Here is a 57671-nt window from a genome sequence, read left to right as displayed (position 1 = left end):
TTATGATGGTGTAAATGCCCTGGGAGCCTTAGCGGTTTCGGAGGACTTAATTAATTTTAAAAAACAAGGAATTATAGTTCCTCAAATTGAATATGAAGAATTTGATGCCTTAGCAGATACCAATAATGAATTGGACGAAAAATATTATCGTTACAACCAGCACAATAATATTATCGAAAAAGAGGGGATAAAAATAATGCTATGGGATAAGGATATTATATTTTTTCCAAGAAAAATAAATGGAAAGTTTTGTTTTCTGCATCGCATCAAGCCCGAAATACAATTAGTATCTGGTGTTGAATCTCTGGAGGAGCTCACTGAAGAATTCTGGAATAATTATTTAAGCAATTTCAAGGACAATATATTATTTACACCACACTATGATCATGAAATAAGCTATGTGGGAGGCGGCTGCCCGCCAATAGAAACTGAACTAGGCTGGCTTATCCTATATCATGGAGTACAAGTTTCTATAAATGGCTATGTCTATTCAGCTTGTGTAGCTTTGTTTGATATTGAAAATCCGATGAAAGAAATTGCCCGGCTGCCATACCCGTTATTTAAGCCCGAGGAAAGCTGGGAATTGAAAGGCGACGTAAACAATGTATGCTTCCCGACTGGCGCCGTAGTTTTTGATGACATTTTATATGTCTACTATGGTGCTGCAGATGAGAGAATTGGCTGCGCATCAATGAACTTGCCTCTATTACTGCAGGAAATACTATTATATAAAAATAATTGAACACTTATACACCAATAGAAAACTTATACACCAATGAAAAACATTCACCTATACACCACGACAAAAAAAGATCTCATTCTGGGCTCAAACAATTTAGCAGATTTTCAAAAAAAAGAAAGCCATTTGCCCGAAATCTTATTTATTACCACTTTTCCACCGAGAGAATGTGGTATTGCAACTTATTCTCAAGATTTGATTATGGCATTGAACAAGCAATTTAAAAAATCTTTTGATATAAAAATTGCCGCTTTGGAACTGCAAAATGAAAAGCACACGTATGCAGAAGACCTATATGCCATTTTAGAAACCGACAATCAAAATTCATACGCCGATCTGGCCAAAAAAATCAACAGGGACAAAACCATCGAAATCGTTCTGATTCAGCATGAATTTGGTTTATTTAGAGGAAATGAAGAAGATTTTATTTCTTTTTTAAAAGCTGTCAGCAAACCCATAATTCTGGTTTGCCACACTGTACTGCCACGTCCAGACGAAAAATTAAGACAGCATGTTCTTGACATTGATCCCTTAGTGGATGCCTTCATTGTGATGACTAATAATTCTGCCCGATTACTGGAAAGTGACTATAACGTTGCTCAGGAAAAAATTACAGTTATCCCTCATGGAACGCACTTAGTAGAGCATGCGGACAAAGAAGAACTTAAAGAAAAGTATAATATTCCAGGCCGAAAAATTATTTCAACTTTTGGACTTTTAGGTCCTGGAAAATGCATAGAAACCTCATTGGACGCTTTGCAAAGCATTGTAAAAGAGGAGCCAGATGTATTATTTTTAATTATCGGAAAAACACATCCAAGTATTGTAAAACATGAAGGCGAAAAATATAGAGATTTCCTGAAAGAAAAAATCAGCCAGCTGCAATTACAAAATAACGTGCAGTTTGTAGATAAATATCTTCCATTAAATGCTCTGCTGGAATATCTGCAGCTGACCGATATTTATCTTTTTACATCCAAAGACAGAAATCAGGCTGTAAGCGGGACTTTCTCCTATGCGATAAGCTGTGGCTGTCCTATTATTTCGACTCCAATTCCGCATGCGATGGAGGTCTTGAAAAACGGTACAGGAATTATTGTAGATTTTGAAAACCCTGAGCAATTAGCCGAAAATGTAATTAATTTATTGGGAGATGAACAATTACGAAAAAATATAGCTTCCAAAGGTATTCATAAACTGGCTCCAACGGTTTGGGAGAATGCCGCTCTTGCCCATGCTATGCTTTTCAAAAAAACAGCTGCAAAAAAAATGCATCTGCATTATAGAATTCCAAAAATCAATCTTAATCATTTCAAAAAAATGACGACTTCATTTGGGATGATCCAGTTTTCAAAAATCAATCAGCCAGATATAGACTCGGGCTACACTTTGGATGATAATGCCCGTGCCCTGGTGGCTATGTGCCAGCATTTTGAATTGACAAATGACACTGCCGATTTAGAATACATTCACAAATATTTCAATTTTATACGATTCTGCTTTCAGTCAGACGGCTATTTCCTAAATTATGTAGATGATGATATCAATTTCACAAAACAGAACAGCGAAAATCTTGCCGATGCCAATGGAAGAGCTATCTGGGCTTTGGGATATCTTATTTCTATCGGAGACCTTCTGCCCTCAGATTTATATGAAAAAGCGGTATTGACAATGCAGACAGCATTGATAAATATGAATAGAATACACTCTACCCGAGCCATGGCTTTTATTATAAAAGGAATCTATTACAGTAATCTGAAAAATAATACGGCTCAAAACAGCAGCATGATAAAGCACTTTGCCGACAAGCTGGCACAGATGTACAAACATGAATCCAAAGAAAACTGGCTATGGTTTGAAAGCTATCTTACATATGCCAACAGCATTCTGCCCGAAGCCATGCTATGTGCTTATCTAGCCACAGGAGATGAAAGCTATAAAACGATTGCAAAAAAATCATTTGACTTTTTATTATCTAAAATTTATAAAAACAACCATACCATAAAAGTCATTTCCAATAAAGGATGGCTCATCAATGGACAGGAACCCGATCAAGAGCCTATAGGAGGCGAACAGCCTATTGATGTAGCTTATACCATACTGGCACTTAGTAAATTTTATACGGTTTTCGGGGAAAAAGATTATCTGCATAAAATGGAGATTGGCTTCAGCTGGTTTTTAGGAAATAATCATCTGAACCAGATAATATACAATCCGTGTACCGGAGGCTGCTATGATGGCCTAGAGGAAGATTATATCAATTTAAATCAAGGAGCAGAATCTACTGTGAGCTATCTGATGGCAAGGCTTACCGTCGAAAAATATCTTATCCGTAAAATACAGAAAAATAAAGAGATTGCTATTATGCCTAAAGCAAGCAAAATGAAGCCAGGATTCAAAATCCATAACAGCATTTCTTACATAAGAGCATAATAACTAGAAATTATATAACTTATTCTGAAAATTATATAAGCAATTAACAATCTGTTTTATAGAAATTTACTTTATAGAAATTAATAAGAATAATGGGGGTTATTGACATTTAATTTCAAAAAATAATCAATGTTGTTTAGTCAAGAGAAGAAGCAACTCACCTGAAAATATTTTTTTGGTCCTAACAAATAGCATTGATATTTTTTTTTAAACTATTGCAAAAACAAAGTATGATACCAAAAATTGGAATTACCGAAGATAATTTAAAAAAAGCAAACAGCCTGCTTTCAGTTGTATTATCCGATGAAATGACATTGTACGTAAAAACCAGAAAATTTCACTGGAACGTTTCAGGGGAAAGTTTCATGGAACTGCATAAATTATTTGAAGAGCAATACACTGAACTGGAAGAAATCATTGATTTAGTTGCCGAACGGATCGGCAAATTGGGTGGCAAAACAATCGGCACTATGGATGAGTTTACAAAACTGTCCAGAGTTAAGGAGAACCCAAATAAATATCCTGATCAAAAAACCATGCTTTCGGAATTGCTGGCGGATCACGAAACGGTCATCAGCGAATTGCGAAAAGACATCGATTTGTCTGCCGATGAAAATCACGATGCCGGCACAGCCGATTTATTGACAGGAATACTGCAGCAGCACGAAACAATTGCCTGGGTAATCAGGAGATATTTAGCATAGTTTTTTAGTAAAAAGTGGTTAGTTTTTGGTCTGAAAATGGCTGTCTTAGCGGACAGCCATTTTTTATTATGATGATTTATGAAGCCTTGAAAATTAAGGTGTGAATAATGAAAATTATAATAAAAGTTATATAAAGCATCTGATTTTCAATACATTTAAATTTACAATTGATTTAAAACGTAAGTAATTAAAGTAACAATTTTAATCTATTTGAAATATAAAACTCTACTATTTTGACTACCTGCCTAAAAAATATTTTTGAGGAAACAGGCACTATTTCGCTGTTTATCTTCAGGTTCTTTAAAGAACTTTTCAAACCCGTTTTCCAGTTCAGGGAATTTGCCCGGCAGTGCTATGCTGTGGGGTATAAAACACTGCCATTAATCACCATCACTGGATTTATAATGGGTTTGGTGCTTACCATACAGTCGAGGCCCACATTGCAGAGTTTTGGCGCCGAATCCTGGCTGCCCAGCATGGTCTCTTTATCGTTAATCCGAGAGATTGCTCCCGTAATTACGGCTTTGATCTGTGCTGGAAAAATAGCTTCAGGGATTGGAGCCGAGCTGGGTTCCATGAAAGTGACCGAGCAGATAGATGCCATGGAAGTTTCGGCTATCAACCCTTATAAATATTTAGTGGTCACTAGAATTCTGGCAACAACATGCATGATTCCAATTTTAGTATTTTATGCAGATTTTATTGGGATACTGGGAGGTTATATCGGGTATAATATTCACGGCAACATCAGCCTCTACCTTTACTTTTCCGAAATGGTCGAAAGTGTAGAATATCTCGACATTTTTCCTGCCACTGTCAAAACATTTTTCTTCGGATTTTTTATAGGAGCAATAGGATGCTATAAAGGCTTTAACGCTTCCAACGGTACGGCCAGTGTGGGCGTAGCCGCTAATGAAGCAGTTGTACTGGCCTCTCTTTCTATATTTATTATTGATATGCTGGCTGTTCAAATAACTGATTTATTTTTCTGAAACTATGGAAGCAAAACCCATTATAGCCATCAAGGATTTACACAAATCATTTGGAGAAAACACTATTTTAAAGGGGATTAACCTCAACTTAAATAAAGGCGAAGATCTAGTGATTCTTGGCCGGTCCGGTTCGGGAAAATCAGTAACTATCAAATGTATCGTTGGTCTGGTCAAAGCAGATAAAGGGAGCATACAAATTGCCGGCAAGGAAATCACCCAATTAGAATATGACGAGCTTAATGACCTCAGAGTAAAAATTGGTTTTATGTTTCAAAATGGTGCGCTGTATGATTCTATGTCGGTTAGGCAGAATTTAAAATTTACTCTGAAGCATCATACCCGAAATTTATCTGAAGAAGCCATCGAAAAAGAAATTATGGAAGCACTGGAAAGCGTTGGACTCAAGGAGTCTATAGATAAAATGCCAGCCGAATTATCCGGTGGCATGCAAAAAAGGATAGCATTGGCCAGAGCCCTGATTATCAAGCCTGAAATTATTTTGTATGATGAACCCACATCGGGCTTAGACACAATAACGTCAAGAGAAATCAGCGAATTAATACTTGATGTACAAAAAAAATACAAAACAAGCTCTATTATCATTACACATGATATGGCTTGTGCAAGAATTACCGGAAATAGAATTTTAATTCTGAAAGAAGGAGAAATTATAGCCGAAGGAACCTATGAAGAACTGGAAAAAAGCGAAGACGAATGGGTGCGTTCCTTTTTTATTTAACAATAAAAACTTGAGTCATGAATAAAGATGCCGAATCAAATTGGAAATTAGGAATGTTTGTAATGGGAGGATTATTACTTTTTATCCTGATCATTTATTTTGTTGGAAAACAGCAAAACCTCTTTGGCTCTAATTTTGAGCTGAAATCAAAATTCAAAACAGTAAGCGGTTTAAAAATCGGGAACAATGTCCGGTTCTCGGGTATAAATGTTGGTACGGTCAGCGAAATTGTATTGGAAAATGACACTACAGTGGTAGTAGTATTGACTATAGAAGAAGAAGTCCAGAAATATATAAAGGCAGATGCCCGTGCCAGCATCGGTTCTGATGGATTAGTGGGCGACAAAGTGCTGACCATTTCCCCCGGAACTTCTTCACATGAAATCATTAAGAACAATGCCTATATCAAATCTACAAATCCAATAGAAATGGATCAACTGATGAAAAGCGTCAAAGCCAGCGTGGATTATGCCGAGATTATTACAGGCCAGCTGGCTCAGTTTACCTACAAAATGAATAATGGAAAAGGCACACTGTCTAAACTGATGAATGATAAGGAATTTGCCAAAAAACTGGATGCCACTATGACCAATCTTCAATCAGGCACAAAAGGATTAAGTGAAAACATGGAGGCTGCAAAACATAACTTTTTATTAAAAGGGTATTTCAACAAAAAAGAAAAGGAAGAGAAAAAAAAGAAAGAGGAACTTCAAAAGAAAGAAGAAAAAAAAGAAGAGGAATTGAAGAAAAAGGAAGATTCCATCAAGAAAAAATAACGCAGCTGACTCTCCTGCAATAACATATATGGAAATCATATAATTTATGCAAAAAATCATGTAAGACTTTTTTTCTAAAAGGAATACATCTTTGTAATGCATTACAACTATAAACACTTAAAAAATAATTTTATGGCAAATCTGATACTTACAGCAAAACGAAATGAAACTATCATGAAAAAACACGACCAGAACACTGTTTTAAATAGTGCTGTTAAGTATCGTGAAAACACATTAGATTACAATAAAATAAGAAATCAAGTGGAACAGAATTATTATCATAAATCGCACGGCTGTTCTGTAAAAACACAAGAATAGTTTAGCTGCATATTACCAACTAAAACTTATCGAAAATGAAAAAAACAAACCTTATCCTCGCAACGGCAATGTTTAGTGCATGTACCCTATTTATAAATTGCAGGCCTTCGACCAAAGAAGAAACTGCAGCTCAGGAAAACGTTCAAGAAGCTGAAGAAGATGTCCAGGAAGCTAAAGAAGAATTATCAGAAGCTAAACATCAGGCAAATGCAGAAGAATGGCAAAACTTCAAAGATGACATGAATGCGGCCATTGAACAAAATGACGCCAGAATTGCTGCATTAAAGCAAAAGATAAAAAATTCTGGAAAAGCTGCCGATGCTGCATATGATAAAAAAATAGATGAATTGAAAGAGAAAAACGAGCAGCTCAAAATTAAAATAGATTCATACAAAAATGATGCAGACTCCGACTGGCAATCCTTTAAGCGCGAATTTAACCATGATATGGACGAACTGGGGAATGCTTTAAAAGACATAACCGTAAACAATAAAAATTAATCTAAAAAATAGAAATCATGAGCAATTTACTTTATACCATAGCAGTTATTTTAGTTATTTTCTGGGCAATTGGCTTTTTTGCCTACAGTGCTGGATCTATTATTCACATACTTCTTGTTATAGCAGTTGTCGCTGTTTTATTGAGACTTATTCAAGGAAGAAACGTTTAATCTTAAAAAACAGAACAAATTATGAGTACAGGTAAATTTGCATTAGGAATCCTGGGCGGTATTGCCGCAGGAGCATTACTTGGTGTTTTATTTGCTCCTGAAGAAGGCAAAAAAACAAGAAAAAAAATAGCCGAAAAAGGAAATGATCTGGCAGGCGAAATAAAAGCAAAGTTTGATAATCTGTATAAAAACATAACCAATCATCAAGATGAGCTTTTACAAGATGCCAAAAATTTATCGGCCAAAAGAAAGTAAGGAAATATTTTATAATAAAACAAACAACGGATAAGACAGGATTTTTTTAAAATTTCCTGTCTTTTTTTATGCAGATTACAGTTTAATTTAACATGAAAATTATATAAGCAGTATTTGGAATGGTGTAACCCATTAGTCTGATAATTTTAAAATATTTGCAGTAGGAATAATTAAAATAATTTAACAAAAAACAATATGAAAAAAATACATTTTTATTTAATGATGATGGTATTGTCGTTAAGTATTTTGCCCGCTACAGCTGCTGCCTCCGAAAACAGCTCTATTGAAGTTACACCTGCAGCCAAGGAAATGCCAATAGAGGTAAAAAATATGCTCAATCGTCTTGAGGAAATTAAAAAAATGGACAAATCCAAAATGAGCCGTGCCGAAAAGAAAGAACTCCGTAAAGAAGTTAAAGAAATCAAAGCAAATTTAAAAGCCTCAAATCAGGGAATCTATCTATCAATAGGAGCCATCATCATTATAATATTGCTGCTGATCCTGCTTTTATAGAAAAACACCAGGCATATAAAAAAGTAAAAAAGCTTCAGAGAAAAAATCTGAAGCTTTTTTATGCCGTATAAACGCTTTTAAACAATATACCTTCGAAAAAAAATTATGCCATAAACAACGCAAATTTATTATAGTTGTATAAAACCAGATCATAAGGAACTAATTTTGGCGCTACCTTCTCTGATGAAGCATCAAAAATAATATTGTTGTGCTTTCTAAACAGATAAACCTCTTTGAGGCAATTAGACAGGCTTTGATGAATCATGCTTGTAAAAATTGGCAATGGCTTATCTCCAGCCAATAAATCAATCTGGTAATTGGAACTGCTTTTAGATAAATTGTTTCCAATGATTCTTATAGTAAATGTTGTTGGAATGCCGTTCTGCTCTCCTTGATACTGTACTAACATAACTTTATAATATTAAATGTTTTAAACGAAATTTTATTCTATCAACATCTATATCTGTTGAATTCTTACTAAAATTATAAAAAAAAAAGAAACTGATATAATAATAGGCCATAAATTATCATATTTATAACATTGTACATTATATAAGTTTACAAAATTTTAACCACTGACATTTTTTACTTAAAACGAAAAACCCTGTAAGTATGAATTTACAGGGATTTCTAACTAATGTAATAAAACAAACAACTTTTTTGTGCTTTGCCGTTACTGGCTACCCCTTAATTACTGGCAAAGAGACTACATTTCCTGCTTCATTGCGCATAGTCATATTCAGTTTATCCAGCAGTGATAATTTATTGGACACTAAGCCTGAAAATAAATTATAGGAAATATTCATTTTTTTAAGATGGGTCAATTTTTCCAATTCTAATGGCACTGACCCTTTAAAATCATTATCAAAAAGATTTAAGTTTTCCAACGACACCAGATTCCCAACAGCTGGACTTAATTTTCCAGTAAATCTATTGCTGTATAAAGAAAGTGATTTTAAGGATTTTAACTCATATATAGACACTGGCAATGCCCCCTGAAAAGAGTTTTCATACAATGATAAAATTTCTAAAGCGGCCAGTTTGCCAATGTGCTGAGGCAATTCGCCAGATAGAATATTTCTATCAAGCACCAAGACCTGCAGATTGGAAAGTGCACAGATCGAAACAGGAATATAGCCTGTTAATTTATTGAATGAAAGATCTAATACCTCCAAAGCTTTAAGGTTGCCAATGTTCAGTGGAATTTCGCCATTCAATAAGTTAGTGCTCAAATTTAATTCCTGCAAATTGAGTAAAGTCGTGATTTCGACAGGAATGCGCCCAGTTAAATTATTATTTTTCAGATTTATTGAAACCACTTTATCATCAACCACTTTTACTCCATACCATTTTTCCATTGGCAAGGTAAGATCCCATTTATTAGTCCATCTGGCTCCATTGGTAGCCTGGTTTAATTTTATCAAGACTTCCTTTTCAGCCTTAGAAATAGCCGCAAAAGCAGAAAACGAAAAAAATACAGTAAAAATTAGTAGCGTAATTCTATTATTCATTTACAATGTTTGAGATTTGACTGCTTCAAAAATAATTAAAAACTTCGCTAACAAACAAAAAAAACCGATAAATTAACACAATAAAAATATTTCCATCAATATATCTTACAAAAAAAAGTGCAACTCTTCAAAATGAAGTGCTGCACTTACAAAAAAAAAATCAAGTAAAATAAACTAACCAGGTTTAAACTTTGAGCATGAAGTTTCCGCTTCCTAACAATAGATAATTCTAATATAAAAACATTGTAACCTTCGCTATTTTCTATATTGGGTTTGTTTTTTTTACATATACCCTTCGAAATCTCTTTTCTGTTCAACTTCAATATCCTTTTTCAACCATACAATTTTTTGTTCCAAATACTTTATATGATTTGCGTAGTTAAGAATATTAGGTAAAGCTTTTACCATTAAAGAAATCTCACCGCAAAAATCAATTTCTTTCTGAATATACGGTACCCGACTACCAGTTGTGACTCCTGTTGTTTCTAACCATATATACTTGAAAATTTCTAAATCTTTATTTAAAAGCAAAAAATGTTTCAAATAACTGATAAATCTGTGGTGAAATCTATATAATGCAATGCTCATAATCATCATGATTCTTTGTCGATCTTTAAAGTAAACATCAATGAAACCAGTAATATAGGAATGAGCTTTTTCTAGGATCTCATCATTATTTTTATCAAACTTAAATAGAATTGCTGACGGATGTTCAAAACTAGAAAAAGGAGGTGCTTTTGCTATGATAATATCTAAAGCTTTATCAATTATTTCTTTATAGTCTGGTAAATACCAAATGCACTCAAGTTTAAAATGTTCAAATCGAAATGATAAATAATCCATATCAACAACTTTCTGTTCCAAATATTCAATAAAAAAATTACTATCTAAATTTAAAACTGCTTCAAATTCTTTTCCATCATAATCAAAATGTGGATCAATCTTTTTTAAGCTTATAAAAGCTTGTTTAAGTAAATAAATGTGGTTAAAAAAATAAACAGCACAATCTCTGCAGAAATGATGTCCCAAACTGTATCGGTGTGTTATTGGTTTATTCAATATAATTTCAGTTAAGTAAGAAATTATATTGTGTTTTTTGATACCACTTTCGGTACTAGATATTTTATAACTATTGAATTCAGACTCAAACTTTAAATAATCAGTTAATTTATGAATGTATATCTGATTATTGCTTTTAAAAGTTTCAATTAAAAGTTTCAAAAACTTAGTACTTACCTGATTATCTGGAAGGCATTCTAACAATGTAATAATGCATGACGATTTGTCTCTAAAATTTGTTTTAATAATTAATTGCAATAATTCTTCACCACTTAAGATATTATTATTTATTATAAAGTATATAATCCGTGGTTGAAATTGGAAGGAAAACTCATTGTTAAAAGTAAGTATTAGTGCTTTAATTATTTCGTTTTTTCCTTTATTAGCGATTCCAATAAAGATTTCTGAAATTCCTCCTTCAATTTCCCAAAGATCTCTTCCTTGTTGTTGAAGAAATAATGAATTTATAAAATAAAGCAAGGACTTGATTTCATTCGATGTTTTAGATTTAATATAATCCTGTATTTTTTGACGCTTTTCTTGTTCTCTTTCTTGCCAAGATTTTCCATTTCTATCTTCAAGAAAATCTGTTTTTAAAAGTTTTGAGAGATTAATAATATCCGAATTAATGAATTGATTCCAATTATCTGGAATTGGATTTCCTAATGAAGAAATTTTCTTTGCTAATCGACTTACAAATTTGCAATGTGAATATTGGTCAGAAGAGAGTTTTTGTGAAATGATTTTTTCATAAATTGACAATTCATCAATATATATTTGTTCATCAATTTTCCCACCAGGATAAACAATTTTATTTAATATTTTTTCCGACTGCTCTTTATCTTGTTCAAATAGATTATATTGACCATCAAATATTTTTGCTCTCAATTCCAGTAATTGTGGAGAATGGTATAAATCAAAATTTAAAATACTAATCGAAATACCTTTTGATCCAAATTCTGTAAAATGCCAACCTAACAGAGTTTCTCCAATGTTTAAAAATGTTCCATTTGCAATTTCTTTATGTAAGGGAGAACGATTTTCAGTTGACATTATTTCTAATAGAATGTTCTGTCTTTGGTAGCCATTATGTAAGTCTTCAACTTTATAACTGAAATGATCATGAATAAATTTAAGGAATTCAGGTAGTCTCTTCGGTTGTTTTGCTACCAATTCGATAGATAACTCAATTGCTGGTTTCAAAAGTTCATTTGGATGATTCCAAAAGTTAATCAACAAATCAAAATATTTGGAAGCTTTTGTATGATCATTGTGTTCATATGAAAATTTAAGTTCATCAGATACGTTTTCTACTGGTAATTCGTCAATCCACTTTTTTAAGTAAATTAAAGTATCGTAACCTTTATAAAACCAAAACAATGTATAAAAAGAATATAGTTTTTCGTTAGTTTCTTCAGTTGAAATAATATTTTCCAAATGTGGTATTACAAGATTTTTAATATCATTATAGCCAAAAGTATTATTCACATCTACCAAAGTGCTTTTAATTTTTGACGGATATTTTTCAATAAAAGCAGATATCCAATCTGAATATATTATACTTGCGGTATCATTGTCAATAAAGCATTTGTAAAAAGCATATGTAGCAAGCACCTGATCCGAAACTTTTACAATCTCATCAGAATACACGTCTAAAATTTCATGTCGATGTAATTCAAGAATAGTAACCCATAATTCATCCCAATCAATATTGAAATTACTTTTTAGTATTGTTTTTAGTTCTTCATTATTTCTGTCTAATGCTCCAAAAAAGGAAACGATTGCAAGTGTTTTAAATATAATTGGTCTTGTAAATGCTTCAATTTCATCTGCTACTTTTTCAAAATACTTTTCATAAAGCAATACCGGACTATCCAAATAATTAGTTTCAGAATCCGGAGTAACTGAATATGTCGCCATTAATGCTACTCTTGCATTACCTTTCGACAATTCAACTATTTTTTTTCTAATGTCATAATGATGATGAAGATTAGGCAAAACTTTGAGAATAATTTTTTCAATATCTTCATCTTTTAATTTTTCGATTACAACTTCTTTATATTTGAAATTTTTTAATTCTTGATAAACTTGATGTTTCACATAATCTCTTACGGTAATTACTACTTTGATTTTGTTTGTTTTAGGTTTCTGAATGAAATCTAATAAATAAAGTAGGTTTTGTATTGATTTATTAGCATCATCAAAAAGAATAATATAATCCTTTCCGTTTTGAAACAAATGAACAAAGTCGTTCCAAAGTGGTACTGCAGAACTTTGAATTACTATTGGAATATAATCTTCTCTCGAATCTTCTAATATTTTTACAGCCAATTTTGATTTCCCAACTCCCGCAGAACCTGATAGAAGTAAAATATCGATATTTTTAAGATGATCTAAAGATTGTTTAAGTTCATCTTCTCGTGCAATAAAATCGTTGATCAACGAAGGCTGTAATCCTTTAGTTGTTTTAGTTAAAAAGTCTGGAAGATTATATATCTCACCTTTGATAATTTCAACACCCAAATATTGCTCAGATAAACCTGGGAAATCATAAATATGTAATGGTAGATTTTGAATATCAAAAACTTCTAATTCTGTATCTGGATTATGGCTTTTAACTCTCTTTTTTAATTCACTAAATTCATCAGTATCAATCTTGCTGGTAAATGCTAATATTACCTTTTCAACATCCTCTTTTTTTATACTAGTTTTATCTTTATCAAAACAATGATCAATATCTTTTTTTAATTTATCTATGAATGTTTTTGAACCATCAAGTTTATCTTTTGTTGTGCATTCAACAAAAACATATTTACTACCTTTTACAAAGAAAGAATCCGGCGCTCCCTTACTTGTTTTTTCTTTTGCAACTACAGATCCAGGTGCTCCAATAAATGTATTGCCTTGTATATGCAGTAGATGATTTATTAGGTCTTGAAATCTTGCGTCATTTATAGCTGATAATGCTACTTCAATTTGTTTAATGAAATTCATAAATGTTTTCAATTTTATCTATCCAAAGGTAATTATAATAAATTCTCTAACATTCTTACAGCCTTCAAAGGCTAAAAAAATCGTTAAAACATAATGGAAAACAAAAAAGGGCAAGACCGCCAGCCTTTTCTCTAAATCGTTCACTTTTATTTACCAAATAATAAAAAAGCAATCAGGAGCGTGATTATAATATTGAACAGCTGGGCTGTCAAAAAAGCGTACAAAGGTTTTTTGCTGCTGTTGCTGAACAAATCTTTGAAGTTAGTTTCCAATCCAATACTGGTGAAAGCCAGCGCAAACCAAAGTCCCTGAAGATTCTTCAGACTGTCTTTTACCGTATCTCTGGTTTCGGGTGAAATTAGAAAAGAAAAAACCAGAGAAGCTGCAATAAAACCTAACACAAACTTTGGAAAACGTTCCCAGATAATCCCTAAAGTCGGTTTTGCCACAACAGCATCCAATGATTTGTTCTGCGTATACGTCCAATACACAGATATTGCAAAAGCGGCTAATCCCAGTAATACATTCTGCGAAAATTTAACAATTGTGCTAATCTTCAAAGCGGTTTCTCCAACCAATGTCCCCGAAGCCACAACAGCTCCCGAAGTATCGATACTGCCGCCGAGCCAGGCTCCGGTAACTTCTTCTGCAAAATTGAAGTGCTTGGCAATAATCGGCATAAAAATCATCATTGGAATGGCTGTTACCAATACCATCGAAATGACATATGACAGTTTCTTCGAATCTCCTTTTATTGCTCCAGATGTTGCAATCGCTGCCGAAACACCGCAGATAGAAACGGCACTGGAAATCATTAATGCTAATTCTTCATCTACCTTTAACTTTTTACATACCCAAAAAGCAAAATACCAAACGGATAAAACAACAACTAAAGCCTGAATGAGTCCTAAAGAACCTGCCTTCAATATATCTGAAAATATGACGCTGGTTCCTAATAATACCAAGCCGATTTTTACAAAAATTTCGGTTGAAAGTGCTGTACGGAACCACTCTGGAAGCTTGAAAAAATTACCTATTGACAGCCCGATAATCAGACTAAAAATAACTGCTTCTAAATTGAGCCCCTTGATTACAGAATTCCCCGCTATAATCAAGGCGGCTACTGTCAGCACAAACACTATCGGAAAACCCAGTAAAAATTTCCTAACCGATTTTCCAACCAAAAAGATTCCTGTTACACCTATCCCTAAAAGGTAAACAAACTCTAAAAAAAGTTCTTTTATATTCGTACCGCTAAATACATCATTCTGCAGATCAGCTCCGTTTGACCATTTGAATACAGGAACCGAAGGCAGGTAAATAAAAAGCGAGATTCCGATTATCAAGAAGCCTAAGACTACTGCTGCCCAATCTTCATGAATAGTAAATTGTTTTGTTTTTAATGCCATATCAAATTATTGTTTTCCGCATTCGTTTTAATTATTTATCCTTCACACAGCGAAATCCTAAGTGATTACAGGCGCTTGTCGTTTCTCCTTTTCCGCGGCTTCCCGCCACATATCGGATACAGTATTGATCGCTGCATAAATAAGAACCGCCTCTTTGAACATGTTTTTCTACACCCGGCTCTTCGGGATCATGACTGGTCAAAGGTCCGGTTGGGTTATTATTTCCACTGCTTTTATAATAATCATCACGGTATAAATCACTGCACCATTCCCATACATTCCCTTCCAGATCATAAATCCCATATGGATTTTTCGGGAACGATTTTACTGGTGCTGCCCCTGCAAAACCATCTTCAACTGTATTATTATTCGGAAAAGATCCCTGAAAAATATTCGCAGCCCATTTTCCATTCGGTTTAAGCTCCGTTCCCCAATAATATTTTGCAGAAGGTCTTCCAGCTCTTGCGGCAAACTCCCATTCGGCTTCGGTTGGAAGTCTTTTCCCAGCCCATTCGGCATAAGCCTTAGCATCAAGATAACTGATTTGAACAACTGGATTATTTTCAAGCCCAACGATACTGCTCTCCGGTCCTGAAGGATGCTGCCAGCTGGCTCCCGGCACATACTGCCACCATTGCTGTATATTATCCAAAGCCACCTTTCCCGTTGGAGGCACAAATACTGCCGAACCCGGCACTAAATTTTCAAGCGGAACACCTGGGTAATCCTTTGGATCTAATGGTCTTTCTGCAATTGTTACATAGTTAGTTGCCTTAACAAAAGCTGCAAACTGTGCATTTGTCACTTCATGCTCATCAATCCAATATCCTTTTACACTTACTTTATGAACAGGTTTTGCATCTGGATAATCATTGGTTCCCATGCTGAATTCGCCACCTTCGACCCAGACCATTCCTCCGGCCGAAGCTGTATTCTCTTGTGAAGTTTTATTAATGGATTGCAGCAGCAATGCTTTTTTGGAAGTATTTGCCTTGCACATAGCCTGACAGTCAGTTGCTGAAACAACGGCTAACGATTTATTTACTTGTCCATAAGCTGAAAAACCTGCAAAACTAATTACTGCAATTACACTATATATTTTTTTATACATGATAAGAAAAATCAAAAATCTGGAATGTATTCTATTAAAATTCAATGAATCAACAACAAAACAATACATAAGGCAAGGAATACCAAATGCCAACAAACCTTGCCTTTCTCCTGAGAGATGTATTGAACTGCCATTTTTTTTTGGAATCAGCATAATTTAAATTCTACTTATTCCATAGAACAAAGATATATTAAAAACATGAACTTCCAAATTTTAAATTATTTTTTATGACGATCCTTACTTAATATCAAACAGAATCAAATTAGCCACAGATCAAAAAGATTTCTACAGATTTTAAAAAAAACAGTAAGAAAATCTGTGAGAATCAATATAATCAGTGACAAAAGAACATAGTAATATTTGCGGATAGTCATATTTATTTTTGCACAAAAATTAAAATAAATTTATAAACAACTAAATATCAGATATTTAAATAAAAAATAACTAAATAGCAATTCTTAAATATTCTGAATGCCATACTAAGCTTTTTTAATGAGCCAAAGCGGCATCAACATCTTTTTTCAAATCACCTAAGCCATCTTTCTTGAAAATTATTTTGCTGTTTTGGTATAAAATCAATGTTGGAAAAACCTTTACCGTTTTTAAATCGGCTATAATCTGAGGGTTATCTTCCAGATCAATTTCTACAATCTTCAAATTAGTCCCATTTTCAGCCCTTATGGATTCTAAAACTGGTTTTACTTTTTTGCAGGCACCACAATATCTAGAACCAATATCTACTAAAACAGCATTGTTTTCTGCAATAATTTTTTTGTACTCTGCCAATGTCAATTTACTTTTTGAATTAGTATAAAAAGGTTTTCCAGATCCAATCCATGCAGCGATTCCGCCTTCAAGATCATGCACTTCCGAGAAACCGTTTTTTAATAATTCTTTTGCCAATTGACCGCTTCTTCCTGCACCAATAGAATATATAAACACTGGTTTTGATTTATCCAGAGCCACTATATATTTCTGATAATTACCTGTTTCCAAATTAAAATTTATCGCCCCATCGATATGATTGAGTGCAAACTCTTCGGGACCACGGGCATCAATTAGCTGCGGATTTTTCTGCTCCCTAATTTTTGAAGAAAACGAATCAATTCTCAGGGTGAATTCATTTTTATTCTGGGAAAAACCAACAGCTGCAACTAAAAATGCAACTGCCGTAATACTTTTTCTGGCTAATTTAAGATTGAACTGACTCATATACATTTTGCTTTACGGTTACACTATTTTTATTTTGAGAAATTGGTTTGGCTAAAACTCCATCAGCTAAAGGGCTTCCTTCAATTTTGGATTTGAATATCGGCCAAAGGAACTGTGCGTACCACTCTTCACTTTTGTATGTTTTGGTTCCGTAGGATTCAGGGAATTTACGGGTAATCAAACCTGTTCCGAAAATAACATCCCAAATGAAAAACATATTTCCGAAGTTGCCTTTGAAATGACCTACTCCGTCACCGCTAGTATCTGCGTGATGCGCGTGATGTGTAGCCGGAGTAGAAATCAGGCGTTCCAAAACCCATGCAATTGGATGCAGTACTTTGTATTTGTAAAATGGTTTGTCCCAGGCAATGCTGGAATGTGCGGCTAAAGTGATGGTGCTTTTGATAACCAGAACAAATAAAGCCGGTATTCCCAAACCTAAATAAGTCAGCGTTGCAGTCAGATAAATTTGAGAGAAAAACACGGTGTACAGGAAGTTTTGTCTGGAAGCCATCGCCATTCCCATGTACGGAGCGGAATGGTGGGTTCTGTGAAAACGCCATAAAAATGGTACCTGATGGTGCAGACGGTGATACCAATATTGTGTCAAATCATCGGCAATTGCAATTAAGAAAAAACCTCCCCAAAACGGCACCCATGAAAGTGAATTGGCTAAACCTGGTATTAAATACGGTAAAGCAGTCAAACTAAAATAAGCCGTAACCGGAGGCAGCAGTAATTTTGGCGCTAAAAAGCAAATGATGTCTATTTTGCGCTCACGTCCTGTCCAGTGCTCATCGTATAAACCTGCAGCAAATTCTACTATTCCCAAAACAATTGCGAATACAATGAATCCCCAGCTTCTGATGTTGGTAAAAGCGGGCTGTAAAAATTCCAGATAAGAGGGTAATGTAAGATGCGAGTCTGCCACAATACCATTATTGAGTTTAAAATAAAGGTAGATTGCCAATACCGGCAGACTATAAATGAAAAGACTGATACCCAGATCTCTTTTTAGTTTTGTTGTATCTAATGCCATGATTTCTTATTTTAAAATGTGATTTACTACTATTAAACCTCCGGCCAGAATAACCAGCGGTACTAAAAACACGATTATCCCAACGACAATCTTTTTTCCTATGATTTCAAAATCTACTAGTTTCATAACTTTTTAAGTAATTAATAATCAACACTTAGTAATGAGTAAAAAGCCAATCACTCTTCACAAATTACTAAGTGCTAATCCTATTTATTAATGAGCGCCACCGCCTTTGGTTGCCTGCTTAATCAATTCCTGGAGGTTTTGATTTTTATCTCCTGTGGTGTTATGGATTTTTCTTCCCAGCACATCACTCCAGTCAATTAACGGATACAGGTTGTTTTCTTTAGCCTGCTCATCGAACAGTTTTTTAAGTTCGGCTAATTTTTCAGGATGCTTTTTAGCCAGATCATTACGCTCGTTAAAATCTTCGTTCAGGTTGTATAGTTCCCAGACATCAGCATCAAAATTGGCTGGCTGTGGTTTTCCTCCGGCATTTGGTGAAGTAAAAGGATTGGCATGTGCCGCCGCCGCTTTCCATCCGTCTTTGTAGATCGCTCTGTTTCCGAAGATGTAGTAGTATTGTACTTTGTGTAATGATTCGGCTTTGGCATCATTCAAAGAAGTGTAAAATGAAGAACCCTGAATTTTGTCCTGCTTAATTTCACGGATTGCTTCAGGTGCTTTGATTCCGGTAATTTCCAATGTAGTAGGAAGAATATCCGTTACGTGGCTGTATTGGTTTCTGATGCCGCCTTTTTCTTTGATTCCCTTTGGATAATGAACAATCAAAGGATTACGGGTTCCTCCTTCAGACTGTGCATCCTGTTTCCAGTTTTTGAAAGGTACATTGGTTGCCTGAGCCCATCCTAATGGATAATTGGTATTCAGACCTTTTGCTGTTCCAATTTCGCCAATGTTGTTTAAATTGGACTGAAGATTCTGCTCATCCGTTACTCCCTGAGAGAAAAGACTTTGGCTGATTGTACCTACCTGAGTTCCTTCTTTACTTGCTCCGTTATCTCCAATGGCAACAAAAATTACAGTGTTATCGAATTGATTGGTTTCTTTCAAATAGTTTACTACCCTTCCAATTTCGTAATCGGTATACGTCAAAAATCCTGCATATACTTCCATGAATCTGGCGTATACTTTCTTTTGATCCGGAGTCAATTTTTTCCACTCCGAAATAATGGCATTGCGTTCTGGCAATACTGCATTTGCAGGAATTACACCCAGTTTCTTTTGATTAGCCAATACTTTTTCACGGTACACATCCCAGCCTTCGTTAAATTTTCCTTCGTATGGTTTTACCCATTTTTCCTCCACCTGATGCGGTGCATGAACAGCTCCCGGTGCATAATACAAGAAGAATGGTTTTCCAGGAGCGGCTTTCTGCTGTGCTTTGATATAACCGATGGCTTTATCTGTAATCTGTTCGTTCAGATGGCGTCCATCTGGTTTTACGTGTGCCTGATCTTCTACTAAATCCGGGTTGTACTGATCGGTCTGAGATCCTAAGAAGCCAAAAAAGTGATCAAATCCTTTTCCGGTTGGCCATCTGTCGAATGGTCCTGCATCGGTAGCATCTTCGTCTGGCGTTACTCCGTATTTACCTACTGCAAATGTGTTGTACCCGTTTTCACGTAAAATCTCAGCAATTGTTCCTTTGTCTGAAGGAATTCTTCCGTCCCAGCCCGGGAAACCTGCTGATAAAATAGTATGTGAAAACCCGCTGACGTGAACCCTTCCTGAGTTTCTTCCTGTCAATAAAGCGGCACGGGTTGGGGCGCAAATCGCTGTAGTATGAAAGTTGGTGTAACGCAGTCCGTTATTGGCCAAAGCATCGAAAGTCGGCGTACTGATCAATCCTCCAAAAGAGCTGGAAGCACCGAATCCTACATCATCCAATAAAATCCAGACTACGTTAGGCGCACCAGCCGGAGTTTTTACCGGATCAGGCCAGTATTCTTTTGATTCGGCTAATGTTTTGCCAACAACTCCTTTATAGCTGGCATCTGGTTTATTTTGAGCCAGACCAAGCTGTGCAATAATCAAAGCTGTAAGCAAAAGTCCTTTTTGAGGCGTTTTCAGCTTTGCATTGAATTTAAAATTTTTCATGTTTTTGTTTTTTATAAATTATTAATGAACCCTCTCCTGGGCGAATATTTCGTTGACTCAATTAATTATTTAAATTCTATAGATTTAATATAATTTTAGACTAAAAAATTTTTAATGCTTTAATTAAAAAAAATGCTATCGGTACATTTTATCCTTTACTGGTTTTTCTACAGCTCTTTTCAGCAGGCGTATGATAGAAAAAATCACCATCAGGATGGATAACGGTATCAGATAAATAACTGTCCAGATTAATTTCATTTTCTTATAATTTAAAGTCTATTTTTTTTAAATTATTAACAGAGCTGCCAAATGCATTTCAACAGCTCTGAATAGTTTTTATTTATTGGCTTTGTACAGTAATTCTGCTGCAGACTGCCCTTCAGTAGCTTTGGACTGATGTATTTTTCTCTGATACACATCCGACCAGTCAATCAATGGATACAGGTTATTTTTCTTAGCCTGTTCGTCAAACAGCTTTTTCAGTTCCGCCAGTTTTTCTGGATATTTTTTCGCTAGATCTTTTCTTTCGTTGAAATCTTCATTGATGTTGTACAATTCCCAGACATCTTTATCGAAATCAGCATTCAACGAATTCGCTTTTGATTTATCGGCCAATGCTTCTTTCACTTCAATTGAATCCGGATGATGCGCAGCCCCTGCCTTCCATCCATCGCTGTAGATCGATCTTGCCCCAAAAATGTAATAATGCTGTACTTTATGGTCTGAAACAGCTTTGGCATCATTCAAAGAATTGTAAAAAGAATACCCCTGAATGGAATCCTGTTTAATCTCTCTGATCGTTTCAGGTGCTTTTACCCCAAGGATATCAAGGGTGGTCGGAAGAATATCAATCACATGGCTGTATTGGTTTCGGATGCCGCCTTTCTCCTTGATTCCTTTTGGATAATAAACAATTAACGGATTGTGTGTTCCTCCTTCGGTATTCGCGTCCTGCTTCCAGGATTTGAATGGAGTATTAGTCGCCTGTGCCCATCCCAAAGGATAGTTGGCATACGTCTGAGGCGTTCCAATTTCACCAATTTTGTTTAAATTATTCTGGAAAACCTGCTCTTCTGTTTCACCCACTTTATAAGTCTGTCTTTCAACAGCTCCCTGCAAAGTCCCTTCTTTGCTGGCTCCATTATCTCCAATCAAGACAAAAACAACTGTATTGTCCAGCTGATTGGTTTCTTTTAAATGATTGACTAATCTTCCGATTTCATAATCGGTATAGGTCAGATACCCGGCGTATACTTCCATGAATTTAGAGTATACCTTTTTTTGATCCGGTGTTAATTTTTTCCAGTCTGCAATCAATGAATTGCGTTCCGGCAAAACTGCATTTGCAGGAACAACTCCTAATTTCTTTTGGTTGGCCAATGTTTTTTCGCGGTAGGCATCCCAGCCTTCATCAAATTTTCCTTTATAGGCATCACTCCATTTGGCTTCTACCTGATGCGGCGCATGAACGGCTGCAGGGGAATAGTATAAAAAGAACGGTTTCCCAGGCGCTGCTTTCTGCTGTGCTTTAATATAACCGATGGCTTTATCGGTAATCTGCTCGCTTAAGTGTCTTCCGTCTGGCGTAACATGTGCCTGATCTTCTATCAGATCCGGTTTGTACTGATCGGTTGCTGAACCCAGAAATCCAAAGAAATGATCGAAACCTTTTCCTGTCGGCCATCTGTCGAAAGGTCCTGCATCGGTAGCATCTTCATCGGGAGTTACCCCATATTTTCCAACACCAAAAGTATTGTATCCTTTGTCGCGTAAAATCTCAGCAATAGTTCCGTTTTTGGAAGGAATTCTTCCATCCCAGCCTGGAAATCCTGCAGACATTATGGTATGTGAGAACCCGCCAACATGGACTTTATGAGAATTGCTTCCTGTCAGTAATGCAGCACGTGTCGGGGCGCAGATAGCAGTAGTGTGGAAATTGGTATATCTCAGTCCATTGCTGGCCAGACTCTCTAAAACTGGTGTATGTATCAAGCCTCCAAAAGCGCTGGAAGCTCCGTAACCCACATCATCCAGAATAATCCAGACTACATTGGGAGCGCCTTTGGGAGCTGTAACCAGTTCCGGCCAGTATTCTTTGGATTCGGCAAGGGTTTTACCAATAACTCCTTTAAAGCTGGCATCTGGCGCAGTTTGAGCGAAACCAAATTGAGCAACCAGCAAAGCGGTAATCAAAAACCCTTTTTGAGGGCTTTTGATAATTCTATTATATTTTACATCTTCCATTCTGTATTATTTTTTTGTATGATTAATTACTAATAACCAGGATTTTGTGGCAATCCAGCCGGATTAATATTACGTTCACTTTGAGGAATCGGATACAGATTATTGCGCTCTGAAACTGAGTTTTTGGCCGTCACTTTTTTAACCTCTGCAACCAAAGTTCCCCAGCGTACTAAATCAAACCATCTTTGTCCTTCCTGTACAAATTCTTTTTTGCGCTCTTCACGGATGGCTTGTCTTAGCTGTTCAGTAGTAAGACCTATTAAATCCACTGTTGCATCTGGAGCCGCAATTGGTTTTCCAAAGGCTCTTCTTCTCACCTGATTTACCAGTTCATGAGCTTCTAAAGTTGCGCCGTCTTTTTCATTAATAGCTTCTGCAAGAGACAATAAGATATCAGCATAGCGGATTAAAGGAAAATTAATCGCGACATTAGATGGAGTTGCTAAATTGGTCAGATCCAGATATTTGCTGAAAATTGGTTTCGGAAAAGTGTAGATCGTTCCTGTAGCAGGATTTAGTAACTGTTTTGTATAACTTACATCTCTTCGGGTATCACCTGCTGCATAAATATCATAAAACAAGGCTACATCCGAAATAATATCTGCCGGTTCTGTAGCGGTAAATCCTGTAAAAGATGTCGCCTGGAAAGTACTGCCGCTTGATCCGTTTCCTGCCTGATTTTTTTCAAACTGAACAGAAAAAATATGCTCTTTCCCATTCTTTTTTGCTTTGTTGAATATATCTCCAAAATTTTCAAAAAGTGCATATCCGTAACCGCCATTGATAACCTCTTTTGCTTTAAGAATTGCATTTGCCCAATCTTTTCTTGTCAGATAGACTTTGGTCAAAATAGCTTTTGCAGCTCCCGAAGTAGCTCGTCCAGCCTCATTTGCCGGATAAGCAGCAGGCAAGCTTTCTGCTGCCGTTAAGTCTGAAATAATCTGCGCATAAACCTCATCGACTGTGGCTCTATTTGATTTTAGGCTTTCAACATTAATCGAAGAAGGTTCATGCAAAACTATTGGAACTCCACCCCAAAGACGAACCGCCTGAAAGTACAGCAGTCCACGGATAAATTTTGCTTCATTTATCAATCGTGTTTTCAGGACATCGGAACCTGATACCTTTGGAATATTATCAATAGAAACATTCGCTCTATTTATTCCCGCATAAATCTGGCGCCAAGCTACCTGAACACGATCTGAAGTCGCATCATGTGTCAAACTGCTCAAAGCTCTTACCTGAGGATTCGTAGCCGAGACTCCTGCTGCAGCATAATCGGAAGCCATATCGGTAAGGAAATAAAGGTTTCTTCCAAATAAACTCTGCTCTCCAGGATCCAGACTCAAGGAAGCATATACTGCAGTTACGCTGGCAATAGCATCATCCTGAGTTACAAAAAAATTATCTTCGGTTGTAAAAGAGGCTGGTGTAACCTCTAAGTCGGTGCACGATACAAAGAGACCAGCACTTAATATGAATGTTATTATTATTTTTTTCATGATATTTACTTAAAAAGTTACGTTTAAGCCGGTGATGAATGTTTTAGAATTTGGATAAGCTCCAAAGTCAATTCCGGGATATAAATTGTTTTGTTCATAAGAACTTACCTCAGGGTCATAGCCTGTGTATTTCGTCCATGTAATGATATTTTCAGCAGACACATATAATTTCAAGCTTTGAACACCAATTTTTGAAGTAAGGCTTTTTGGAAATGCATATCCTAAAGTAATCAGCTTTAATCTCAAAAAGGAAGCATCCTCTACATAGCGCTCTGATACTATACCTAATGGTGAACTTGAAGCCCTAGGAATTTCGTTACTTGGATTTGCTGGTGTCCAGCGGTCTAATAATGCAGCGGCAGCATTTGTCCCAAGAGTAGAAATTTCTAATTGCTGGTTTAAGGCATTAAATACTTTTCCGCCATAGGCTCCCTGAAAAGAAAATGATAAATCAAAATTTTGATAAGCCAGTGTATTGCTGAAACTTCCAACAAATTTTGGCTGAGAAGTCCCAAGATCACCTTTGTCTGCAGCCGTAATGATTCCATCTCCATTGGTATCTACGTACTTTCTGTCACCAATTTTGGTATTGGCAAGACTATTAATTTTAGGCTGTGTATTGATTTCTTCCTGAGTCTGAAAAATACCATTAGTGCGATATCCCCAGAAAGTTCCCAGTGGCAAGCCAACCTTTACCGTTACAGGCTGCTGCTGCAGTAATGAACCATTTGGAACTACAGGAAAAAATTGATCAACTCCATTTCCAATTTCGATCACTTTATTTCTGTTAGCAGAAAATACAAAGTTGGAATTCCATGAAAAGTTTTCGGTTTTTATATTTTCTGTTATTAAGCCAATTTCAATTCCTTTATTTTCAACTCCACCAATATTCTGAAGAACAGTAGCATATCCTGATGTTAATGGAACTGGCACATTGATAAGCAGATCATTTGTTTTTTTATAATAAGCATCAAAAACAAAGTTTATTTTTCTGTCGTATAATGATAAGTCCAAACCGATATTGTACTGATCTGTTTTTTCCCATCGCAAATCTGGATTTGCAAGGCGCGTTGGAGCCAATCCTGTTTGAATCGTTCCTCCAAGGCTATAATTAACGGAACCTATTGATGCCAAAGAAAGATAATTTCCGATCTCTTGATTTCCAGTTGTTCCAGCACTCAATCTTAATTTTGCATCAGTTACAACTCCTTTAATGCTTTCTGCAAAATCTTCATCAGTAATATTCCAGGAAAAACCAGCAGATGGAAAGTATCCCCAAAGCGACTCTGATCCAAATCTCGAAGAACCATCAGCACGTGCTGATACTGTTAAATTGTATTTTCCTTTATAAGAATAATTCACTCTGGCCAGCCATGATTTCAAAACACTTTCGAATGCTTCACTATACGGTTTTACAGCTACACCATCCTGTAGAGCGTTGTATGTATTATTATCGTTTACAAAGCTGTTTGCACCTGCATTTACTACTTCTCCCTGAGTATATTGAAGTGTATATCCTGCCAAAGCTGAAAACTTATGATCCTCACCAAAATGTGTATTATAATTCAAGGTGTTTTCATTCAATACGGTGCTCACTAGCCTGTCTCCAACCGAAGCTAATCCTTTAGTTCCTGCTCCAGTTGTAGTAGTCGAAGGAGCATAATAGTTTTGTTTGGTATTAATTACGTCACCGCTGACAGCTGCTTTTGCAACGATTTCTTTGTTTATTTTATATTCTCCAAACAAACTGGTCAAAATTCTATCAATTTTTGTTTCGTTGATAGTATTTTCCAAATCATTAATTGGATTTCCTATAACTCCATTAACCGCTGTCGAATAGGGATTATTCGTTAAATTATAAGATCCGTCATCATTTTTAATAGGAACTACTGGTGGCTGATACAAAGCAACAACTAATGGGTTGGGCTGTCTTCCTGCTCCTGTACCGCCATTGGTTCCAATTCCATTAGACAGTGAATTTGTGTAATTGGCATTCACGCCAAATTTAAAATTCTGGGAATAGTTTCTCTCGTAATTAGCACGAAGCGAAATTCGTCTGAAATCAGATCCGATTACGACGCCATCCTGATCAAAGTAACCAGCCGAAACAGCATATCGAGAACGATCATCCCCGCCAGAAAATGTCAATTGATGATTTTGCACTGGAGCAGTTCTAAAAACAGCCGATTGCCAATCATAGCCGCCAGAAGTTTTAAGTGCTTCAATTTGAGCTGGCGAAAAAGAAGGAGCCTGCCCTATGCTTGCCTGCACATCATTACGAAGACTAGCCCATTGGCTGGCATTTAATAAATCCAGTTTTTTTGAAACTTTTTGGAATCCAAAATAACCCTGATACGAAATATGATCTTGTCCTTTGATTCCTTTTTTGGTTGTAATAATAACTACTCCATTTGCCCCGCGAGAACCATAAATTGCTGTAGCAGAAGCATCTTTTAGTACCTCGATAGACTCAATATCACCTGGGCTAATCGTTGATAATACATTGACACCAGCTCCGGCATTGGCAACTCCCGCTGTACCGTTATTATTATCATTGTAAATCAATATTCCATCTACAACATAAAGCGGTTCGTTTCCTGCTGTGATGGAGTTTCCTCCTCTGATACGAACACTGGAAGTGGCACCTGGACGGCCCGAACTTTGAGTTACAACCACACCCGGAACCGCTCCTCTGAGCAGATTATCTGCAGAAGAAGTAACCTGTTTCAGATTTGCTTTTGGAACCGAAGATACTGCCCCGGTAATATCTTTTCGTTTTTGAGTTCCATAGCCTACTACGACCAACTCATTTAGTTCCTGAAGATCCTGCTCTAGACTAATCACAACGGGACTTCCGTCTGCAATATATTCAGTCTTTTTATACCCAATATATGTTACTATTAAAGTATATGGGAATTTTTGTCCAGTTTGAAAATAAAATTTTCCTTCAGCATCCGTTATCACGCCGTGAGTAGTTCCCTTAATGGTTACTGAAGCACCTGATACAGGCTCATTTGTGGTTTTATTAATGACTTTTCCATCCAGTTTGGACTGAATTAGAGGCTTTGTATCTTGCGCTTTGATTCCAAATGAAATCAGAAAAATAAAGAGCCATGAAACATTATATAGTATTTTTTTCATTACTTTGTTTTTGGTTTAATAAATAAGGATTCCTGAAGGCTGATTAATCAGCTTTCTATCCTTTTTGAGATGAACATTTCTTTTTTAAGCCTTGCCATTTCTGTTGCCGCAGAAATGGCTTTTTTTTTATTATCTGCAACACATCTGTTTTTTCATTTTATCGGTTTTAATTATTAATATTTGAAATTGATTGTTTTTAGGATCAAATTATCAACAGTCCAAATAATTTATCATTGCAATAAATTATTTGAAAATGATTATTCTAAAATTTAAATAGATTCGGATTGAAAAACTTAACAGCAACAACACATTCGACTAAGGATGCCGAATTGAAAAGATCTTTGCTTGATCAAAAAAGAGGTATTTTCGATAGTTTTCAAAATTATATTATTAAGAGTGATTATTTTTTTTAAACTCTACTATTTCTATAGACAAACTTATAATTAATATTTAATTCCACCAAAATTTAATATAACATTTTGCAAAAAAAATGTTAATCTATAAATTAAAACATCGTAAATAAATAACAATCAATGCTTTACAAAATAAGCACTATAAAGAATAATTTTTAACATGCCATAATCAGAATCCGGAAAACCTCAATCCGATTATTAATTCTCTCTAATATTTCGCTTCAATGAAGCTGTGAAGTAGTTGATATTTATTAGTTTTTACAAATATTCTGCCACTCCTGTGGCTTAAATCAATTTTGTTTTTAACAAGATCCAAGCTCTGGAAAAGCGTATTATTATAGAAAAACAAATGCTATAACCTGAGGTCACATAGGAGAATACATTATTGAGAGAGCTAAGTTGAAAATAAAAAAAAGCGCTATGATTTTAAAATCATAGCGCTTAAACAAAAAACTCAAATTATATATTATAATAAACCTTTATTTAACATCATATGCTTATTACTCATCTGCTGCCCATGCACCTTTTGCTGTATTCAAAACTTCCAGTTTGAATGCGACACCTGTTTCATTTCTCATGGTCAGATTAAATCCTTTTTTTTCAGCCAAAGCATTAGGCACAAAACCTGAGAATGAATTATAAGCTAGATTTACTTTTTCAAGATTCTCTAACTTTACAATATTAAAAGGAATCTGTCCATGCATTTTGTTATCAAATAAACTTAGTTTTTCCAATGAAACTAAATTTTCAACACTTTTGCTGATATGTCCAGAAAAGCTGTTGCTGCTTAATGATAATTCTTTTAGTTTTTTTAATTCATATAATGACTCTGGAAACTCACCCGACAATTGATTATTGAATAATGAGACTACTTCTAATTCTTTTAAATTACCTATTCTGCTTGGCAGCTCTCCTGAGAGATTATTCATAAAAGCCATCAGAATTTTTAACTGCTGGATTTCGCAAATCGAATTTGGTATGGAACCTGTCAATTTGTTAAACGACAGATTTAATGTCTGCAATTTTTTTAACTTTCCAATATTGGCTGGTATGTTACCCGAAATCTGATTCTTAAAAACGTCAAGCTCTACCAGATTCTTTAAATTAGTAATTTCAGCCGGCAAAGTGCCAACTAAATTATTATTGGAGAGATTAATACTCACTACATTATCATTTTCTAGCTTGACTCCATACCAAGTTGAAACTGGTGCATTCAGATCCCACTTGTTTGTCCACTGGCTTCCATTGGTGCTATGATATAACTTAATCAATATATCTTTCTCATTACTAGAGACATTCGCTAATAATGTTACTGAAAAAGCAACCGTTACAAATAATGCAATAACATTTTTCATAATATCAAATTTATATATCAAAAGTAATTCTAAACATGATAAAATACAAATTTTATCGATAAACTACATTTTTTAATTTTTATTATAGTTTAAATACTACAAACAAAACCAAACCTGCTAAGATGTCAAAAATTTAACTACATTTGAAGCTAACAACTTTAAAACCTTATAATTATGGAAATGAACTGGATTGCAATTTTTGTAAGTGCATTAACAACGTTAGCTGTTGGATTTGTCTGGTATCATCCAAAAGTTTTTGGAACTATATGGATGAAAGAAACAGGACTCACGCAAGAAGAATTAGCCAAAGGAAACATGCTGAAAATCTTTGGGCTGACTTATATTTTTTCGGTTTTTATTGTTATCATCGAATCCTCACTCACCATACATCAGAGTGGAGCACTTGGCATGATTGGCGGACCAATGAAAATCAGTGAAGCTCTTCCATCTTTTCAGGCTTTTATGAATGATTATGGCACAGCATATAGAACTTTCAAGCATGGAGCCTTGCATGGTTTTATATCTGGTTTGCTTTTTGCATTTCCAATTACTGCTATAAATGGCCTCTTCGAAAGGAAATCATGGAAATATATCTGGGTAAATTCAGGATACTGGATAGTCACATTAACATTAATTGGATCGCTGATTTGCGGATGGATTTAATCATATTGAAACACCAAAAGCCTTATTTTTATATTTTTAGGAATAAGGCTTTTTGTTTAAAATAAATTTTCTATCTGTCCTGCTAACTCAATATCCTTTGCGGTTACTCCTCCTGAGTCATGCGTATTGAGCCTTATATTCACTTTATTGTATACATTGAAAAGTTCAGGATGATGATTCATCTTTTCGGCCAAGACACCTACTTGCACAATAAAGCCAAGTGCCTGAGTGAAATTTTTAAATTTAAAATCTTTTTCGATTGCATTTCCCTTAAAATGCCAGTCTTTCAATTGATCCAAAAAAGGACGTGCTTCTTCTTCTGTGAATGTTTTCATTTTTTAAAAATTTAAATTGAGTTAATTTCAAACAGCTGTTCAAATATTACTTTTATCAACTGTCTATCGCTGAAGAACAATGATGAACTGGAACATCTTTATAAATGCCTAATCTTGCTGCTGATAAAACAATTTTGAAAAACTTAATATTATTGGCTAAATTTGAATAATATACTTCTAATTTGAAAACTGCTATTTCTTATCAAATTTACGAAACTAATGCACAGCTTCCTGAAAATTGGGACGAACTAGCGTGCAAAAATATTTTTTTATCCAAAGAATATTTTGAAGTTTTAGATAAATCGGCTCCAAAGAATATGACCTGTCACTATATTGGGCTTTTTAAAAATGGTAAACTGGCTGGGATTGCCATATCACAATTCCTGGATTTAAACAATCTGGAATCCTTTGGAAATCGGGACCGATGCATGAAAACGACAGCCAGAAAATTTATTTTGAAAAATTTCGCTTCTCATGTTTTACTAATTGGCAACAATATGCTTACCGGGCAGAATTCATTTGTTTTTTCAGACAACATTTCAAAAGCTGAAGGTATCAAAGCCTTAAAAAAAGCTTCAATAGATTTGAAACATAAATTTAAATCTATTGGAAAAAAAGTTCATATAACAACTTTTAAGGATTATACAGAAGAAGATATCAAGAAATTTGAGATCGATTCTAATTTATTCAAAAACAATTACAAATACAGTATTCAGCCGAATATGATTTTTCACATTCCTTTTGAATGGAAATCGGAACAGGATTATATCAACTCTCTGCTAAAAAAGTACCGTGATCAATATAAAAGAGCAAGAAAAAAAGCGGAAGGAATCGAGAAACGCAAATTACACCTCGAGGATATTATTGCTCTTGAAGAAACCATTTATGATTTATATTATCACGTGGCCAAAAATGCACCATTCAATACTTTCTTTTTAACTAAAAATCATTTCAGGATTTTTAAGGAAGTTCTGCAAGACAAATTTCTTTTTTATGGTTATTTCCTAGATGGAAAATTAATTGGCTTTAATACTCTCATAAAAAATGGTGATACAATTGACACATATTTTTTAGGTTATGATGACACTATTCAAAGAGAAAAAATGCTGTATTTGAATATGCTCTATGATATGATTGCCTACTCCATCAACAAAGGTTACAAGGAAATTATTTTTGCAAGAACTGCACTGGAAATAAAAAGTTCTGTTGGCGCAAAGCCACTGGAAATGTTTGGATTTGCAAAACACAGCAGTAAAGTTGCCGATCTTATTTTTGAAAAAGCATTTAACTCGCTCGAACCTAAAGTGGTTTGGCAGGAACGGAACCCTTTTAAATAGTATTGATCTGTGGGACTGCAACTTTCATCTGATGATGCAGAATATGGATTTCCAATTCACTTTGAGCACCACAATATTCTCCATCAATTTGAAAATTAATTGGCCGATCTGTTTTTATAACTGCCTTATCAGCTGAAATTATTACAATGTCATCTGAATCTATCGGCATATTTCCAATAATAATTTTCCCAAGCAATACCAAATCGAGGCTTTTCAGGATGATAAGTTCAAATTTGCCATCATTCATACTTCCATTTGGATTAATCGTAACACCTGTTCCATATTTTTGTGAATTGGCAATAACAATCATTCTGGCAGTGTGTTCTACTGTCTGTCCATTGGCATTTATAGAAGCAAGAAATGGTTCTTCAGAATCTTTTAACGTAGTGTAGGCCTGCAATGCATAACCCCAAAGACCACGGGTTTCGCCTTCTTCATAATTCTTCACCAGATCAGCATTAATGCCAATATCGCTTAAATGGATGCACTTTTTACCGTTAATGCAAATCATGTCCATTTCTAAATAATGGTGCAGAAAAGCCACTTCCAGATTTTCTTCCAGAACAGCTGGCAAGTTAAGGTCTACTGCCAAGCCATTTGCAGATCCTGCGGGCAAAATCCCAATTATGACATCATGTTTTTCCATAGCTTCGGCAACCATTTTTATGGTTCCGTCCCCACCTGCTACGACAATACGTTCTGGCTTATAAAGATCATAAAGTGACTGCAATGCCTGCACGTCTCTCTCCCCAACAGTTTCATAAACTATTAAATCAAAATCATTGATAACTGAAAAATCCTGTACCGCATTCAATAAATCAGATTTATCCAAATCTCCCGAAATTGGATTTACTACGAAAATGATATTCTTTTTCAAAATTTCCTCTTTAAAAACCGATTAAAATAATTAATTTACAGCTTCTATAAAAGTAAGAAATTATATGGAACCTATTTTACAATTATATCGCGGTTATGCCAATGAACAGGAATTGATTGTAATGGGGCATGTCTTTAAAAAAGGTTATGATTATGATTTTCAAAAGAAGAGCTTTAAAAACGCCAGTTCGATTGTGAATCTTTTTAAGGTCAAAACCATTAGCAATTTTGATGTATACCTTAAATTTGGCGATTCTGTAATCCATACCAGAACTTTAGATGATGGTTATTTTAAATTTTGCATACCGCTTGAAAAGGAATTTAATTTTGGATGGATGGACTATGAAGTGAGTATTATCCATAAAAATCAATCTATTATATCATCAGGCAGTTTCATTAGGCCACACAAAGGAAATCTTGGCATAATATCTGATATTGATGATACTTTTCTGGTTTCCCATACTAATAATTTCTTCAAAAAGATATACATTTTATTATTCCGAAATGTGAATAGCCGCAAGGTTTTTAAAGATGTTGCTGCTCATTATCAAGCTCTGAGTTCTGCTGGAAGAAACAATATTGATGAGCAGAATGCTTTTTTTTATATTTCAAGCAGTGAATGGAATTTATATAGCTTTATCGTGAAATTCACAAAAATCCATCAATTGCCAAGAGCGGTTATATTATTGAAAGATATTAAAACAGGACTTGCTGATTTTTTTATGAGTGGCAGAGGTGATCATAACCATAAATTCGAAAAAATAAAACATGTTGTCGAGTTTTATCCGCATCTAAAATATGTATTATTGGGTGATGATTCACAGCACGATCCTTTATTATATGAGCGCATTTGCAAAATATTCCCAGTTACCGTAAAAGCGGTTTACATAAGGCAAACCGGCAGAAATCAAAAAGAAACAACAAGATCAATCTTAAAAAATTTAGAAAATCTTGAAGTTTCTGTCTGTTATTTTAAAGATAGCAGTGAAGCAATCCTCCATTCTAGATCAATTGGATTGATTTTATAAACCAGCATTATCAATTTCTTCCTGAACAATTTCCCAATCCAAAAGCAGTTTATCTAATTCTTCTTTTTTCTTATTATAAGCAGTAAAAAACGAAGCATCTTCTATGTGTTTGTCATAATTGGCTGCCAGCATTTTATCATCGTGCTGTATATCTTTTTCTAACTGCTTGATCTGGCTTTCTACCTTACTCAATCTATTCTGCAAAGCTTTTCCTTTCTTTTGGTCTTCATAAGAAGATTTATTGCTTTCTTTGACAGCAGCTGTTTTAGAAATATCTTTTTTCTCAACTTCACGCATGTTTTCGAGATTGCGCTGTTCCAGGAAAAAATTAATATCACCTAAATATTCTTTAATTTTCTGATCTTTAAATTCATAAACGATATTAGACATTCCCTGCAGGAAATCCCTGTCGTGAGAAACCAGCAGTAAAGTACCGCCAAACTTCTGCAGAGCTGCTTTCAAAACATTTTTAGACTTAATATCCAAGTGATTTGTAGGCTCATCCATCAGCAAAACATTGATAGGCTGCAATAATAATTTGCACAATGCCAAACGGTTTCTTTCTCCTCCGGAAAGCACTTTTACTTTCTTTTCAACATCATCACCTCGAAACAGGAAAGAACCTAGCATATCCCGAACTTTCATGCGGTTTGTATCTGTGGCGGCATCTTCCATAGTCTGTAGCAAAGTAATTTCTCCGTCTAGATATTCTGCCTGATTCTGGGCAAAATAACCTAACTGAACGTTATGGCCTAATTTGATAGTTCCATCATATTCGAACTCATTAACAATAGCTTTTATAAAAGTAGATTTACCTTGCCCGTTCTGACCGACAAAAGCAATTTTACTTCCTCTTTCAACTAATAAATCAATGTCTTTAATAATCACTTTATCTCCGTAGGCCTTGGTCACGTTTTCAACTTCAATTACTACTTTCCCAGGTTCTTTTGAAACAGGAAAAGAAATATTCATCACCGAATTATCGTCTTCATCAACTTCAATTCGTTCTACTTTATCCAGTTTCTTAATTAAAGATTGTGCCATTGAAGCCTTGGAAGCCTTGGCACGGAATTTTTCAATCAGTTTTTCGGTTTCTTCAATTTTCTTGGCCTGATTTTTTTGAGTTGCCAGCTGTTTTTCACGAATCTCGTGACGCAATTCTAAATATTGGGAATAAGGTTTATTGAAATCGTATGCTTTCCCTAATGATATTTCAATAGTCCTGTTAGTTACATTATCCAGAAACATTTTATCGTGGGAAACGATTACCACTACCCCAGGATAATTACGCAGAAAACTTTCCAGCCAAATAATACTTTCAATATCAAGGTGGTTCGTTGGCTCATCAAGCAGCAGCACATCATTATTCTGCAGCAGTAATTTTGCCAGCTCAATACGCATTCTCCAGCCTCCCGAAAAAGTTTCTGTCTGATTATTAAAAACCTCCCTTTTAAAACCTAAACCTAATAATATTTTTTCGGTATCACCTACATAATTATAACCGCCTAACAAATCAAAACGATGTGTATAATCAGACAGATCTTCAATAATCTGGCCATACTCTTCACTTTCATAATCGGTACGGGTAACCAGCTGGTGATTGATTTCTTCTAATTTTTTTTCAACAACCTTTATTTCAGTAAAAGCTTCATACGCTTCCTCTAAAACCGTACGTCCTCGTTCAAAATCAATATCCTGACGCAAGAAACCCATCCGAATGTCCTTCTCTTGAGAAATAACACCAGAATCAGGTGCAAAATCTCTTGCCAGCATTTTAAGCATAGTCGATTTTCCGGCACCATTTTTTCCAACAAGACCAACTCGATCTCCGGCTCCTAAACGGAAAGTTACTTCCTCAAACAAATAAGTACCTCCAAAAGAAACCGATAAATTGTGTATATTAAGCATGTATTAACTATTTTATTCCTTAATGTATTAGTAAATTTGTCCATAATAAATAGAACAAATTATATTTTTTGCAAATGTTAAAAAAAGGATCCAAATTATATAGCATTTTAACAGGAACTTGCCCAAAATGCATGAATGAGAGCATGTATGTAGATAAAAACCTATTACATATTGGTTCAATTCTCAAAATGCATGAAAAATGCAGTCACTGTGGTCTCAAATATCAAATAGAACCTTCTTTCTTTTACGGAGCTATGTATGTCAGTTATGGATTGAATGTTGCTATTGGGATTGGAACTTTTCTGGTATCCTATCTATTTTTTGGAGCTGAGATTCAAACCTCATTTATCTCAATTATAGTTACACTTATTCTGCTTTTCCCAATAGTTTTACGCTGGTCAAGGAACATTTATATCAATATGTTTGTTTCATACGATCCAGATACTACAAACAATTAATCATTATTTTTTTCGTTTATTGACAAATCTTTTAATATCAATTTCTTTATCAAGCGGAATTTTATTTTCAATACAATTAAATAAAGCCTTAGCCATTGCGGGACCAAGCATTACACCACGAGTCCCCAAACCATTCAGCACATGCACATTCTTATAATTTTGATGTGTTCCCACTAATGGTCTTCGATCTCTCACCGTAGGACGAACTCCAGCATAATGTTCAACTATTTCAAAATCACAGGAAATTATCTCTTTAATTCTGTCGATTAATTCTATTCTTCCTTCCTCAGTAGGCAAATCCGTTTTATCTTTCACATTATAGGTTGCCCCTACTTTAAACATATCATTTCCCAGTGGCAAAATAAAGACACTAGCATTCACTATCACATCAAGTTTCAAATCAGCTGCCTTAATAATAAACAATTCTCCTTTGGTGCCATCTAAAGGAAGGTCATTAAAAAAAGGATTAGCATGAAGGCCAAAACCTTCTGCAAAGACAATCTGTTTTGCCTCCAGATCTTTGTATACTAATCTGTCATCTTCAATAATTAATGCATCATATTCAAAAGACGCTGCTCTTAAAAGATTTAATGAAGCAAGGTACTTCTGATACTTTGATAATAATAATGCCGTATCAACATATCCTGTCTGCAAAACCTCACCATAACCAAATGGAGAATCGATTCCGTCATATTTATTGAAACATAAAGAAGTAGATAGAAAAGGCGCTAAGTTTTTTTTGTCAGAAGCTGCAAACCAATTATTCTGCTCTTCAATAGAAAAAAACTTTCTTAATATAGGTGTCTTAAAATTAAAATTATCATTTATTCTATCGCTCAAATTAGAATAAAAAACAGTCAGCAGCTCTAATTGTTCCTGCGCATTCCAAACCTCACTGAAACGCTTTAAGATAACAGGATTATATAATCCCCCAGCTATTTTGGATGAATTTTGAGAATCATTATTAAAAACAATACAGCTTTTATTATGCAGAATGGCCTCTTCAGCAAATGAAATCCCTGCCAAACCAGCGCCTACAATTATATAATCAATCATGAGTAAAAAATAAATATTGAAAACAAAAAACTCTTACTTAAATTAAGTAAGAGTTTATGTTTAAATAGTCTGATGAAATTAGTAATTCCACATATCGTGTTCGAAATCACGGATTTTATCTTTAATCCTGTCTGATTCTAATAATTGATTCAGAGCATTTTCATTAATATATTCAGTAATTAAACGATCTCCATATACGTTTTCTTCTTTGTAAATCGTACCACTGAACTGACGTGAATCTAAAATTCTATCAAAAGAAATAGGCATTGCAGAATTTTTTTCGTTGAACGACAAATACTGGTGCAAATAATCTCTTATTGATGGATAAAATATCCAAAATAAATCAATGTAATCAGGATTTTCACTTCCAACTTCTCTAGCTTCTGGAGCAATTGGACAAATACCTAATAAACGATATTTCAATTCACTTTGACGTTTGTCAAAATACCAGTAGCCTTTTAATTTATAACCAGTAATATCTTGTGCAGTAAGTTCTCTTTTATCTATAAATTGAGGATCTAATACTTTAGCAACAGGTACAGTAGCAGGACCGACCACTTTTACTTTTTTACCTTTAACAGTTTTATAAGTAACCGAAGCCTTTGCTTTTGGGAAATACAAATCTCTATTGGCATTTACTTCTTCTCTACCTGCATTTGTTGTATCAATGTAAGTAAAAGAACTGCTCATGTCTTTAAATGATTTTTTGGTATTAAAATAATCATCAGCATAAACCTCTGTTATTTTATTGGTTTTAATACCCTTAATTAAAACATCAAATAACGATCTTCTGTCTTTTCCTATATTAGTAGAATCAATTGGAAAATAAAGAGGGAAATTAAACCTTTCACTCAGGTCAATTATCTCCCAAGTAGTTTTTCCCATTAATATATCTCTATCATCAACATAACCGTAAGCTAATGGCTTATCATTATCAAGAGATATTTGAGATTTAGTCTTTACACCTATTTGCTCAGGTGTCTTAGCATTAAGCAAATTAGACTGTGCAAATGAAGAAAAACTCCCTGCAACTAATGCAATAACTACTACTAAATTTTTAGTCTTCATCTTATAAATTATTAAGTTATTTAAGTTAGCTATTTTTTCAACTTAAATATTATTGTATTTCGTAAATTACTGGTGCTGTTCTCGAAAGCATAATATCAGAACCAACTAATTTAGTTTTAATATCTGAAATCGTAATCTGATCACCTCTTGTTGCTCTTGCCAATGCAGCTTTACATTGTGCATTAACTCTATCTCCAGAAACAATAACGGCAGCTTGACCAGTTACTTTTAAAGTAAATCCAACAACATTTAGATTAACATTGAAATCGAAATCTGGTAATTTTGCAGAAACTTGAGATACTTCCAAACGAGACTTGGCTCCTTTAACAATTCCCATCTCTCCACCGATTGCACCAACTGGAGCTGGAATACCTTTGATTCTGAATGATTTTCTATCAGAAACTTTAGATCCATCAGGTAATGTTCCTGTTACATTAATAACAACTTCAGAACCTTGGCCTGGATTCATATTATATGATCCTGCTTTACCTGCACGGCTCAATCCTGGAGCTGCAGCACTAACTTTATCATCAGAAACACCTGCAAATGAAATTGTCATCGGGTTAATAACACCTCTATACACTACATTCATTTTATCAGCAGAAATAGTAGCTGAATTAGGTTTTGGAACCACCACATAGTTTCCTACAATTGGAATAGCTACTGGTTTTCCGTCTTCCATAAAAGTGAAGTTACCATTGATGTCATGCTCACCAACATTCCCTGCTCCAAAACTAAAATCTACCTGACCATCATGCAATGCAGTTCCTAAATTTAAATTAGAACCATTAACAACAACTTTAGTAGGAACTGTAGATTTGTCAAAACGGCCTAAAACTATTTTACCTTTTACAGCTTCACCAGCAAAGAAAGCTGATTTTTCTGGTATAACGATAGCAGTATAATTTTTCATAGAAGCCGCAGCAACAGCTGTAGACCCTGTTAATCTGCCCAAAATCTGATTTTCTATAGTATTAACATCATTTTGAATCGCTGTCAATTTAGCTACAGAAGCAATTAATGGAAAATGTTTAAAGTTATAATCTAAATTATTTTTTGTAACACCTTCTTTATCTTTAATATCACCTGTGTTGAATTTTGTATTAAACTCAGTAAGGATGTCTTTGAATTTCGGATCATTGCCTAAAGCAGATTTGATTGAAGATTTATATGCTTCAACAGCAGCAACTACTTCCTTTCCTTTAGCAGATAATCCATCACCACTAAACCATGATTCATCTAATTTTGATGAATTATCCATTGTTTCATAGGGTAATTTACCATCTTGTTCTCTTACAATATCTTTAGTAAAACCAACCTTAAGTGATTCTACATATTTATAAAAAGTAGTTGAAGCAGCAGCTACTTTTTTTCCAATTTCGTTAGGAACTTTATATTGCTCAGGTTTATCTTGAGCTTTAAGATCTAAATCAGCAAGAATAGCTTCATTTGAACTCAATGCCAAACCATTTGCAGTTTCAAATCTTTCGTTTATTAATCCAAAAGCTGATAAAACTTCTTTGGACATATTTAATGCTAACATCGCGATGAAAACCAAATACATCAGGTTAATCATCTTCTGTCTAGGGGTTAATTTTCCTCCTGCCATTTTTTCTAATTAGTTTATTATTAAAATTAAATTATAGTTATAAAACTAATTATCCTTTATTACTCATTGCAGAAAGCATTCCGCCATAAACATTATTCAAAGAAGCAATATTTGCAGTCATTGATTGCATTTGCTCTTTTAATTTACTTGCGTTTTCAGCTATTTCCTTGTTTGCTTCAGCGTTTCTGGAAGCACTTTCTAATTGTACTTTATACAAGCTGTTTAATGATTCCATTTGAGCTGCAGCCATAGATAATTCTTCGCTGTATTTTTTTGTTGCCGCAATTGAATCAACAGTTGGAGAAATATTTCTTGAAGCTGATTCAAAGTTACGAATACTGCTGCCTAAGCTACTCATTAACTCACCATCAATTTTTGCTTCTTTTAATAAAGCATCTAATTTTGAAGACAACATTCCGTCAACTTCATCTTTCTCAACATTTTTTTTCTTAGCGGCTTCACCACCTGCTAATTCTGGATAAACTAAAGACCAATCCAATTCATGGTCAACTGGTTCAAAAGCAGAAAGAGCAAAAATGAAAGCTTCAGTACAAAGACCAACTATTAATAATGCACTTGCTCCAGGATAATGTTGAATTTTAAAAAGGGCTCCAATAATTACTACTGCCGCTCCCATACCATAGGTAAAATTCATTGCTTTTTTGCTCAATAATGCCATCGTTTTAAAAATTTTAAAGTTAATTTAATAGGTTTTTTATTTAATTGTTGATTTAGGAATTTTATTATTTTTTAGCGTTTTTAGTTGTCTGAGTACCCATATAATCTTGTACTGTTCTAAATCCGATATAACTTCTTGCAGAATCCGAATATTCAAAAGCACGGGTACTTACCTGTAAGAAATAGGCAACATCTTTCCAAGACCCACCTCGCACAACTTTACGTTTGTTCGAATTATCGATAATAGCAGGATTCATTGTAGACATGTATTCATATGAATTTGAATCGTAAGCTGAGTCTGTCCATTCCGAAACATTACCAGCCATATTATACAAACTGTATCCATTAGGATCATAAGATTTAGCTTCTACAGTATATAAAGCTTGATCCGCAGCATAATCACCTCTATTAGGCTTGAAGTTAGCAAGGAAACAGCCTCTATCACTTTTTGTATATGGGCCACCCCAAGGAAAAGTAGCTGATTCCAGACCGCCTCTCGCTGCGTATTCCCATTCAGCCTCAGTAGGCAATCTGAAAGAATTTACATTATCAAAGTGATTCTTCTTTGATTTTATGTATATGTTTTTATTTAAGGTTCTCCACTCACAGAAAGCTTTCGCCTGTTTCCAAGTAACACCGACAACTGGGTACTCTCCGTAAGCTTTATGCCAGAAATAATCGTTATGCATTGGCTCATTATAGGAATAACTATAATCTTTAATCCATACAGTTGTATCAGGATATACTTTCACCTCTTCAGTTCTTAAGAAATCCTGTCTTTTTCCAACTTTAGCTTTAGCTGCAGCCTGAATATCCATCCAAGTATAACGGAATTTTAGCTTATTGACATCCATTGTTCTTAAGCCGTTATACGAAGCTTCTAGTGGCAAATACATGGAATCCATTACTTCTACGTAATACTCATCTGGATATTTTTTAACATCCTTTATAAGCTTAGCTTTTCTATTTAATCTTTTATATGCATTTGGATCTTTATCTGTACCAATACTGTAATAGTTATCATACATATACTTATCATATGCAGTCATTTTTTCAGGATCAGAATCGTTAAATGCATAATCGGCAATACTGCCAGCATTCTTCCCTTTACCTTTTCCATCTGTTGCAGCACCTTGACCACTCTCTTCAGCCAATATAGCCAAACGCAGGCGTATCGTAGAATCTTTAACCCATTCTACAAATTGACGGTACTCACTATTTGTGATTTCAGTTTCATCCATGTAAAATGCTCTCACAGTTACTGTCTTTGTTGGGGCGTCGCCGACATTTGCAACATCGTCATCAGATTTACCCATGATATACGATCCACCAGGTACTAGTGTCATTCCATAAGGTTTCTCTGGATGCCATTTTGCTCCTTTTACACCAACCAACTCACCTTTGTCGCTTGATCTGCCACAGCTAATTAACACGGTTAAAATTGCCGTAAATGCAATGAAATTCTTCATAAAAATTGGGGTTATCTATTCATTATTATCAGACTGTAAACCTATTTATTTTTTATTTAAAAAACAATTTTTTTTAGAGCCTTAAATTATTTGGTCAAATGTATGTTAAAATTTCTTAAAAAAAAATATTTTATCGCCGAAGCGCTAAAAAAGAACGACAAAAAACATACTTTTAAAAAAATTGTAAGCAATAGGTAAATATTTCAACAATTCATATTAAATTAACATTTTCAATTATAAATCGATAAATAAAAAAATGTTAAAATTTTAAACGCTGTTTTTCCGTTGTGCTTTCCACCATCTTTCTGGCATTTCTTGATTACAAGCTGCCAGATATTCATCATAAGAACATGGTAATAACGTATTTTTTTTGAGTTTATTACTTGAGTTCAAAACGTGCGGAATCTCAATCCACCACCTGTCTGTCTTATCACTTTTATAAAAAACTAAATCTTCCTCCTCTAACGGCACTATATATTTTAAATAATTCTCCCTGCTTCCAAAAGGATATTCATTTGATCTATAATTATATCCTTCTATAAAATACCAGCAAATTTGCGCTACAATAACAGCTTCCTGCTTAGAACTGCCGTGATTGAATACACCAAACGAAGTCACCTTGTCGCTTATTCCGGCATATCTGGCCAGAGAACATATTTCCTTACCATTAAATCCATTTGGGTTAAAATCGACAAAATCACCAGAATCCGAAGATTTCACCGAATTTAAATCAATACTGACTACATCTGCATCCCTAAAGACAGGTTCCGAAATTGATATATTATTTGAAACCTCTCCTAATCGGTAAGCATCAAAAAATAATTTTTCAATCAAGTCTATCTCCTCTTGAGAATTATAATAGGTTTGATATCCAATATTACAAAAATTAAACAGATTATTTGGTTCGTCAATAATTATTTTTGTTAAAAAAGAATCAGCATTAATAGCCTGATTTTCTTTACCAAAATCAAACTTACTATCAACCGCAACCAGATTCACCATTTGCTCCAAATCATCGTATGCTCTATAAAGCGCATATGTAATATCTTGAGAGCCGCCAATAATCACAGGTACAATCTTTCTTTTGATCAAGCCTGATGTGATCTTTTTTACAGCAAAATAGGTATCCTCCTTTGAATTTCCCGCAAGAACATCTCCCAAATCGGCGATACTGGCCTTCCAGTTTCCAGGAAACATCCCGTATAATTTTTTACGGATTGCATTTAAATCAATTGCAGCTTTTGCATTTATATCCCCTCTGTTATCAAGAACACCTATAATTGCAATATTAATTTTATCTAAATCAGGAACGGAGTCATTAGTATGTAATACAATTTTACTGCCCAAATGCTGAACAGACAATCCTTGTATATAATTTAAAATTTCACTGTCTAATGGTACTAGAAAATCAAACTCCATTTTTTCTGCTTCTATTATGTACTTAATCCTATATATATTCTTGAAACAAAATCAAGGTAACGGATCAAATTCTCTATTTCTTTTTGGCTACAGTTTTTTTAACAGCTGGTTTCTTTGCTGCTGTTGTTTTTTTTGCTGCTGTTGTTTTTTTTGCTGCTGTTTTTTTAGCAGGCGTTTTTTTAGCAATCATTTCCTGAACTTCGGCTAATGTTAATTTTGCTGCATCAACATCTTTGCTTAATTCAATTTTTATCTTGCCTTTTGTAATAACTGAACGCCCCCAACGTGCTTTTTCTACTAAAATGCCTTCGTCTTCCCAGTTATGAAGCACTTTATCAATATTCTTCTGCAATTTATCTTCAATCAATGCTTCAATATCGGATTGTGAAAGATTATCAAAATTATATTTCTTGCTTACATTTATAAAAATACCATTCCATTTGATAAAAGGTCCAAAACGTCCTGTGCCTTTTTGAACTCCTTCACCTTTATAAACAGCAATTGGAGCATCGGCAACAGCTTTTTCATCAATCAGTTCCTGAGCTCTAACCATTGAAACATCCAATGGGTCTTCCCCTCTTGGCAATGAAATAAAAACGCTTCCATGGCGTACGTAAGGCCCATAACGGCCATTGCTTACTTCTACTTCTTCTCCTTTATATATACCTAAATTTTTTGGAAGCAAAAATAAATTCAAAGCTTCTTCTAAAGTAATATTTCCAATGTTCTGCTCATGTCTAAGACTGGCAAATTTTTTGTCTTCATCTTCGGCATCTCCAATTTGAGCCATTGGTCCAAATTTCCCTAAACGAACTGAAACCGGCTTCCCTGATTCTGGATCCACGCCTAAAATACGTTCTCCGCTTTCTCTATCGGCATTAGCCTCTACATCTTTCACGGTTGGGTGAAAAGTATTGTAGAATTCCTGCATCATCTTAGTCCATTCAATATTCCCTTCGGCAATTTCATCAAAATCATGTTCTACTTTTGCAGTAAAATTATAATCCAAAATGTTTCCGAAGTTTTTTACTAAGAAATCAGTAACAATCGTTCCAATATCTGTAGGAACCAGCTTCCCTTTATCGGAGCCTGTGTTCTCCTTTAAAAGCTTCTCAGCCAATTTACCTGACTGTAAAGTTAATTGTGTATAATTTCTTTCTTGACCTTCCAAATTGCCTTTTTCAACATAGTTTCTATTGATAATAGTAGAAATTGTTGGTGCATAAGTCGAAGGACGGCCGATTCCTAATTCTTCTAATTTTTTAACCAATGAAGCTTCAGTATATCGAGCAGCAGCTCTCGAATATCTTTCGGTTGCTGTGATATACATATTCTGCAGTTTTTCATTGACTTTCAAAGCAGGCAGCATTCCTTCCTGTTCTTCCTCATCATCATCGTGTCCTTCCAAGTACACTTTTAAAAATCCTTCAAAAAGCAAAACCTCACCCGAAGCGGTAAAGATTTCATCATGATTGTTCGCTTCAATTTTTACATTCGTACGCTCCAATTTGGCATCACTCATTTGAGAAGCCAGAGTTCTTTTCCAAATTAAATCATACAAACGTGCCTGATCTCTGTCAATATCTACAGTATGACGAGTCATATCCGTAGGACGAATTGCTTCGTGAGCTTCTTGAGCACCTTTACTTTTATTTACAAAAGTGCGGGGATTTGAGAACTCTTTTCCATAAGATTTGATAATTTCAGCCTGAGCTGCATCCATAGCCTCTTTGGATAAATTCACGCTATCAGTTCTCATGTAAGTTATAAGTCCAGCCTCATACAACCGCTGGGCTAACTGCATAGTGATTCCAACCGGGAGATATAATTTTCTAGCCGCTTCCTGCTGCAGAGTCGAAGTTGTAAAAGGAGCTGTTGGTGATTTTTTGGTAGGTTTAGTTTCTAAATCTGCTACCTTATATATAGAACCGATATTTTGTTTTAAAAAATCTTCGGCTTCTTTTTTAGTATTGAAATTTTTAGGCAATTTAGCCTTGAATGATTTTCCAGCCTCATTTGTAAATTCAGCTACCACTGAATAAGTTGCTACAGCGGTAAAATTCTGGATTTCGCGTTCTCTTTCTACAATTAAACGAACGGAAACCGATTGTACACGGCCTGCTGACAAACCGCCTTTTACTTTTCGCCAGAGTACCGGTGACAATTCATAACCAACCAAACGGTCTAAAACTCTGCGCGCCTGCTGAGCATTAACTAAATTATAATCTATTTCACGAGGCTTATCAATAGCTTTGAGAATTGCAGTTTTGGTAATCTCATGAAAAACAATACGTTTCGTTTTCTCTTTTTTAAGTTTTAATTCTTCCGCCAGATGCCAAGAAATAGCTTCTCCCTCACGGTCCTCATCGCTCGCTAGCCAAACCATATCGGCATTTTTCGCTAACGTTTTTAATTTGGACACTAATGCTTTCTTCTCCGAGGAAACTTCATACTTGGGTGTAAATCCGTTTTCGACATCAACACCTATTTCTTTAGAAGGTAAATCAGCGATATGTCCATAACTTGACTCTACCTGATAATCATTTCCTAGAAATTTCTCGATCGTTTTCGCTTTTGCGGGGGACTCAACGATAACTAAATTCTTTGCCATCTTGCTTTTGTTTGAATCGCAAAAGTAATTTTTTTTTTTAAATATCACCCTTTCATTGATTTTAAAAACACATTAAATGCGATAAAGAATCATTCTTATCATTGAAAACAAAATATTTTCATTCATTTCAACACTCTCAACACATAGGGATGACCAACAATTAATCGATGGAGAACTCTATAATAGCGAAGCAGCAAAACAGCAACAGTAAAACTCAGTTTTGGTCTCTCCCTGAATCTCATTAGAAACAATAATATTAAATTGTAATTTGTAAATTCTTTATACCTATATATAATACCCAAATCCACAATTAGTTTTTCCAAAAGCAGATCCATTTAAATAATTAATTAAATTTACTACAGCCTAATCTAAATCTACAGCGACTGAATGAATCGAACTGAACAATTAAAACAGCTCAACAATGAACAAATTTGGGACATCGTCATTATTGGAGGCGGTGCCAATGGACTCGGTACTGCTGTGGATTCAGCAAGCAGAGGTTTTAAAACAATACTTCTCGAAGCGGTAGATTTTGCAAAAGGCACTTCAAGCCGAAGCACTAAACTAGTTCATGGCGGAGTCCGCTATTTGGAACAAGGCAATATTGCTCTAGTTATCGAAGCTTTGCAGGAAAGAGGCTTAATGGAAAAAAACGCAGGACATCTGGTAAAAAACGAATCGTTCATTATTCCAAATTACAACTGGTGGGGCGGTTATTTTTATACACTAGGCCTAAAAATTTATGATCTTTTAGCAGGCAGATTGAGCCTTGGAACTTCAAAATATTTATCCAAAGAAAAAACCCTCGAACTAATTCCATTCATAAAATCTAATGGCTTACAAAGCGGAGTACTCTATCATGACGGGCAATTTGACGATTCAAGATTAGCAATTAACCTGGCTCAGACTGCAGTTGAAAAAGGAGCCTGCATACTCAATCATTTTAAAGTAACGCAGCTCTTAAAAAATGATAAAAACCAAATCACAGGAATTGCCGCTGTCGACCAGGAGACTTTAAGCAAATACATTATAAAAGGCAAGGCAGTGATTAATGCTACGGGCGTTTTCACGAATGCAATTATGAAGATGAACGATATCGTTTATAAAAAATACATAGTCCCTAGCCAAGGTATTCATCTGGTGTTTGACAAATCATTTTTAGCTGGTGATTACGCTTTGATGATCCCAAAAACGAGTGACGGCAGAGTACTTTTTGCGGTGCCGTGGCACGATAAAATAGTGGTGGGAACTACTGATACTTTGGTAAAAAAACCAGATTTTGAACCAATTGCCCTGGAAAAAGAAATTGAATTTGTACTGGACACAGCACAAAGGTATTTAACCAAAAAACCAACACGAGCAGATGTGCTGTCGGTTTTTGCAGGATTAAGACCTTTGTCGGCTCCCGAAAAAAAAGGACAAAGCACCAAAGAAGTTTCCAGAAGCCACAAAATAATCGTTTCCGAAACTGGACTAATCACCATTACGGGCGGGAAATGGACAACCTATCGAAAAATTGCCGAAGACATTGTAAACAAAGCCATCGAAGTACATCAATTACCAAAAAAGAAATGCATCACCAGACACTTATCCATTCATGGAAACAAGAAAAACAGCACCTCCGATTTTGAAAATCATTTGTTTGTTTATGGAACAGATGCGAATGCTATTCTTAAATTGCAAGAGAGCGAGCCACAACTGAAGGAAAAACTCCATCCTAATTACGATTACACTTTAGCTGAAGTTGCTTGGGCAATACGATATGAAATGGCTGCGACTGTTGAGGATGTTTTGGCAAGACGTGTTCGTTTGCTGTTTTTGGATGCAAAAGCCTCAATTGAAAGTTCTGAAAAAGTTGCCTGTTTAATGGCAAAAGAATTACATCACGATGAAAGCTGGATCCAGAATCAATTAACAGAATTTAAAGCTGTTGCTAATGGGTTTCTATTAAAAGAGTTTCGGATTCCATAAAAATTATTTTACCACGAATGACTAATTCAAAAAAACTGTTAAGCCTTTTCCTGAAATTACAAAATCTTCTTTTGAAAACTAATATCCTAGCCCCGATTATAGTGAAAAGCCCGGAGCAGAAAAAGTAAAAGTTTCCTGTGCTGGAAAAGCGACCAGCGGAAGCTCTTTCCAGCACTTTGGAAACTTGCTTTTTTTGTGAGGACTTGCAACGGAAAGCGGGAAACAGCTACTTAATGATTTCAGATTTTTGATTAACGATTTTTGATTTTAGAATAAAAAGCTGATAAGGTTAAGTAAAATAACTTCTTTTGAAATTAGTCTTTCAAAATCATAAATCGGCAATCTCTAATCTTCAATCTAAAATCCTTTATTTTTTGTTAATTCTTCGGCTGACATCTTGTCATAATCACTGTATTTGCCGTATATTTGCGCTTTGAAAATACCCAATGGAAAAGATAATTGAAGAAAGCAAACAAGGAAATAGCCTTGTTTTAGATAATAAACCAGAGAATACCAAAAAACTCTTTATAGAAAGCTACGGCTGTGCTATGAATTTTTCGGACAGCGAAGTTGTAGCTTCTATATTGTCTGATGGCGGCTATAATACCACATCTGTTTTAGAAGAAGCCGATCTGGTTTTGGTAAATACCTGTTCAATCCGTGACAAAGCAGAACAGACAATTCGCAAACGCTTAGAGAAATACAATGCCGTAAAACGTACCAACCCGAAGATGAAAGTCGGAGTTTTGGGCTGTATGGCCGAACGTCTGAAAAGTCAATTTCTGGAAGAAGAAAAAATCGTTGACCTTGTGGTTGGTCCAGATGCCTATAAAGATTTACCTAATTTATTAAGCGAAGTCGAAGAAGGTCGTGATGCGATTAATGTAATTTTGTCCAAAGAGGAAACCTATGGCGATATTTCGCCGGTGCGATTGATGAGCAACGGAATTACGGCTTTTGTTTCCATCACGAGAGGCTGCGATAATATGTGTACTTTTTGTGTGGTGCCTTTTACCCGCGGACGTGAGCGAAGCCGTGAACCGCAAAGTATTATGAACGAAATTCAGGATTTGTGGAATAAAGGCTTTAAGGAAATTACGCTTCTGGGACAGAACGTGGATAGCTACTTATGGTATGGTGGCGGATTAAAGAAAGATTTTGACAACGCCAGCGAAATGCAAAAAGCGACAGCCGTGGATTTTGAACAGTTATTGGAAATGGTGGCGAGTGGTTTCCCAAAAATGCGTATCCGCTTTTCAACTTCGAATCCGCAGGATATGCACGAAAGCATTCTGCACGTTATTGCCAAATATCCAAATATCTGCAAACATATCCATCTGCCGGTACAATCCGGAAGCAATCGTATCTTGAAAGAAATGAACCGCTTGCATACCAGAGAAGAATATATGGCCTTGATTGATAAAATTCATGCCATAATCCCGAATGTTTCTGTTACACAAGATATGATTTCGGGATTCCCAACAGAAACGGAAGAAGATCACCAAGACACCTTGAGTCTGATGGAGTATGTGAAATATAGTTTTGGCTATATGTACAGCTATTCGGAACGCCCGGGAACATTGGCAGGAAGAAAAATGGAAGATGATGTTCCTGAAGAAACTAAAGCCAGAAGACTACAGGAAATTGTTGATTTACAAAGAGAACACAGCGCGATAAGAACACAGGAATTTTTGGGTCAGACTGTAGAAGTTTTAATAGAAAAAGCTTCAAAACGATCCCAAGATGATTGGTCAGGACGAAATTCACAAAGTATCGTTGTGGTATTCCCGAAAGAAAATTACAAAGTAGGAGATTTTGTGAATGTAAAAATCACTTCCTGTACATCAGGAACTTTGAAGGGTGAAGCGGTGGGATTGAGCGAGATGAATTGATTTTTCAACCACAGATTACACAAATTTTCACAAATTTATTCTAATAAAAACATAAGGATGACTGAGTTTAATGACTATTATTATAAAAAGGATGAAAACTATAAAATTATTGGCCTATGCATGGAAGTTCATCGTTTATTAGGACCTGGACTACTTGAAATAGTATATAAGGATGCATTAGAAATAGAATTCAAAAACAATAATATTCCATACGAAAGAGAAAAAGAATATGCAGTAGAATACAAAGGAACTATTTTACCTCATAAATTTTATGCAGATTTTGTGGTATTTAGTGATATTATACTCGAAATAAAATCCATAAAAGAGATTAGTAATGATCATCTTGCACAAACATTAAATTATATGAAACTAGCAGATACTCCAGTTGGAATAATCGCAAATTTTCAAAACAAATCATTAGTTCACAAAAGATTGATAAACACATAAAATTTTAATTTGTGAAAATTTGTGTAATTTGTGGTTAAAAATCAAAAAATATGTCTAAAAAAAATGTACTTATCGCTTTAATTACTTTCATCATTGCTTTTGGAACAACGTTCTATATCATCAGAACCTATTTTCCAAAACATAAAGTTGAAAAAACAGCTATTCAGAAAGACACAATAAGTAAACCAAAGCAATAAAAAGTTTTTTATTTAAAATTAAAAAACAACGATTTTTTAATTCGTCAATCATAAAAAATCATTAAAGTAAGCAGTTTAAACATTTAAACTATTTTAAACTTTAGACCTCAAAAATGGAAACAGTACAATCAATAAAACAACGATTTGAGATTATTGGGAACGACCCGAAGCTTAATCGTGCGATAGAAAAAGCCATTCAGGTTGCCCCTACTGATATTTCGGTTTTGGTAGCTGGGGAAAGCGGTGTGGGAAAAGAGAGCATTCCAAAGATTATCCATTCCTTATCACATCGAAAACACGGAAAATACATTGCGGTAAACTGTGGTGCCATTCCGGAAGGAACCATTGACAGTGAACTATTTGGTCATGAAAAAGGCGCTTTTACAGGTGCTACCAGCACTCGTGAAGGGTACTTTGAAGTTGCCAATGGCGGAACTATTTTCCTTGACGAAGTTGGAGAATTACCGCTAACAACACAAGTGCGCTTACTGCGTGTCTTGGAAAATGGCGAATTTTTGAAAGTAGGTTCTTCTCTGGTTCAAAAAACAAATGTCCGAATCGTAGCCGCAACCAACGTGAATTTATTCAAGGCTATCGAAAAAGGAAAATTCCGTGAGGATTTATACTATCGTTTAAGCACTGTAGATATTGTTTTGCCTCCATTGAGAGAACGTAAAGATGATATTCACTTATTATTCCGAAAATTTGTTGCCGATTTTGCCAATAAATACAAAATGCCTCCATTACGACTTGATGAAAGTGCTATTTTGCTATTGCAGAAATTCCGCTGGAGCGGTAACATCAGACAATTGCGAAATGTAGCTGAACAGATATCGGTATTAGAAACCAACAGGGATATCAATGCTTCTACATTGCAATCGTATTTGCCTACTGAAGACAACAGCACACTTCCATCGGTAATAAAAGATAAAAAAGCAGACAGCGATTTTAACACTGAAAGAGAGATTTTATACAAAGTGCTTTTTGATATGAAAAGCGATTTGCACGATTTGAAAAAACTAACTTTAGAATTGATGCAAAATGGCAATACCAATGTTCAGGAAACCAATAAATCACTTATCAAAAAAATATATGGCACTAAAGAAGAAGATAGTGAAATAGATTTTGAAGAAGAACCAAGAACTCAGTTTTTATCCAACCCAAACATAGAGCAGGATTATGAAGATCAGGAATCTAATAATTATCTGCTGGCAGAAACCATCGAAGAGGAAGAAATATTAAGATTGGAGCAAAAAGAAATCGAAATGATTAAAAAATCATTGGAAAAAAACAAAGGAAAACGAAAAGCAGCTGCGGATGAATTGGGTATTTCGGAACGTACTTTATATCGAAAAATCAAACAATTTGATTTGTAAAAAATCAAACCCAATAACTAAAAAGATTACTTTTGAAAAAATATCTGCTCATAAATAAGCATTTCACGAAGTCATTATGAAAAAAATACATTTACTATTACTTATTATTTTGGCTACGGCCAATAGCTGTTCTGTATACAACTTTACGGGAACAGGCAAAATTGACGCCAAAACTTACCAAGTAAACTTTTTTCCGAATACTTCTGATTTGATTGAGCCAGGTATCGACAGAACATTTACGCTGACTTTGCAGGATTTGATTCAGAATCAAACGAACCTGCATCTGGTTAAAAATAATGGTGATTTAACATACGAAGGCGAAATTACTGATTACCGCATCAGTCCAATGACTGCAACGGCTGATCAGAAAGCGGCACAAAACCGATTAAAAATCCGAGTGCAGGTCAGATTTACTAATAAAAATAAAGAGTCGGATGATTTCGATAAATCTTTTGAATTTTATTACGATTACCCAGCAGCACAGCAGCTGACAGGCGCTACAAAAGATGCAGCCATAAAAGAAATTTTCGAACGAATTACGCAGGATATTTTCAATGAATCATTAGCAAAATGGTAACATTCTAATTAACAGGTATGCTAAAATTAGAATAAACAGAAAAAATGAATCAGAAACAATGAATCAGAAACAATGAACATCAGCAGCTATAATTATTTATTAAACCAGCCTGAGGAAATCGACGAAACTCAAACCGCTGCTTTAGAAAAAGTATTGGATGAATTTCCATTTTTCCAGAGCGCAAGAGCATTGCGGCTTAAGGGGCTTTACAATCAAAATAGCTACAAATATAATTTTGCATTAAAAATAGCTGCTGCACATACTACAGATCGAAGTGTACTATTTGACTTTATAACTTCTGAATCTTTTACAGCTATTCAAAAAAAGACCTACGAGAAAAAAATTCAAGAATTACTCAACATCACGGTAATTGACAGCAAGATAATCCAAAAAGAAGTACCTCAGGAAATCAAGACAACTCCTTTAGAACATTCCATCCTTACTTCGATAAAAGAAGCTAACACTAACAGCAACTCTCTTTTTATCGACAGATTAGATGTTGACAAGAATGTTGAACAATCAATTCTAGACTCAATAAAAGAAGCTGTTCCTGCAAAAACCGAAGAAAAAAATACTGAAACTGAAAAAAAATTAGAGATAGGAAAACCAATAGATTTTTCGAAATCAGAAACACATTCGTTTCATCAATGGCTTCAGATTTCGAGAATCCAGCCAATAATACGAGAAAATCCAAAAGCTGAAATCAGTATGGCAACAGATCCTGATCCTGTCATTGACGAAAGCAAAAAGAAAAAAGCAGAACTGATAGATAAGTTCATAGAAACCAGCCCAAAAATTCCACCGATTAAGCCTGGAGCTGTGTTTACACCCAATCTGGATCTTAACAAAGAGGATAATTCTTATTTAATGACCGAGACATTGGCTAAAGTTTATTTGGAACAGAAAAAATATCAAAAAGCCATACAAGCTTATGAAATATTAATTTTGAAATATCCAGAAAAAAGTAGTTTCTTTGCAGACCGTATAAAAGATATCAGGATAATTCAACAAAATAACAATTAATAATAAATAGTATGTTTTCAATTTTTTTAGTTTTAATTACAATAGTATGTTTTCTATTGATCGTAGTAATTATGGTGCAAAACCCTAAAGGTGGCGGACTTTCTTCTACAATAAGTGGTTCTCAAATGTTAGGTGGTGTACAAAAAACTACTGATTTCTTAGACAAAAGTACTTGGACATTGGCAACTATACTAATTGCATTAATCTTGCTATCAGGATTAAGCTTTACAGGAACTTTGAGCGATTCAGATTCAAAAATCATTGACAATACTGAAACGGCAGCTCCAAAAACTAATGCTCCGGCACAGAATGCACCAGCAGGAAATACCCCTGCGCCTGCAACTCCAGCAAAATAATCTGTATACATAAATACATAGAATGCCAGCCTGTCAAAGCTGGCATTTTTTATAAGAAAAAATGTCAGTTTACGTGCGTTGGCATAATTTCTGAAAAGAAAAAAAACAGTAAAATTTAATATAAATATAAAAATCATGACATTAAACATTAAACCACTTTCAGACAGAGTTCTTATCGAGCCAGTTGCAGCTGAAACGAAAACGGCGTCAGGAATTTTTATTCCAGATACAGCCAAAGAGAAACCGCAAAAAGGAACTGTAGTAGCAGTAGGAAACGGAACTAAAGACCATACAATGACTGTAAAAATAGGAGATACAGTACTTTATGGAAAATACGCTGGAACTGAATTAAAATTAGAGGGGAAAGATTACCTGATTATGCGTGAAGACGATATTTTAGCAATTATTTAATTTTTCGCTGTAAGCAATAAGCCTTAAGCTATAAGCTTTTGAAATAATACTGCTTACTGCTTAAAGGTCAAAGCCAGCATAAAATGAGAGATTTTAAAAAATATGATATTTGGCAGCTTAGCCATTCTTTAACTTTAGACGTCTATAAAATGACTTCTGATTTCCCTAAAGAAGAATTATATGGTTTAACAAGCCAAATTCGCAGAGCTTCTTCGTCAATTCCTACAAACATTAGTGAAGGATGCGGAAGAAACAGCGACAAAGAATTCAATCAATTTCTCAATATTGCGTTAGGTTCTGCCAGCGAAACAGAATATCTGCTGATTTTAGCTAAAGATTTAAAATATCTGAATAGCGAAACTGCCGAAAATCAGTTAGAGAAAATCAATAGTATAAAAAGCAAAATTTACAAGTTAAAACAAGTGCTTATTAGCAATACGCTGTAAGCAATAAGCTCTAAGCTTTAAAAAGTTTATAGATACAAAAAACAAATATTAACCATCAGTAGAAAAAGGCTTATTGCCTAAAACCTACTGCCTAAAGCAATACAAAAATGGCAAAAGATATAAAATTTGATATTGAAGCACGCGACGGTTTAAAACGCGGTGTTGATGCATTAGCAAATGCAGTAAAAGTAACTCTTGGACCAAAAGGACGTAACGTAATTATTGGAAAATCTTTTGGCGGACCTACAGTAACCAAAGATGGAGTTTCGGTTGCAAAAGAAATCGAATTGAAAGATCCATTGGAAAATATGGGAGCTCAGATGGTAAAAGAAGTAGCTTCAAAAACTAATGATTTAGCAGGAGACGGAACTACAACTGCAACTGTTTTAGCACAAGCAATCGTAAAAGAAGGTCTTAAAAATGTTGCTGCTGGAGCAAACCCTATGGATTTGAAACGCGGTATTGACAAAGCAGTAGAAGCTATTGTTGCTGATTTGGCAAAACAAACCAAAGTAGTAGGAAGCGACTCTGAAAAAATAAAACAGATTGCAGCTATTTCTGCCAATAATGACGAAGTTATTGGTGAATTAATTGCTAATGCTTTCGCAAAAGTTGGAAAAGAAGGTGTAATCACGGTAGAAGAAGCTAAAGGAACTGATACATTTGTAGATGTTGTAGAAGGAATGCAGTTTGACAGAGGATATCTTTCTCCATATTTTGTAACCAATCCTGAAAAAATGGAAGCAGAATTAGACAGTCCGTACATCCTTTTATATGACAAAAAAGTTTCTTCTTTAAAAGAGTTACTTCCAGTTCTTGAGCCAGTAGCTCAATCAGGAAAACCATTATTGATTATCGCCGAAGATGTTGATGGCGAAGCATTATCAACATTGGTAGTAAACAAATTGCGTGGTGCATTAAAAATTGCAGCTGTAAAAGCTCCAGGTTTTGGTGACAGAAGAAAAGCAATGCTGGAAGATATTGCTATCTTGACTGGCGGAACTGTAATTTCTGAAGAAAGAGGTTATACTTTAGAGAACACCACTATCGAAATGCTGGGAACTGCAAAAAGAGTAACTATTGATAAAGACAATACAACTATCGTAAGTGGTGCTGGAGAAGCTGATATGATTAAAAATCGTGTGAACCAGATTAAAGGTCAGATGGAAACTACGACTTCTGATTATGACAAAGAAAAACTACAAGAACGTTTGGCTAAATTAGCCGGAGGTGTTGCAGTTCTATATGTTGGCGCTGCTTCTGAAGTAGAGATGAAAGAGAAAAAAGACAGAGTTGACGATGCTTTACACGCTACTCGCGCTGCTGTCGAAGAAGGAATCGTGGCTGGTGGAGGCGTTGCTCTATTAAGAGCAAAACAATCACTAGAGGCTTTAAAAGCTGATAATGCAGACGAAGCTACTGGAATTAAAATCATTTCTCGCGCTATAGAATCTCCATTAAGAACAATTGTAGAAAACGCAGGCCTTGAAGGCTCTGTTGTTGTGGCAAAAGTTGCTGAAGGATCTGGAGATTTTGGTTACAATGCCAAAACAGATGAATATGTGGACATGCTGAAAGCAGGAATTATCGATCCTAAAAAAGTAACTCGTGTAGCTTTGGAAAATGCTGCATCAGTTTCTGGAATGATATTAACTACTGAATGTGCTTTGATCGATATTAAAGAAGAAAGTGCAGCTGGCGCAGGACACATGGGCGGCGGTATGCCGGGAATGATGTAATTTTTATATAATTCCAAAAATAATAAAATTCCAAATTTCAATTTGGGTTAAAATCAAAAATCCGTCTTGATTTGTCTTGACGGTTTTTTTTATGTCTTTTAACTAAGTTCAGATAACTTAAAAACAAAAAAATAGGTTTCCATTTATCACTCAGAAACATTGTGCAACGTATAAAAAAAAACGTCTTGTTCGGTAGAGCAAGACGTTTTGTGTATTTTGAAAAAAACTATTTTATTTTATTAATGAACCACTTTTTTCTTAATCATCTTTAAGAAAACTGGCAAAGTAGAAACTAATATAATTCCGATAACAATTTTTTCAATATGTTCTTTTAAGTCAATTCCCATATCCAGAAACATTCCGTAAAGATAATGTCCAGAAAAAATCAAAATGAAAGACCATAAAATAGAACTCAGTATATTAAAAAACATAAACTTCTTTTTATCCATCGAACCTATACCCGCCACGATTGGAGCAAAAGTCCTTACAATAGGCAGGAATCGCGCATAGATAATAGCTTTTCCTCCGTGTTTTTCGAAAAACTCCTTGGCCTGAAGCAGATATTTTTTCTTGAACAAAAGTGTATCTTCTCTGTTGTATAAATAATAGCCGCTTTTGGCACCAAACCAATAACCTACCATGTTCCCAAAAATGCCCGAAAGTGCCACTAAAGAAGAAAGCAATACAAGATTTATGAAATCACTTTGGATATAAACCACATTCTGAATCAGATCACGGCTATAGATACCGGCAAGAAACAGAAGACTGTCACCAGGAAGAAAAAAACCGGCAAAAAGTCCAGTTTCAGCAAAAACTATGAATAAAACAATGTACAAACCCAGTTGAATGCCACCAATTGTAAATGTTATATAAAATTCAGGATTTACTAATTGGGTCCATTCAAAATTATTCATAAATTTTTGTTTTTGTTTAGGTGGTGAAAGTAATAATAATTTAGGTGAACCACAATACTATACCTTATTTTAAAGTTTTATTAACGAATAAAAAAACATCAAAATGAATAACCATTTTGATGTTTATAATTATTGACAGACAAAGTAATCATAATCTATCCAACAGTTTCGCAGATGATTTTACATGAATTACAATCTATCGTATTGGCAGCATGAATGCAGGTTATCATAATCCTCCTTAGTAGATTTTACTGAATCGGTATCGTGACCTGCTTTGGCCACTGCTTTTTTAACATCCATCAAAGAACATTTTTCTTCATTAATAATCACGCTCAATTTATGTGTTTCAATATCCCAGGAAGCAGATTTCACTCCTGGAACCGAATAAGCTGCCTTCTGGATTCTTTTTTGGCATTGCTCACAGTTCCCGTTCACTTCGGTTGTATATTTTGCATTTTTATTTTTGTTTTCTTGACTAAAAGCTGATAATCCTATAAAGGTCATCAGAATTACTAATGCTAGATTTTTCATGTTTTTAAATTTTAAATGGTTTTTAC

51 protein-coding genes (1 of these 51 running past the window's edge) are annotated in these 57671 nt (G+C 34.9%); 26 read left to right on the top strand and 25 right to left on the bottom strand.

What is annotated here, in order from left to right:
- The 11 genes from ABEG11_RS03485 to ABEG11_RS03435 form a co-directional block, all read left to right on the top strand.
- Window positions 1-742 carry the 3' portion of a glycoside hydrolase family 130 protein gene (locus tag ABEG11_RS03485; RefSeq protein ID WP_348822805.1) on the top strand. Its footprint begins 296 nt before the window's first position, so 742 of the gene's 1038 nt are visible here — the last part of the coding sequence; its start codon lies off the left edge, out of view; the stop codon is at window positions 740-742.
- A 33-nt stretch (window positions 743-775) separates the two neighbouring features.
- Window positions 776-3172, top strand: a complete 2397-nt coding sequence (locus ABEG11_RS03480) for a glycosyltransferase (protein WP_348822804.1) — start codon at window positions 776-778, stop codon at window positions 3170-3172.
- 230 nt (window positions 3173-3402) lie between these two features.
- Complete coding sequence (locus tag ABEG11_RS03475; RefSeq protein ID WP_348822803.1) at window positions 3403-3876, top strand: Dps family protein; 474 nt, start codon at window positions 3403-3405, stop codon at window positions 3874-3876.
- Window positions 3877-4109: 233 nt separating this feature from the next.
- The gene (locus tag ABEG11_RS03470) at window positions 4110-4868 is read left to right on the top strand and encodes an MlaE family ABC transporter permease (protein WP_348822802.1); all 759 of its coding nucleotides are present in this window, start codon (window positions 4110-4112) and stop codon (window positions 4866-4868) included.
- Between the two features lie 4 nt (window positions 4869-4872).
- The gene (locus tag ABEG11_RS03465) at window positions 4873-5607 is read left to right on the top strand and encodes an ABC transporter ATP-binding protein (protein WP_348822801.1); all 735 of its coding nucleotides are present in this window, start codon (window positions 4873-4875) and stop codon (window positions 5605-5607) included.
- A 17-nt stretch (window positions 5608-5624) separates the two neighbouring features.
- A complete protein-coding gene (locus ABEG11_RS03460) occupies window positions 5625-6383 on the top strand; it encodes an MlaD family protein (RefSeq protein ID WP_348822800.1) in 759 nt (252 codons plus the stop codon).
- Between the two features lie 132 nt (window positions 6384-6515).
- A complete protein-coding gene (locus ABEG11_RS03455; protein WP_348822799.1) occupies window positions 6516-6701 on the top strand; it encodes a hypothetical protein in 186 nt (61 codons plus the stop codon).
- A gap of 35 nt (window positions 6702-6736) precedes the next feature.
- Window positions 6737-7201, top strand: coding sequence for a sll1863 family stress response protein (locus ABEG11_RS03450; protein WP_348822798.1), 465 nt, complete (start codon window positions 6737-6739; stop codon window positions 7199-7201).
- A 17-nt stretch (window positions 7202-7218) separates the two neighbouring features.
- Window positions 7219-7371, top strand: a complete 153-nt coding sequence (locus ABEG11_RS03445) for a lmo0937 family membrane protein (protein WP_348822797.1) — start codon at window positions 7219-7221, stop codon at window positions 7369-7371.
- 21 nt (window positions 7372-7392) lie between these two features.
- A complete protein-coding gene (locus ABEG11_RS03440; RefSeq protein ID WP_348822796.1) occupies window positions 7393-7626 on the top strand; it encodes a YtxH domain-containing protein in 234 nt (77 codons plus the stop codon).
- Between the two features lie 195 nt (window positions 7627-7821).
- On the top strand, window positions 7822-8139 hold the full coding sequence (locus ABEG11_RS03435) for a hypothetical protein (protein ID WP_348822795.1): 318 nt from the start codon (window positions 7822-7824) through the stop codon (window positions 8137-8139).
- Window positions 8140-8242: 103 nt separating this feature from the next.
- Here the strand turns inward: ABEG11_RS03435 and ABEG11_RS03430 are convergent, their stop codons facing one another.
- From ABEG11_RS03430 to ABEG11_RS03370, 13 genes are all read right to left on the bottom strand, one after another.
- A complete protein-coding gene (locus ABEG11_RS03430) occupies window positions 8243-8548 on the bottom strand; it encodes a hypothetical protein (RefSeq protein WP_348822794.1) in 306 nt (101 codons plus the stop codon).
- Window positions 8549-8819: 271 nt separating this feature from the next.
- The gene (locus ABEG11_RS03425; RefSeq protein ID WP_348822793.1) at window positions 8820-9650 is read right to left on the bottom strand and encodes a leucine-rich repeat domain-containing protein; all 831 of its coding nucleotides are present in this window, start codon (window positions 9648-9650) and stop codon (window positions 8820-8822) included.
- Between the two features lie 282 nt (window positions 9651-9932).
- The gene (locus ABEG11_RS03420; protein ID WP_348822792.1) at window positions 9933-13703 is read right to left on the bottom strand and encodes an nSTAND3 domain-containing NTPase; all 3771 of its coding nucleotides are present in this window, start codon (window positions 13701-13703) and stop codon (window positions 9933-9935) included.
- Window positions 13704-13849: 146 nt separating this feature from the next.
- Window positions 13850-15112: a YeiH family protein gene (locus tag ABEG11_RS03415; protein ID WP_348822791.1), complete on the bottom strand. Its 1263-nt coding sequence runs from the start codon at window positions 15110-15112 to the stop codon at window positions 13850-13852.
- A gap of 31 nt (window positions 15113-15143) precedes the next feature.
- Window positions 15144-16223: a formylglycine-generating enzyme family protein gene (locus tag ABEG11_RS03410; RefSeq protein WP_348822790.1), complete on the bottom strand. Its 1080-nt coding sequence runs from the start codon at window positions 16221-16223 to the stop codon at window positions 15144-15146.
- A 489-nt stretch (window positions 16224-16712) separates the two neighbouring features.
- The gene (locus tag ABEG11_RS03405) at window positions 16713-17435 is read right to left on the bottom strand and encodes a rhodanese-like domain-containing protein (protein ID WP_348822789.1); all 723 of its coding nucleotides are present in this window, start codon (window positions 17433-17435) and stop codon (window positions 16713-16715) included.
- Entirely contained in the window at window positions 17416-18474 is a 1059-nt protein-coding gene (locus ABEG11_RS03400) for a sterol desaturase family protein (RefSeq protein WP_348822788.1), read from the bottom strand. The genes ABEG11_RS03405 and ABEG11_RS03400 overlap by 20 nt, the downstream gene beginning before the upstream one ends.
- Before the next feature lie 213 nt (window positions 18475-18687).
- Window positions 18688-20595, bottom strand: a complete 1908-nt coding sequence (locus tag ABEG11_RS03395) for an arylsulfatase (RefSeq protein ID WP_348822787.1) — start codon at window positions 20593-20595, stop codon at window positions 18688-18690.
- A gap of 135 nt (window positions 20596-20730) precedes the next feature.
- A complete protein-coding gene (locus ABEG11_RS03390) occupies window positions 20731-20853 on the bottom strand; it encodes a hypothetical protein (protein ID WP_348822786.1) in 123 nt (40 codons plus the stop codon).
- 78 nt (window positions 20854-20931) lie between these two features.
- Window positions 20932-22839, bottom strand: coding sequence for an arylsulfatase (locus ABEG11_RS03385; RefSeq protein ID WP_348822785.1), 1908 nt, complete (start codon window positions 22837-22839; stop codon window positions 20932-20934).
- 29 nt (window positions 22840-22868) lie between these two features.
- On the bottom strand, window positions 22869-24341 hold the full coding sequence (locus ABEG11_RS03380; RefSeq protein ID WP_348822784.1) for a RagB/SusD family nutrient uptake outer membrane protein: 1473 nt from the start codon (window positions 24339-24341) through the stop codon (window positions 22869-22871).
- A gap of 9 nt (window positions 24342-24350) precedes the next feature.
- Window positions 24351-27482 (bottom strand): SusC/RagA family TonB-linked outer membrane protein, encoded by a 3132-nt coding sequence (locus ABEG11_RS03375; RefSeq protein ID WP_348822783.1) that lies wholly within the window; start codon window positions 27480-27482, stop codon window positions 24351-24353.
- A 913-nt stretch (window positions 27483-28395) separates the two neighbouring features.
- Complete coding sequence (locus ABEG11_RS03370) at window positions 28396-29250, bottom strand: leucine-rich repeat domain-containing protein (RefSeq protein WP_348822782.1); 855 nt, start codon at window positions 29248-29250, stop codon at window positions 28396-28398.
- Between the two features lie 174 nt (window positions 29251-29424).
- Between ABEG11_RS03370 and ABEG11_RS03365 the strand changes: the two genes are divergently transcribed.
- Window positions 29425-29913 carry a DUF1761 domain-containing protein gene (locus tag ABEG11_RS03365; protein WP_348822781.1) on the top strand — a complete coding sequence of 163 codons (489 nt, stop codon included), beginning with the start codon at window positions 29425-29427 and terminating at the stop codon, window positions 29911-29913.
- Window positions 29914-29969: 56 nt separating this feature from the next.
- Here the strand turns inward: ABEG11_RS03365 and ABEG11_RS03360 are convergent, their stop codons facing one another.
- Window positions 29970-30248, bottom strand: coding sequence for a 4a-hydroxytetrahydrobiopterin dehydratase (locus tag ABEG11_RS03360; protein ID WP_348822780.1), 279 nt, complete (start codon window positions 30246-30248; stop codon window positions 29970-29972).
- Window positions 30249-30430: 182 nt separating this feature from the next.
- Between ABEG11_RS03360 and ABEG11_RS03355 the strand changes: the two genes are divergently transcribed.
- Window positions 30431-31585 (top strand): GNAT family N-acetyltransferase, encoded by a 1155-nt coding sequence (locus tag ABEG11_RS03355; protein ID WP_348822779.1) that lies wholly within the window; start codon window positions 30431-30433, stop codon window positions 31583-31585.
- Here ABEG11_RS03355 and ABEG11_RS03350 read toward each other — a convergent pair.
- Entirely contained in the window at window positions 31578-32462 is an 885-nt protein-coding gene (locus ABEG11_RS03350) for a diacylglycerol/lipid kinase family protein (RefSeq protein WP_348822778.1), read from the bottom strand. The genes ABEG11_RS03355 and ABEG11_RS03350 overlap by 8 nt on opposite strands.
- A 64-nt stretch (window positions 32463-32526) precedes the next feature.
- Between ABEG11_RS03350 and ABEG11_RS03345 the strand changes: the two genes are divergently transcribed.
- The gene (locus ABEG11_RS03345) at window positions 32527-33489 is read left to right on the top strand and encodes an App1 family protein phosphatidate phosphatase (RefSeq protein WP_348822777.1); all 963 of its coding nucleotides are present in this window, start codon (window positions 32527-32529) and stop codon (window positions 33487-33489) included.
- Here ABEG11_RS03345 and ABEG11_RS03340 read toward each other — a convergent pair.
- Entirely contained in the window at window positions 33484-35397 is a 1914-nt protein-coding gene (locus ABEG11_RS03340; protein WP_348822776.1) for an ABC-F family ATP-binding cassette domain-containing protein, read from the bottom strand. The two genes, ABEG11_RS03345 and ABEG11_RS03340, sit on opposite strands and share 6 nt — an antisense overlap.
- Window positions 35398-35471: 74 nt before the next feature.
- Here ABEG11_RS03340 and ABEG11_RS03335 point away from each other — a divergent pair, with 74 nt between their 5' ends.
- Window positions 35472-35855, top strand: coding sequence for a DUF983 domain-containing protein (locus ABEG11_RS03335; protein ID WP_348822775.1), 384 nt, complete (start codon window positions 35472-35474; stop codon window positions 35853-35855).
- Window positions 35856-35858: 3 nt separating this feature from the next.
- Here the strand turns inward: ABEG11_RS03335 and ABEG11_RS03330 are convergent, their stop codons facing one another.
- From ABEG11_RS03330 to topA, 7 genes are all read right to left on the bottom strand, one after another.
- Window positions 35859-36911, bottom strand: a complete 1053-nt coding sequence (locus tag ABEG11_RS03330) for an NAD(P)/FAD-dependent oxidoreductase (protein WP_348822774.1) — start codon at window positions 36909-36911, stop codon at window positions 35859-35861.
- A 78-nt stretch (window positions 36912-36989) separates the two neighbouring features.
- Window positions 36990-37979, bottom strand: coding sequence for a type IX secretion system ring subunit PorN/GldN (gene porN / locus ABEG11_RS03325; RefSeq protein WP_348822773.1), 990 nt, complete (start codon window positions 37977-37979; stop codon window positions 36990-36992).
- A gap of 49 nt (window positions 37980-38028) precedes the next feature.
- Window positions 38029-39588 (bottom strand): type IX secretion system motor protein PorM/GldM, encoded by a 1560-nt coding sequence (gene porM, locus ABEG11_RS03320; protein ID WP_348822772.1) that lies wholly within the window; start codon window positions 39586-39588, stop codon window positions 38029-38031.
- A 49-nt stretch (window positions 39589-39637) separates the two neighbouring features.
- Window positions 39638-40267, bottom strand: coding sequence for a type IX secretion system motor protein PorL/GldL (porL, locus tag ABEG11_RS03315; RefSeq protein WP_348822771.1), 630 nt, complete (start codon window positions 40265-40267; stop codon window positions 39638-39640).
- Between the two features lie 64 nt (window positions 40268-40331).
- The gene (gene porK, locus ABEG11_RS03310) at window positions 40332-41735 is read right to left on the bottom strand and encodes a T9SS ring complex lipoprotein PorK/GldK (protein WP_348822770.1); all 1404 of its coding nucleotides are present in this window, start codon (window positions 41733-41735) and stop codon (window positions 40332-40334) included.
- A 267-nt stretch (window positions 41736-42002) separates the two neighbouring features.
- Window positions 42003-43154, bottom strand: coding sequence for a formimidoylglutamase (locus ABEG11_RS03305; RefSeq protein WP_348822769.1), 1152 nt, complete (start codon window positions 43152-43154; stop codon window positions 42003-42005).
- A 73-nt stretch (window positions 43155-43227) separates the two neighbouring features.
- A complete protein-coding gene (topA, locus tag ABEG11_RS03300; protein WP_348822768.1) occupies window positions 43228-45765 on the bottom strand; it encodes a type I DNA topoisomerase in 2538 nt (845 codons plus the stop codon).
- A 387-nt stretch (window positions 45766-46152) separates the two neighbouring features.
- Here topA and ABEG11_RS03295 point away from each other — a divergent pair, with 387 nt between their 5' ends.
- The 11 genes from ABEG11_RS03295 to groL all read left to right on the top strand — a co-directional run bounded on the left by ABEG11_RS03295 (window position 46153) and on the right by groL (window position 56200).
- Entirely contained in the window at window positions 46153-47736 is a 1584-nt protein-coding gene (locus ABEG11_RS03295; protein ID WP_348822767.1) for a glycerol-3-phosphate dehydrogenase/oxidase, read from the top strand.
- A gap of 446 nt (window positions 47737-48182) precedes the next feature.
- The gene (gene miaB / locus ABEG11_RS03290; RefSeq protein ID WP_348822766.1) at window positions 48183-49628 is read left to right on the top strand and encodes a tRNA (N6-isopentenyl adenosine(37)-C2)-methylthiotransferase MiaB; all 1446 of its coding nucleotides are present in this window, start codon (window positions 48183-48185) and stop codon (window positions 49626-49628) included.
- A 57-nt stretch (window positions 49629-49685) separates the two neighbouring features.
- Window positions 49686-50075 carry a GxxExxY protein gene (locus tag ABEG11_RS03285; protein ID WP_348822765.1) on the top strand — a complete coding sequence of 130 codons (390 nt, stop codon included), beginning with the start codon at window positions 49686-49688 and terminating at the stop codon, window positions 50073-50075.
- Window positions 50076-50125: 50 nt separating this feature from the next.
- Window positions 50126-50272, top strand: coding sequence for a hypothetical protein (locus ABEG11_RS03280; protein ID WP_348822764.1), 147 nt, complete (start codon window positions 50126-50128; stop codon window positions 50270-50272).
- Between the two features lie 113 nt (window positions 50273-50385).
- Window positions 50386-51648, top strand: a complete 1263-nt coding sequence (locus ABEG11_RS03275; protein WP_348822763.1) for a sigma-54 interaction domain-containing protein — start codon at window positions 50386-50388, stop codon at window positions 51646-51648.
- Between the two features lie 76 nt (window positions 51649-51724).
- A complete protein-coding gene (locus ABEG11_RS03270) occupies window positions 51725-52225 on the top strand; it encodes an LptE family protein (RefSeq protein ID WP_348822762.1) in 501 nt (166 codons plus the stop codon).
- Between the two features lie 72 nt (window positions 52226-52297).
- Window positions 52298-53248 carry a tetratricopeptide repeat protein gene (locus ABEG11_RS03265; protein WP_348822761.1) on the top strand — a complete coding sequence of 317 codons (951 nt, stop codon included), beginning with the start codon at window positions 52298-52300 and terminating at the stop codon, window positions 53246-53248.
- An 11-nt stretch (window positions 53249-53259) separates the two neighbouring features.
- Entirely contained in the window at window positions 53260-53604 is a 345-nt protein-coding gene (secG, locus tag ABEG11_RS03260; RefSeq protein WP_348822760.1) for a preprotein translocase subunit SecG, read from the top strand.
- A 135-nt stretch (window positions 53605-53739) separates the two neighbouring features.
- Window positions 53740-54015 (top strand): co-chaperone GroES, encoded by a 276-nt coding sequence (locus tag ABEG11_RS03255; RefSeq protein WP_100431955.1) that lies wholly within the window; start codon window positions 53740-53742, stop codon window positions 54013-54015.
- Between the two features lie 83 nt (window positions 54016-54098).
- Window positions 54099-54461 carry a four helix bundle protein gene (locus ABEG11_RS03250; protein ID WP_194642050.1) on the top strand — a complete coding sequence of 121 codons (363 nt, stop codon included), beginning with the start codon at window positions 54099-54101 and terminating at the stop codon, window positions 54459-54461.
- 107 nt (window positions 54462-54568) lie between these two features.
- Window positions 54569-56200: a chaperonin GroEL gene (groL, locus tag ABEG11_RS03245; protein ID WP_348822759.1), complete on the top strand. Its 1632-nt coding sequence runs from the start codon at window positions 54569-54571 to the stop codon at window positions 56198-56200.
- Window positions 56201-56439: 239 nt separating this feature from the next.
- Here the strand turns inward: groL and ABEG11_RS03240 are convergent, their stop codons facing one another.
- Together ABEG11_RS03240 and ABEG11_RS03235 are read right to left on the bottom strand one after the other, a co-directional pair.
- Window positions 56440-57114: a DedA family protein gene (locus tag ABEG11_RS03240; protein WP_348822758.1), complete on the bottom strand. Its 675-nt coding sequence runs from the start codon at window positions 57112-57114 to the stop codon at window positions 56440-56442.
- 189 nt (window positions 57115-57303) lie between these two features.
- Complete coding sequence (locus ABEG11_RS03235) at window positions 57304-57645, bottom strand: heavy-metal-associated domain-containing protein (RefSeq protein WP_348822757.1); 342 nt, start codon at window positions 57643-57645, stop codon at window positions 57304-57306.
- Between the last annotated feature and the right edge of the window lie 26 nt (window positions 57646-57671).

The sequence above is a fragment of the Flavobacterium aestuarii genome, assembly GCF_040049115.1.
Taxonomy (GTDB): domain Bacteria; phylum Bacteroidota; class Bacteroidia; order Flavobacteriales; family Flavobacteriaceae; genus Flavobacterium; species Flavobacterium aestuarii.
This window is presented reverse-complemented; position numbering and strand designations above follow the sequence as displayed.

Bases quoted from the DNA above. Each gene is read 5' to 3' on its own strand.
- ABEG11_RS03425 (WP_348822793.1), bottom strand. From the start codon at position 9,650: ATGAATAATAGAATTACGCTACTAATTTTTACTGTATTTTTTTCGTTT.
- ABEG11_RS03285 (WP_348822765.1), top strand. From the start codon at position 49,686: ATGACTGAGTTTAATGACTATTATTATAAAAAGGATGAAAACTATAAA.
- ABEG11_RS03400 (WP_348822788.1), bottom strand. From the start codon at position 18,474: ATGGCATTAGATACAACAAAACTAAAAAGAGATCTGGGTATCAGTCTT.
- ABEG11_RS03450 (WP_348822798.1), top strand. From the start codon at position 6,737: ATGAAAAAAACAAACCTTATCCTCGCAACGGCAATGTTTAGTGCATGT.
- ABEG11_RS03465 (WP_348822801.1), top strand. From the start codon at position 4,873: ATGGAAGCAAAACCCATTATAGCCATCAAGGATTTACACAAATCATTT.
- miaB (WP_348822766.1), top strand. From the start codon at position 48,183: ATGGAAAAGATAATTGAAGAAAGCAAACAAGGAAATAGCCTTGTTTTA.
- ABEG11_RS03340 (WP_348822776.1), bottom strand. From the start codon at position 35,397: ATGCTTAATATACACAATTTATCGGTTTCTTTTGGAGGTACTTATTTG.
- ABEG11_RS03370 (WP_348822782.1), bottom strand. From the start codon at position 29,250: ATGAAAAATGTTATTGCATTATTTGTAACGGTTGCTTTTTCAGTAACA.
- ABEG11_RS03330 (WP_348822774.1), bottom strand. From the start codon at position 36,911: ATGATTGATTATATAATTGTAGGCGCTGGTTTGGCAGGGATTTCATTT.
- ABEG11_RS03430 (WP_348822794.1), bottom strand. From the start codon at position 8,548: ATGTTAGTACAGTATCAAGGAGAGCAGAACGGCATTCCAACAACATTT.
- ABEG11_RS03380 (WP_348822784.1), bottom strand. From the start codon at position 24,341: ATGAAAAAAATAATAATAACATTCATATTAAGTGCTGGTCTCTTTGTA.
- ABEG11_RS03390 (WP_348822786.1), bottom strand. From the start codon at position 20,853: ATGAAATTAATCTGGACAGTTATTTATCTGATACCGTTATCCATCCTG.
- ABEG11_RS03455 (WP_348822799.1), top strand. From the start codon at position 6,516: ATGGCAAATCTGATACTTACAGCAAAACGAAATGAAACTATCATGAAA.
- ABEG11_RS03395 (WP_348822787.1), bottom strand. From the start codon at position 20,595: ATGAAAAATTTTAAATTCAATGCAAAGCTGAAAACGCCTCAAAAAGGA.
- ABEG11_RS03415 (WP_348822791.1), bottom strand. From the start codon at position 15,112: ATGGCATTAAAAACAAAACAATTTACTATTCATGAAGATTGGGCAGCA.
- ABEG11_RS03250 (WP_194642050.1), top strand. From the start codon at position 54,099: ATGAGAGATTTTAAAAAATATGATATTTGGCAGCTTAGCCATTCTTTA.
- ABEG11_RS03365 (WP_348822781.1), top strand. From the start codon at position 29,425: ATGGAAATGAACTGGATTGCAATTTTTGTAAGTGCATTAACAACGTTA.
- ABEG11_RS03435 (WP_348822795.1), top strand. From the start codon at position 7,822: ATGAAAAAAATACATTTTTATTTAATGATGATGGTATTGTCGTTAAGT.
- groL (WP_348822759.1), top strand. From the start codon at position 54,569: ATGGCAAAAGATATAAAATTTGATATTGAAGCACGCGACGGTTTAAAA.
- ABEG11_RS03255 (WP_100431955.1), top strand. From the start codon at position 53,740: ATGACATTAAACATTAAACCACTTTCAGACAGAGTTCTTATCGAGCCA.
- ABEG11_RS03270 (WP_348822762.1), top strand. From the start codon at position 51,725: ATGAAAAAAATACATTTACTATTACTTATTATTTTGGCTACGGCCAAT.
- porM (WP_348822772.1), bottom strand. From the start codon at position 39,588: ATGGCAGGAGGAAAATTAACCCCTAGACAGAAGATGATTAACCTGATG.
- ABEG11_RS03445 (WP_348822797.1), top strand. From the start codon at position 7,219: ATGAGCAATTTACTTTATACCATAGCAGTTATTTTAGTTATTTTCTGG.
- ABEG11_RS03295 (WP_348822767.1), top strand. From the start codon at position 46,153: ATGAATCGAACTGAACAATTAAAACAGCTCAACAATGAACAAATTTGG.
- ABEG11_RS03280 (WP_348822764.1), top strand. From the start codon at position 50,126: ATGTCTAAAAAAAATGTACTTATCGCTTTAATTACTTTCATCATTGCT.
- ABEG11_RS03305 (WP_348822769.1), bottom strand. From the start codon at position 43,154: ATGGAGTTTGATTTTCTAGTACCATTAGACAGTGAAATTTTAAATTAT.
- ABEG11_RS03375 (WP_348822783.1), bottom strand. From the start codon at position 27,482: ATGAAAAAAATACTATATAATGTTTCATGGCTCTTTATTTTTCTGATT.
- ABEG11_RS03385 (WP_348822785.1), bottom strand. From the start codon at position 22,839: ATGGAAGATGTAAAATATAATAGAATTATCAAAAGCCCTCAAAAAGGG.
- ABEG11_RS03480 (WP_348822804.1), top strand. From the start codon at position 776: ATGAAAAACATTCACCTATACACCACGACAAAAAAAGATCTCATTCTG.
- ABEG11_RS03410 (WP_348822790.1), bottom strand. From the start codon at position 16,223: ATGTATAAAAAAATATATAGTGTAATTGCAGTAATTAGTTTTGCAGGT.
- ABEG11_RS03440 (WP_348822796.1), top strand. From the start codon at position 7,393: ATGAGTACAGGTAAATTTGCATTAGGAATCCTGGGCGGTATTGCCGCA.
- ABEG11_RS03235 (WP_348822757.1), bottom strand. From the start codon at position 57,645: ATGAAAAATCTAGCATTAGTAATTCTGATGACCTTTATAGGATTATCA.
- porK (WP_348822770.1), bottom strand. From the start codon at position 41,735: ATGAAGAATTTCATTGCATTTACGGCAATTTTAACCGTGTTAATTAGC.
- ABEG11_RS03335 (WP_348822775.1), top strand. From the start codon at position 35,472: ATGTTAAAAAAAGGATCCAAATTATATAGCATTTTAACAGGAACTTGC.
- ABEG11_RS03265 (WP_348822761.1), top strand. From the start codon at position 52,298: ATGAACATCAGCAGCTATAATTATTTATTAAACCAGCCTGAGGAAATC.
- porN (WP_348822773.1), bottom strand. From the start codon at position 37,979: ATGAAGACTAAAAATTTAGTAGTAGTTATTGCATTAGTTGCAGGGAGT.
- ABEG11_RS03360 (WP_348822780.1), bottom strand. From the start codon at position 30,248: ATGAAAACATTCACAGAAGAAGAAGCACGTCCTTTTTTGGATCAATTG.
- ABEG11_RS03345 (WP_348822777.1), top strand. From the start codon at position 32,527: ATGGAACCTATTTTACAATTATATCGCGGTTATGCCAATGAACAGGAA.
- ABEG11_RS03405 (WP_348822789.1), bottom strand. From the start codon at position 17,435: ATGAGTCAGTTCAATCTTAAATTAGCCAGAAAAAGTATTACGGCAGTT.
- secG (WP_348822760.1), top strand. From the start codon at position 53,260: ATGTTTTCAATTTTTTTAGTTTTAATTACAATAGTATGTTTTCTATTG.
- topA (WP_348822768.1), bottom strand. From the start codon at position 45,765: ATGGCAAAGAATTTAGTTATCGTTGAGTCCCCCGCAAAAGCGAAAACG.
- ABEG11_RS03475 (WP_348822803.1), top strand. From the start codon at position 3,403: ATGATACCAAAAATTGGAATTACCGAAGATAATTTAAAAAAAGCAAAC.
- ABEG11_RS03240 (WP_348822758.1), bottom strand. From the start codon at position 57,114: ATGAATAATTTTGAATGGACCCAATTAGTAAATCCTGAATTTTATATA.
- ABEG11_RS03275 (WP_348822763.1), top strand. From the start codon at position 50,386: ATGGAAACAGTACAATCAATAAAACAACGATTTGAGATTATTGGGAAC.
- ABEG11_RS03460 (WP_348822800.1), top strand. From the start codon at position 5,625: ATGAATAAAGATGCCGAATCAAATTGGAAATTAGGAATGTTTGTAATG.
- porL (WP_348822771.1), bottom strand. From the start codon at position 40,267: ATGGCATTATTGAGCAAAAAAGCAATGAATTTTACCTATGGTATGGGA.
- ABEG11_RS03420 (WP_348822792.1), bottom strand. From the start codon at position 13,703: ATGAATTTCATTAAACAAATTGAAGTAGCATTATCAGCTATAAATGAC.